At 74.8% G+C, this 55,949-nt stretch carries 53 protein-coding genes, 2 tRNA genes, 1 other RNA gene and 1 riboswitch (1 of these 57 running past the window's edge); of the genes, 37 read left to right on the top strand and 19 right to left on the bottom strand.

The window, feature by feature from the left end; translation table 11 throughout:
- A protein-coding gene (locus ACI784_RS09710; RefSeq protein ID WP_457013313.1) for a DUF6325 family protein crosses the window boundary here: on the bottom strand, nt 1-427 show its 5' portion. Its footprint begins 47 nt before the window's first position; only the first 427 of its 474 coding nucleotides appear in the window; its start codon is at nt 425-427; the stop codon falls past the left edge of the window.
- A gap of 630 nt (nt 428-1,057) precedes the next feature.
- Here ACI784_RS09710 and ACI784_RS09705 point away from each other — a divergent pair.
- A complete protein-coding gene (locus tag ACI784_RS09705; protein WP_456923567.1) occupies nt 1,058-1,447 on the top strand; it encodes a hypothetical protein in 390 nt (129 codons plus the stop codon).
- A gap of 94 nt (nt 1,448-1,541) precedes the next feature.
- Here the strand turns inward: ACI784_RS09705 and ACI784_RS09700 are convergent.
- Nucleotides 1,542-1,615, bottom strand: a tRNA-Ile gene (locus ACI784_RS09700).
- A 403-nt stretch (nt 1,616-2,018) separates the two neighbouring features.
- Nucleotides 2,019-2,157, top strand: a riboswitch (cyclic di-AMP (ydaO/yuaA leader).
- A 32-nt stretch (nt 2,158-2,189) separates the two neighbouring features.
- Here ACI784_RS09700 and ACI784_RS09695 point away from each other — a divergent pair.
- Nucleotides 2,190-3,371: a M23 family metallopeptidase gene (locus ACI784_RS09695; RefSeq protein ID WP_456923566.1), complete on the top strand. Its 1,182-nt coding sequence runs from the start codon at nt 2,190-2,192 to the stop codon at nt 3,369-3,371.
- Nucleotides 3,372-3,439: 68 nt separating this feature from the next.
- Here ACI784_RS09695 and ACI784_RS09690 read toward each other — a convergent pair whose 3' ends face one another.
- On the bottom strand, nt 3,440-4,333 hold the full coding sequence (locus tag ACI784_RS09690) for a maleylpyruvate isomerase N-terminal domain-containing protein (protein ID WP_457013312.1): 894 nt from the start codon (nt 4,331-4,333) through the stop codon (nt 3,440-3,442).
- A 93-nt stretch (nt 4,334-4,426) separates the two neighbouring features.
- Between ACI784_RS09690 and ACI784_RS09685 the strand changes: the two genes are divergently transcribed.
- Nucleotides 4,427-4,678, top strand: a complete 252-nt coding sequence (locus ACI784_RS09685) for a hypothetical protein (protein WP_456923563.1) — start codon at nt 4,427-4,429, stop codon at nt 4,676-4,678.
- 373 nt (nt 4,679-5,051) lie between these two features.
- Complete coding sequence (locus ACI784_RS09680; protein ID WP_456923562.1) at nt 5,052-5,552, top strand: DUF3145 domain-containing protein; 501 nt, start codon at nt 5,052-5,054, stop codon at nt 5,550-5,552.
- A 159-nt stretch (nt 5,553-5,711) separates the two neighbouring features.
- Here the strand turns inward: ACI784_RS09680 and ACI784_RS09675 are convergent, their stop codons facing one another.
- From ACI784_RS09675 to ACI784_RS09650, 6 genes are all read right to left on the bottom strand, one after another.
- Complete coding sequence (locus ACI784_RS09675; protein WP_456923560.1) at nt 5,712-7,124, bottom strand: acyl-CoA carboxylase subunit beta; 1,413 nt, start codon at nt 7,122-7,124, stop codon at nt 5,712-5,714.
- A gap of 98 nt (nt 7,125-7,222) precedes the next feature.
- The gene (locus ACI784_RS09670) at nt 7,223-8,464 is read right to left on the bottom strand and encodes a beta-ketoacyl-[acyl-carrier-protein] synthase family protein (protein WP_457013311.1); all 1,242 of its coding nucleotides are present in this window, start codon (nt 8,462-8,464) and stop codon (nt 7,223-7,225) included.
- Between the two features lie 101 nt (nt 8,465-8,565).
- On the bottom strand, nt 8,566-8,805 hold the full coding sequence (locus ACI784_RS09665; protein ID WP_456849652.1) for an acyl carrier protein: 240 nt from the start codon (nt 8,803-8,805) through the stop codon (nt 8,566-8,568).
- A gap of 76 nt (nt 8,806-8,881) precedes the next feature.
- Nucleotides 8,882-9,931: a beta-ketoacyl-ACP synthase III gene (locus ACI784_RS09660; RefSeq protein ID WP_457013310.1), complete on the bottom strand. Its 1,050-nt coding sequence runs from the start codon at nt 9,929-9,931 to the stop codon at nt 8,882-8,884.
- Complete coding sequence (locus ACI784_RS09655; protein ID WP_457013309.1) at nt 9,928-11,130, bottom strand: acyltransferase domain-containing protein; 1,203 nt, start codon at nt 11,128-11,130, stop codon at nt 9,928-9,930. The genes ACI784_RS09660 and ACI784_RS09655 overlap by 4 nt, the downstream gene beginning before the upstream one ends.
- A gap of 149 nt (nt 11,131-11,279) precedes the next feature.
- Nucleotides 11,280-12,455, bottom strand: a complete 1,176-nt coding sequence (locus ACI784_RS09650; RefSeq protein WP_456923557.1) for a PucR family transcriptional regulator — start codon at nt 12,453-12,455, stop codon at nt 11,280-11,282.
- A gap of 73 nt (nt 12,456-12,528) precedes the next feature.
- Here ACI784_RS09650 and ACI784_RS09645 point away from each other — a divergent pair, with 73 nt between their 5' ends.
- From ACI784_RS09645 to ACI784_RS09635, 3 genes are read left to right on the top strand one after another with little or no spacing between them, the layout of a single operon-like run.
- Nucleotides 12,529-13,218, top strand: a complete 690-nt coding sequence (locus ACI784_RS09645) for a phosphatase PAP2 family protein (RefSeq protein WP_457013308.1) — start codon at nt 12,529-12,531, stop codon at nt 13,216-13,218.
- Nucleotides 13,215-13,763, top strand: coding sequence for a pirin family protein (locus ACI784_RS09640; protein ID WP_456923555.1), 549 nt, complete (start codon nt 13,215-13,217; stop codon nt 13,761-13,763). Before ACI784_RS09645 ends, ACI784_RS09640 begins: the two co-directional genes overlap by 4 nt.
- Nucleotides 13,764-13,794: 31 nt before the next feature.
- Entirely contained in the window at nt 13,795-14,997 is a 1,203-nt protein-coding gene (locus ACI784_RS09635) for a M20 metallopeptidase family protein (protein WP_456923554.1), read from the top strand.
- Between the two features lie 52 nt (nt 14,998-15,049).
- Here the strand turns inward: ACI784_RS09635 and aceE are convergent, their stop codons facing one another.
- The gene (aceE, locus tag ACI784_RS09630) at nt 15,050-17,857 is read right to left on the bottom strand and encodes a pyruvate dehydrogenase (acetyl-transferring), homodimeric type (protein ID WP_456923553.1); all 2,808 of its coding nucleotides are present in this window, start codon (nt 17,855-17,857) and stop codon (nt 15,050-15,052) included.
- Nucleotides 17,858-18,243: 386 nt separating this feature from the next.
- Here aceE and ACI784_RS09625 point away from each other — a divergent pair, with 386 nt between their 5' ends.
- The 5 genes from ACI784_RS09625 (at nt 18,244) to ACI784_RS09605 (ending at nt 21,582) form a co-directional block, all read left to right on the top strand.
- Nucleotides 18,244-18,669, top strand: a complete 426-nt coding sequence (locus ACI784_RS09625) for a DUF3052 domain-containing protein (protein ID WP_097204297.1) — start codon at nt 18,244-18,246, stop codon at nt 18,667-18,669.
- Between the two features lie 48 nt (nt 18,670-18,717).
- Entirely contained in the window at nt 18,718-19,179 is a 462-nt protein-coding gene (locus ACI784_RS09620; protein WP_457013307.1) for a peroxiredoxin, read from the top strand.
- A 74-nt stretch (nt 19,180-19,253) separates the two neighbouring features.
- A tRNA-Val gene (locus ACI784_RS09615) sits at nt 19,254-19,325 on the top strand.
- 197 nt (nt 19,326-19,522) lie between these two features.
- A complete protein-coding gene (locus ACI784_RS09610) occupies nt 19,523-20,770 on the top strand; it encodes an LLM class flavin-dependent oxidoreductase (RefSeq protein ID WP_456923551.1) in 1,248 nt (415 codons plus the stop codon).
- 11 nt (nt 20,771-20,781) lie between these two features.
- Nucleotides 20,782-21,582, top strand: coding sequence for an alpha/beta fold hydrolase (locus tag ACI784_RS09605; RefSeq protein ID WP_456923550.1), 801 nt, complete (start codon nt 20,782-20,784; stop codon nt 21,580-21,582).
- Nucleotides 21,583-21,633: 51 nt separating this feature from the next.
- Here the strand turns inward: ACI784_RS09605 and ACI784_RS09600 are convergent, their stop codons facing one another.
- Nucleotides 21,634-22,440 carry an esterase/lipase family protein gene (locus ACI784_RS09600; protein ID WP_456923549.1) on the bottom strand — a complete coding sequence of 269 codons (807 nt, stop codon included), beginning with the start codon at nt 22,438-22,440 and terminating at the stop codon, nt 21,634-21,636.
- Between the two features lie 170 nt (nt 22,441-22,610).
- On the opposite strand from ACI784_RS09600, the gene ACI784_RS09595 reads away from it, so the two are divergent.
- The gene (locus ACI784_RS09595; protein WP_457013306.1) at nt 22,611-23,504 is read left to right on the top strand and encodes an alpha/beta fold hydrolase; all 894 of its coding nucleotides are present in this window, start codon (nt 22,611-22,613) and stop codon (nt 23,502-23,504) included.
- Nucleotides 23,505-23,507: 3 nt separating this feature from the next.
- On the opposite strand, the gene ACI784_RS09590 is transcribed toward ACI784_RS09595, so the two are convergent.
- The 3 genes from ACI784_RS09590 to ACI784_RS09580 form a co-directional block, all read right to left on the bottom strand.
- Nucleotides 23,508-24,506 carry an NAD-dependent epimerase/dehydratase family protein gene (locus tag ACI784_RS09590; protein WP_456923547.1) on the bottom strand — a complete coding sequence of 333 codons (999 nt, stop codon included), beginning with the start codon at nt 24,504-24,506 and terminating at the stop codon, nt 23,508-23,510.
- A 22-nt stretch (nt 24,507-24,528) separates the two neighbouring features.
- Nucleotides 24,529-25,938, bottom strand: coding sequence for a WS/DGAT/MGAT family O-acyltransferase (locus ACI784_RS09585; protein ID WP_457013305.1), 1,410 nt, complete (start codon nt 25,936-25,938; stop codon nt 24,529-24,531).
- Between the two features lie 86 nt (nt 25,939-26,024).
- Complete coding sequence (locus ACI784_RS09580) at nt 26,025-27,935, bottom strand: FUSC family protein (RefSeq protein WP_457013304.1); 1,911 nt, start codon at nt 27,933-27,935, stop codon at nt 26,025-26,027.
- A gap of 109 nt (nt 27,936-28,044) precedes the next feature.
- Here ACI784_RS09580 and ACI784_RS09575 point away from each other — a divergent pair, with 109 nt between their 5' ends.
- From ACI784_RS09575 to nadA, 7 genes are all read left to right on the top strand, one after another.
- Complete coding sequence (locus tag ACI784_RS09575) at nt 28,045-28,554, top strand: GNAT family N-acetyltransferase (RefSeq protein ID WP_457013303.1); 510 nt, start codon at nt 28,045-28,047, stop codon at nt 28,552-28,554.
- Between the two features lie 41 nt (nt 28,555-28,595).
- Nucleotides 28,596-29,441: a Nif3-like dinuclear metal center hexameric protein gene (locus ACI784_RS09570; RefSeq protein WP_457013302.1), complete on the top strand. Its 846-nt coding sequence runs from the start codon at nt 28,596-28,598 to the stop codon at nt 29,439-29,441.
- A 41-nt stretch (nt 29,442-29,482) separates the two neighbouring features.
- A complete protein-coding gene (locus tag ACI784_RS09565; protein ID WP_457013301.1) occupies nt 29,483-29,764 on the top strand; it encodes a DUF3311 domain-containing protein in 282 nt (93 codons plus the stop codon).
- A gap of 3 nt (nt 29,765-29,767) precedes the next feature.
- A complete protein-coding gene (gene mctP / locus ACI784_RS09560; RefSeq protein ID WP_456923541.1) occupies nt 29,768-31,405 on the top strand; it encodes a monocarboxylate uptake permease MctP in 1,638 nt (545 codons plus the stop codon).
- A 47-nt stretch (nt 31,406-31,452) separates the two neighbouring features.
- A complete protein-coding gene (locus tag ACI784_RS09555; RefSeq protein ID WP_456923540.1) occupies nt 31,453-32,193 on the top strand; it encodes a zinc ribbon domain-containing protein in 741 nt (246 codons plus the stop codon).
- On the top strand, nt 32,190-33,284 hold the full coding sequence (locus ACI784_RS09550) for a bifunctional RNase H/acid phosphatase (RefSeq protein ID WP_457013300.1): 1,095 nt from the start codon (nt 32,190-32,192) through the stop codon (nt 33,282-33,284). The genes ACI784_RS09555 and ACI784_RS09550 overlap by 4 nt, the downstream gene beginning before the upstream one ends.
- A 119-nt stretch (nt 33,285-33,403) precedes the next feature.
- Complete coding sequence (nadA, locus tag ACI784_RS09545) at nt 33,404-34,435, top strand: quinolinate synthase NadA (RefSeq protein ID WP_456923538.1); 1,032 nt, start codon at nt 33,404-33,406, stop codon at nt 34,433-34,435.
- Nucleotides 34,436-34,529: 94 nt separating this feature from the next.
- Here the strand turns inward: nadA and ACI784_RS09540 are convergent, their stop codons facing one another.
- Both ACI784_RS09540 and ACI784_RS09535 read right to left on the bottom strand, forming a co-directional pair.
- On the bottom strand, nt 34,530-34,748 hold the full coding sequence (locus tag ACI784_RS09540) for a hypothetical protein (RefSeq protein WP_456923537.1): 219 nt from the start codon (nt 34,746-34,748) through the stop codon (nt 34,530-34,532).
- Nucleotides 34,749-34,893: 145 nt separating this feature from the next.
- Nucleotides 34,894-35,649, bottom strand: a complete 756-nt coding sequence (locus ACI784_RS09535; protein WP_457013299.1) for a sulfite exporter TauE/SafE family protein — start codon at nt 35,647-35,649, stop codon at nt 34,894-34,896.
- 24 nt (nt 35,650-35,673) lie between these two features.
- Between ACI784_RS09535 and ACI784_RS09530 the strand changes: the two genes are divergently transcribed.
- The 6 genes from ACI784_RS09530 (at nt 35,674) to rnpB (ending at nt 40,107) form a co-directional block, all read left to right on the top strand.
- The gene (locus tag ACI784_RS09530; RefSeq protein WP_457013298.1) at nt 35,674-36,033 is read left to right on the top strand and encodes a DoxX family protein; all 360 of its coding nucleotides are present in this window, start codon (nt 35,674-35,676) and stop codon (nt 36,031-36,033) included.
- Between the two features lie 53 nt (nt 36,034-36,086).
- Nucleotides 36,087-37,613: an MFS transporter gene (locus ACI784_RS09525; protein ID WP_457013297.1), complete on the top strand. Its 1,527-nt coding sequence runs from the start codon at nt 36,087-36,089 to the stop codon at nt 37,611-37,613.
- A 4-nt stretch (nt 37,614-37,617) separates the two neighbouring features.
- A complete protein-coding gene (locus tag ACI784_RS09520) occupies nt 37,618-38,325 on the top strand; it encodes an alpha/beta fold hydrolase (protein ID WP_457013296.1) in 708 nt (235 codons plus the stop codon).
- 30 nt (nt 38,326-38,355) lie between these two features.
- A complete protein-coding gene (locus ACI784_RS09515; protein ID WP_457013295.1) occupies nt 38,356-38,916 on the top strand; it encodes a dihydrofolate reductase family protein in 561 nt (186 codons plus the stop codon).
- Between the two features lie 15 nt (nt 38,917-38,931).
- Nucleotides 38,932-39,651: a PIG-L deacetylase family protein gene (locus ACI784_RS09510; RefSeq protein ID WP_457013294.1), complete on the top strand. Its 720-nt coding sequence runs from the start codon at nt 38,932-38,934 to the stop codon at nt 39,649-39,651.
- Nucleotides 39,652-39,705: 54 nt separating this feature from the next.
- Nucleotides 39,706-40,107, top strand: an RNA gene (rnpB, locus tag ACI784_RS09505) — RNase P RNA component class A.
- 438 nt (nt 40,108-40,545) lie between these two features.
- Here rnpB and ACI784_RS09500 read toward each other — a convergent pair.
- The gene (locus ACI784_RS09500) at nt 40,546-41,580 is read right to left on the bottom strand and encodes an AraC family transcriptional regulator (protein WP_457013368.1); all 1,035 of its coding nucleotides are present in this window, start codon (nt 41,578-41,580) and stop codon (nt 40,546-40,548) included.
- Nucleotides 41,581-41,799: 219 nt separating this feature from the next.
- Between ACI784_RS09500 and ACI784_RS09495 the strand changes: the two genes are divergently transcribed.
- The 6 genes from ACI784_RS09495 to helR all read left to right on the top strand — a co-directional run bounded on the left by ACI784_RS09495 (nt 41,800) and on the right by helR (nt 49,677).
- Nucleotides 41,800-42,786, top strand: a complete 987-nt coding sequence (locus ACI784_RS09495) for a quinone oxidoreductase family protein (protein WP_457013293.1) — start codon at nt 41,800-41,802, stop codon at nt 42,784-42,786.
- A gap of 41 nt (nt 42,787-42,827) precedes the next feature.
- Nucleotides 42,828-43,745, top strand: coding sequence for a TauD/TfdA dioxygenase family protein (locus ACI784_RS09490; protein WP_456923528.1), 918 nt, complete (start codon nt 42,828-42,830; stop codon nt 43,743-43,745).
- A 26-nt stretch (nt 43,746-43,771) separates the two neighbouring features.
- Nucleotides 43,772-44,824, top strand: a complete 1,053-nt coding sequence (locus ACI784_RS09485; RefSeq protein WP_457013292.1) for a 3-keto-5-aminohexanoate cleavage protein — start codon at nt 43,772-43,774, stop codon at nt 44,822-44,824.
- A gap of 132 nt (nt 44,825-44,956) precedes the next feature.
- Nucleotides 44,957-46,276, top strand: a complete 1,320-nt coding sequence (locus ACI784_RS09480; protein ID WP_457013291.1) for an MFS transporter — start codon at nt 44,957-44,959, stop codon at nt 46,274-46,276.
- Nucleotides 46,273-47,349 carry a YeiH family protein gene (locus ACI784_RS09475; protein WP_457013290.1) on the top strand — a complete coding sequence of 359 codons (1,077 nt, stop codon included), beginning with the start codon at nt 46,273-46,275 and terminating at the stop codon, nt 47,347-47,349. Before ACI784_RS09480 ends, ACI784_RS09475 begins: the two co-directional genes overlap by 4 nt.
- Nucleotides 47,350-47,532: 183 nt before the next feature.
- The gene (helR, locus tag ACI784_RS09470; protein WP_457013289.1) at nt 47,533-49,677 is read left to right on the top strand and encodes an RNA polymerase recycling motor ATPase HelR; all 2,145 of its coding nucleotides are present in this window, start codon (nt 47,533-47,535) and stop codon (nt 49,675-49,677) included.
- Here the strand turns inward: helR and ACI784_RS09465 are convergent.
- On the bottom strand, nt 49,670-50,044 hold the full coding sequence (locus tag ACI784_RS09465; protein WP_457013288.1) for a hypothetical protein: 375 nt from the start codon (nt 50,042-50,044) through the stop codon (nt 49,670-49,672). The genes helR and ACI784_RS09465 overlap by 8 nt on opposite strands.
- 69 nt (nt 50,045-50,113) lie before the next feature.
- On the opposite strand from ACI784_RS09465, the gene ACI784_RS09460 reads away from it, so the two are divergent.
- Entirely contained in the window at nt 50,114-50,701 is a 588-nt protein-coding gene (locus tag ACI784_RS09460; RefSeq protein WP_457013287.1) for a hypothetical protein, read from the top strand.
- 70 nt (nt 50,702-50,771) lie between these two features.
- A complete protein-coding gene (locus tag ACI784_RS09455; RefSeq protein ID WP_457013286.1) occupies nt 50,772-51,098 on the top strand; it encodes a TfoX/Sxy family protein in 327 nt (108 codons plus the stop codon).
- Nucleotides 51,099-51,107: 9 nt separating this feature from the next.
- Here ACI784_RS09455 and dhaL read toward each other — a convergent pair whose 3' ends face one another.
- Nucleotides 51,108-52,811 (bottom strand): dihydroxyacetone kinase subunit DhaL, encoded by a 1,704-nt coding sequence (gene dhaL, locus ACI784_RS09450; RefSeq protein ID WP_457013285.1) that lies wholly within the window; start codon nt 52,809-52,811, stop codon nt 51,108-51,110.
- Between the two features lie 64 nt (nt 52,812-52,875).
- On the opposite strand from dhaL, the gene ACI784_RS09445 reads away from it, so the two are divergent.
- The 3 genes from ACI784_RS09445 to ACI784_RS09435 all read left to right on the top strand — a co-directional run bounded on the left by ACI784_RS09445 (nt 52,876) and on the right by ACI784_RS09435 (nt 55,819).
- Entirely contained in the window at nt 52,876-53,394 is a 519-nt protein-coding gene (locus tag ACI784_RS09445) for a MarR family winged helix-turn-helix transcriptional regulator (RefSeq protein ID WP_456923519.1), read from the top strand.
- 179 nt (nt 53,395-53,573) lie between these two features.
- Complete coding sequence (locus tag ACI784_RS09440; RefSeq protein ID WP_457013284.1) at nt 53,574-54,770, top strand: cytochrome P450; 1,197 nt, start codon at nt 53,574-53,576, stop codon at nt 54,768-54,770.
- Nucleotides 54,771-54,820: 50 nt separating this feature from the next.
- Nucleotides 54,821-55,819 carry an ABC transporter substrate-binding protein gene (locus ACI784_RS09435; RefSeq protein ID WP_457013283.1) on the top strand — a complete coding sequence of 333 codons (999 nt, stop codon included), beginning with the start codon at nt 54,821-54,823 and terminating at the stop codon, nt 55,817-55,819.
- Nucleotides 55,820-55,949: the final 130 nt, after the last annotated feature.

Below are 55,949 nucleotides of genomic sequence, written 5' to 3'. Positions count from 1 at the left end.
CCTGGACCGGGATGCGGCCGCTGGCCACCAGCTGGCCGCCGGCGTGCCGGACGGCCGAGGCGAACGGGGCCGCCCAGGTGTTCTCCCAGACCAGCAGCGCCGCGGTGCTCCCCGGCTCGATGGCCGCTGCGACGGCCAGGACGTCCTGCTCGCTGAGCAGCATCGCGAGCTCGCCCTCGTAGGCCCGCAGGGCGCCGACGTCGGACTCGTCGACGTCGCCGAGCTCGAAGAAGTCGAGCGTCCCGTCGTCGTCCTTCCGGATGAGCAGCAGGTCCAGGACCCGGACCGTGCCGCGGTCGACCAGCTCGGCGAGGGCGGGGGCGATCTCTCCGTTGAACCTGCTCCCGGGGAACTCGACGACGATCCAGTCGACCGGTCCGAGCTCGTCGACGGCTTCGCGGGCCTCTGCGGTCACCTGTTGTGTCACGCCGCACCTCCCTGTGTCGGCCGGGGCATGGCCCTGGTGGGTGACTGGAGGATCTGCTCGTTCGGCCGGCCGGTCCTCACCCCTCGAGGACGACCCGCCGCGGCGAGGACCCGGCCGGGCCACTCCGGGGTCGCCGCCGGCTCTCGCCGTCAGCCGGCGGGGGAGGCTCCGGGCGGCCGCCGAGCCGCCTGCCCGGGGCCGGCCGCGGACGCGGTCGACGGCCTGGTTGGGGGAGGAGGTGCCGAGCTTGCGGTAGATGGAGGTGACCTGTGCCGTGATGGTGCGGACCGACAGGTGCACCGACGCGGTGCTGATCACGCTGTTGCTCGTCATCGGCACCCTGCTGGTCGCGGACGGGCTCAGGGCTGCATGAGCATGGCGGCGCCTCGGATGGGGACCGGTGGGGCGGGTGCGGCTCGAACTGGCGGTCCGTGTGTCCGCCACCTGGGTGTTCACGGATGGCGCGCGCCGCGTACGGCCAGCTGGACAGCCGTGCCGGACCGGTGCTAGGACGGTCCCCGTCCTGTCGCCCGCGAGCTGTGCCGTCGCGAGCGAGAGAGGGGATCGAGGCCGGCCATCGGGTGACGATCGCTACAACGCTGAGGGGCGATGGCTGTGAGAAGACGTCGCATGGCAGTTCCGGCGGTCGCGGCATCGACGGTGATCGGGGTCGTACTCGCGCCTGCGGCCCTGGCCGGCACGGTGCCTGTCGTCACCACGACGTGTCCGAAGACGCTCACCGTCGCCACGTTCGAGCCGGGGGAAGAGGTGTCAGGCAACGCGACCGTGACCTCACGGGACGCAGCAGACCGGCTGAACCGAGGTGAGGGCCTCTTCCTCCTGGAGGAGGGCACGTCCAGGCCGTTCACCATGGCGGTGCACCTGGGCGCCGAGAGCGACGTGAGCCAGCCCTTCTCCTTCACCGCGTCGGGGACCTCGCTGAGCGCTTGCCTGCTCGCGACGACTCACGGTGGTGGGGAGGAGAACATCGGCACCGTGTGGACGAACGTGACGGCATAGCACCTGGGCCATCGCGGGTCGCTCCGCGGGGGAGCCGAGCCGGGACCGGGACGAGGCCCGCAGGACCGAGGCCCCGGCCTGCGGGCCCGATCGGTGGGGCGGGTGGGGCTCGAACCCACGACCCAGGGATTATGAGTCCCATGCTCTGACCGGCTGAGCTACCGCCCCGGTGTGCTCCAGCCTGCCAGATGGCGGCCGGCCGCCGACGGGGCCGTGAGGGTGAGCCCGCCGGGCGGTTTCGGGGGAACTGTGCGCGACATCTCAGCGGCGGCGGCCCGGTGCCCGGGACGTGGCCGCGGCCGCCTGCGGCCCACCGCGCGGCCCGGGCCGTCCTCGCAGGTCACCGCGGGAGTCGCGCGAGCGGTGGAGCGGTCCTGAAGATCAGCTCTCCGGGGTCGCGTACTCACGCCTCGTAGCGGGATGTCACTCCTTCGGGCAACGAGGCGCGCCGGAGGTGTTACTCGATCGTGACCGCGGGGGGTCACTCAAGGTAGTTTTCCCGACGGCCTCGCCGGGTTCCGCTCCTCGACACACGAGGGCACCGGCCTGGCCCCGCCGAACCGCCGACGCCTCCCTCCGGGGGCCGAGACGGACCGGGGACCCACCGTTCCACTGGGGTGAGTCCTGCCTGCGTAGGGGGACGCAGGCGGGTAGGGCGCCGTCCGGCCCGAACCCGTCAGCTAACTCGGTAGGCGGTCGCGAGGATGGGAGAACCGTCGCCTTGGCGACCCTGCACCACCTGATGACCCTGCCTGCGCGCGGAGCGCCGGCCCGCCGGCTGCTGCGTGCGCCTCGCCGGGCGCTCGTCGTCGCCGCCGTGGTCGGCGGGCTGCTGGCCGGCACCCCGGCCGCGCTCGCCGCCCCCACCGTCTCCGGCACCTCCGAGCAGGAGAGCCTGGCCGCCGAGGTCGCCCGCATCGAGCAGTTGGTCACCGCCGCCGAGGAGAAGCTGCAGCGGATGACCGTCGAGGCCGAGGCCGCCGCCGACGCCGCTCTCGTCGCCCGCGCGGAGCTGGCCACCGCCCAGGCTGAGGCCGATGCCACCGCCGCCGAGCTGGCCACCGCCCAGGCCGACGTCGCCGCCGCCGAGGAGGACGTCGCCACCCTGGGGCGGGAGGCCTACATGGGGGCCGACAACCGCTACGGCGACATCGAGCTCATCCTCGACGCCGAGAGCCCCACCGAGTTGCTGCAGCAGGCGGCGACGATGGACGTCCTCGGCGCCCAGCGCGCCGCGCGGCTGACCGACTTCCTCGCCGTCGAGCAGCGGGTCGAGGAGGCCGACCGGGCCGCCCGGGCCGCGGTGACCCGGCTCGACGAGGCCGCCCGCGCCGCCGACGAGGCCGAGGCGGCCGCCACCGCTCACCTCGCCGAGGCGCAGTCCGAGTACGACGCCGTCGCGGCGCAGAAGGCCGCTCTCGACGAGCAGTACCGCGCCGCCGGCGAGCGCCTGCTCGCCGCGCAGGGCGCGGCCGACCCCGCCGCCGCCTTCAACGCCCGGCTCGACGCCCGGGCGCAGGGCACGACCGGCATGCCGACCGCCGGCCGGCTCACCTCCTGCTACGGCGCCCGCTGGGGCACGATGCACCAGGGCATCGACATCGCCGCCCCCATCGGCACCCCGATCTACGTGCCGGAGGACGGCGTCGTCCTCCAGGCGGGGCCGGCCAGCGGCTTCGGCCTGGCCGTGTACGTGCAGCACGCCGACGGTCAGATCACCCTCTACGGCCACGTGAACCAGTTCTCCGTCACCGCGGGCCAGGTGGTGACCGCGGGCCAGCAGATCGCCGAGGTCGGCAACCGTGGCCAGTCCACCGGGCCGCACCTGCACTTCGAGGTGCACCAGGGCGGCCTCTACGCCAACCGGGTCAACCCGATGCCCTGGCTGGCGCAGCACGGCATCGCCCTCGGTGGCGGGTGCTGACCTCGACCTGACCTGACGCGGACGGCCCGCGGCCCCCGGTGCTCCGGCGGCCGCGGGCCGCCGTGCGTTCAGCGGCGGCCGCGCAGCCGCCCGAGCAGGCCGCCGACGCCGCCGAGGGTCTGCGCGGCCAGCTGCAGGATCGGCCCGCCGGGGATGCCCGGCGCGACCTGGACGACCGGGGCCAGCGCGAGCAGCCCGCCGAGCTCGTGCACCCGCAGCCGCCGCCGGGCCAGCGCCGCGACCGGGTTGACCCGACCGGAGGCCGCCTCGAGCAGCAGGTCCGCCGGCGCCTCCACGGCGGTGCCCTGCGGTGCTCCCGGGGCCACCCGCCGCACGGTCCAGCCCGCCGGGTCGGCGGCGAAGGCCCAGCCGCCCTCCGGCGTCGCCAGGGTGGCGCCGCCGGTGATGCCGACGGACGCGGACAGGGCGCCGGTCACGTCCGCGAGGGCCGCCAGGCCCGCCTGCAGGACCGGCTCCGGCACCGGCGGGGCGCCGCACGCTGTGAGGTCCAGCCCGTGCACGGCCAGCTCGTACGCCTGGCCCAGTACGACGCTGAGCAGGGGCAGGGTGCCCACGACCGCGACCGCCGGTGCGGTGTCCAGCTCGACGGGCCCATCGGCGAGGTATCGGGCGGTGGCGTCGCGGTTGCGCCGCAGCGCGGCCAGCACCTCCTCCCGCGTCGCGTCCCGGTGGGCGGCGGTGACCCGGGCGTTGGTCGCGTCGACCTCCGGCGGTGTCCCCGCGCCCCCGGCCCGCGCGGAGGCGACCAGGTCGGCCAGCGCCGTGTGGTCGTCCCAGCAGCCGAGGTGGACGCAGATCTCGTGCGCCCGCCACCCGGGCAGCCGGGAGGGCCGGTCGAGGTCCACCGCCTCCGCCTGGGCGAGGAAGGTGTCCCACGCCGGCAGGACCAGCCCCGCGACCTCGTCACGCCCCGCGTCGGCCATCCCCTGGGATCGCTGCATGGCCCGGCCGTTACCCCGGCAGTCCCGCGGTGTACGCCTCTGCCGTGCGGGGCCGTCTTGTCCGCCGGGGCCGGTCCGGCCAGCCTGGGCGGCATGACACGCAGCGGCACGACCCGCGGCACGGTGATCCGCTGGGACGACGCCCGGAGGGCCGGCCTCGTGGAGGCCCCGGACCTGCCCGGCGACTGCTGGGTGGACGCCTCGGTCGTCGACGGCCCGCGCCACGCGCTCCGCGCCGGGCAGGTGGTCGACGTCGAGTGGACCGAACCGGGGGTCGAGGGTGCGGCGTTCCGGGCGACGCGGGTGGTGCCGCGGGAGGACCTGCAGGCCACACTCGGTGCGTGAACCCCGGGTGTCCTGCCGGTGCACACGGGTGTTCGCCGCTACCCTGCGTGAGGGCAGCGCGGTGCCGCCCGCCGGCTCCTGACGGCCGTTCCGCAGGCCGTGCCGTGGCTCGAGCAGGAGGTGCAGGAGGGGGCGAGCGCACGGTGGACGGGTGCGCCGTCACCGTGGTATGGCCGCTGACCAGCGCGTAGTGGTCCCCCTCGTGACCATCCGTCACATGTGACCCATCCGCCTCATCCGCACTGGCGCGATGGGGTGACCATCGTGCAAACTGTTCCCAGGACCCCTGGTCCACAACCGCCGAACACAGCCTGTCACCGAATCGATCGTCCGTTGGGGAAGACGAGACCGATCGAGTCGATGGAGGTACCCCGTGCAACGACGGTCTACCCAGGGTGTCGTCTTCGTGCACGCGTGCCCGAAGGCGCTCTGCCAGCACGTCGAGTGGGCGCTCGAACGCGTCATCGGCGCGCCGGTCTCCCTGTCGTGGGCCGACCAGCCTGCGGCACACGGTTCCTTCCGTGCCGAGGTGGCCTGGACCGGCGCCCCGGGCACGGGGGCGAAGCTGGTCGCCGCGCTGCGCGCGTGGCCCATGCTCCGCTTCGAGGTGACCGAGGACGCCAGCTACGGCAACGACGGCGAGCGCATGTCGTACGTGCCCGGCCACGGTGTCTACCGCGCGCCCACGAGCGCCAACGGCGACCTCATCGTCACCGAGCAGCAGCTGCGTCACCTGGCCGCCACCGCGACCTCCATCGAGGCGTTCCGGCACGGGGTGGACGAGCTGCTCGGCGCCGCCTGGGACGCCGACCTCGAGGTCTACCGGCACGCCGGCGACGGGCAGCCCGTGACCTGGCTGCACCAGGTGGTCTAGATCACGATCTGACTACGACGGCCCGGTGGCACCCGAGCACTCGTCGTAGGCTGAGGCCGGTCGTCCGGACGTCGTCGGGGAAGCGGCGTCCGGACGACCACGAGCCCCACGTCAGGGCCCGGCACCCCCAGGGGTGCCGGGCCCTGACGCGTTCCCGGCTCAGAGCGGGATGTTGCCGTGGGCCCCGCGTCCGGGCGGGGCCGCCGCGAGGGCGGCGATCAGCCGGCGGCGGGTGCGCGAGGGCTCGACGACCTCGTCGACCACGCCGATCTGCAGCGCCCGGTTCACCCCGCCGGCGATCCGCTCGTGCTCGGCCGCCAGCTGGACGTGCAGCGCCTCCCGCTCGCCGGGCGGGGCGGCGGCCAGCTTCTTCCGGTGCAGGATGCCGACGGCCGCCTTGGCGCCCATGACGGCGACCTCGGCGCCCGGCCAGGCGAACACGGCCGTCGCCCCCAGCGACCGGGCGTTCATCGCGATGTAGGCCCCGCCGTAGGACTTGCGGGTCACCAGCGTCACCCGCGGGACCACCGCCTCGGCGAAGGCGTGCAGCAGCTTGGCGCCGCGCCGCACCACGCCGTCCCACTCCTGCCCGACGCCGGGCAGGTAGCCGGGGACGTCGACCAGCACCACCAGCGGGACGCCGAAGGCGTCGCACATGCGCACGAAGCGGGCCGCCTTCTCCGCGGAGGCGGAGTCCAGGCAGCCGCCGAGCCGCAGCGGGTTGTTGGCGACCACGCCCACCGTCCGCCCGGCCAGCCGGCCCAGCGTGGTGACGATGTTCGGCGCCCAGCGCGGGTGCAACTCCAGCCCCGGCCCGTCGAGCACCGCGGCCACGAGCGGCTTGACGTCGTAGGCCCGGTTGGGCTTCTCCGGCAGCAGGGCGCGGAGGTCGACGTCCGGCTCGGCGTCGGCCGGGGCGAGGGAGCCCTGCGCGGCCAGCAGGGAGACCGCCTCACGGGCGGTGTCGAGCGCGGCCTGCTCGGTCTCGGTGACCACGTGGACGACGCCGCTGCGCCGGCCGTGGGTGTCCGGGCCGCCGAGGCGCTCCATGTCGACGTCCTCACCGGTGACCGACCGGACGACGTCGGGGCCGGTGACGAACACCCGCCCGGCCGGCCCCATGATCACGAGGTCGGTGAGCGCCGGGCCGTAGGCGGCGCCGCCGGCGGCCGGGCCGAGGACGACGGAGATCTGCGGCACCCGCCCCGACGCCCGCACCATGGCCTCGAAGACCTCACCGACGGCGTGCAGCGCGGTGACGCCCTCGGCCAGCCGGGCGCCGCCGGAGTGCCAGATGCCCACCACCGGCAGCCGCTCACGCAGCGCGGTGTCGATCGCGTCGACGATGTGCCGGCAGCCGTCGAGACCCATGGCGCCGCCCATGACGGTGGCGTCGGTGCAGTAGGCGACCGCCGGGCTGCCGGCGACGGTGCCGCGGGCGGCCAGGACGCCGGAGGTGTCCCGCGGGCCGAGCGGCGTCATGGAGCCCGCGTCGAAGAACCGCTGGAGGCGGTCGGCCGGGTCACGAGGGTCCGGCGCGGTGGGGACGGGAGCGGCGGACAGGACTGTCACGGGACCTCCGGGGCCTCGGGCTCGGGCGGTTCAGGGCAGGCGCCATCGCTGCACCGGCCCCGGGGCAGGGGCCGGCGCAGTCGGGAGGGCGGGACCGCTCAGGCGGTGGTGAACACCAGCGCGATGTTGTGGCCGCCGAAGCCGAACGAGTCGTTGACGGCGGCGGAGAGCTGGGCGCGCCGCGGCTCGCGGCGGACGATGTCGAGGGCCTGGACGGCGGCGTCGTCGTCCGGGTCGTCGAGGTTCGCCGTGGCCGGCACGACCTGCTCGCGCAGGGCGAGGACCGTGAAGACCGACTCCAGCGCCCCCGCGGCACCGAGCAGGTGCCCGGTCTGGCTCTTGGTGGCCGTCACCAGGACGTGCTCGCCGATCGTGTTGCGGATCGCGGCCGCCTCCGCGGTGTCGCCGACGGGCGTGGAGGTGGCGTGGGCGTTGACGTGGCCGATGTCGGCCGCGGTGAGCCCTGCGTCGCGGATCGCGGCGGCGATGGCGCGACCGGCGCCCTCGCCCTCGGGGTGCGGGGCGACGAGGTCGTAGCCGTCGGCCGTCGCGCCGGCGCCGGCCAGGCGCGCGTGCACGCGGGCACCGCGGGCCTTGGCGGCATCGGCCCGCTCGAGCACGAGCGCGGCCGCGCCCTCGCCGAGGACGAACCCGTCGCGGGCCTTGTCGAACGGCCGGGAGGCGCGCTCGGGCTCGTCGTTGCGGGTGCTCATCGCCCGCATGGCGGCGAAGCCGGCCATCGGCAGCGGGTGGACGACGGCCTCGGCGCCGCCGACCAGGACGACGTCGGCGCGGTCGAAGCGCAGCAGGTCCAGGCCCCAGCGGATCGCCTCCGCGCCGGAGGCGCACGCACTGACCGGCGCGTGCACGCCGCCCTTGGCGCCGATGGACAGCCCGACCGCGGCGGCCGGGCCGTTGGGCATGAGCATCGGGATGGTGAAGGGGGAGACCCGCTTGGGGCCCTTCTGCTCGAGGACGTCGTCCTGGCCGAGCAGGGTCAGCGCCCCGCCGATGCCGGTGCCGAAGACGACGGCGATCCGCTCGGGGGCGACGCCGGCGTCGGCGGCGCCGGAGTCGCGCCACGCCTCCTCGGCGGCGACCACGGCGACCTGCTGGCTGCGGTCCAGCCGGCGGGCCCGCACCCGGTCGAGCTGCTCGGCGGGGTCGGTGGGCAGGGTCGCGGCCAGCTGGGCCGGGAACTCCTTGACCCAGTCGTCCTCGAGGCGCCGGACCCCCGACCGCCCGGCCAGCAGTGCGTCCCAGGTGCTGGCCACGTCGCCACCGAGCGGCGTGGTGGCACCGAGTCCGGTGACGACGACGTCGCCGACTGACGTGCTCATGACGGGTTCCTCCTGGGACGTGCGGCCGGGGGCCGGGGTTCGGCCCCCCTGCGGGGTCCCGCTGCGAGCTCGCGAGCGGTGGGGGGCAGGGGGGTCCTTCTTCAGCCCTGGTTCTTCTGGATGTAGCTGATGGCGTCGCCGACGGTCTTGATGTTGCCGAGTTCGTCGTCGGGGATGGCGACGCCGAACTTGTCCTCGACCGCGGTGGCGATCTCGACCATCGACAGGGAGTCGACGTCGAGGTCCTCCGTGAACGACTTCTCGGGGGTGGCGTCGGCAGGGGCGACGCCTGCGACCTCCTCCAGGATCTCGGCCAGACCGGTCTGGATGTCCTCGCTCACGCGGGGTCCTCTCTCTCGGGTTGGGCGGGGGTCCCGCCGTCGGGCCCTGGTGGCCCGGTGCTTTCGTGGGTGCCCGTCAGGGCAGGCGGAACACCTGACCGGCGAAGGTGAGTCCGGCGCCGTAGCCGAGCACGAGGGCGAGGTCACCGCTCTTGGCCTCGCCGGACTCCAGCAGCGCGGTCAGCGCCAGGGGGATCGAGGCCGCCGAGGTGTTGCCGGACTGGACGATGTCGCGGGCGACGACGGTCCGCTCGCCGAACCCGAGCCGCTTGGTCATCGACTCGACGATGCGCAGGTTGGCCTGGTGCGGGGCGAAGACGTCGATGTCCTGCGGGCCGACGCCGGCGGCCTCCATCGCCTCGACCAGGGTGTCGGTCAGCCGGGTGGTGGCCCACCGGTAGACGGCCTGGCCGGCCATGGTCATCGTCGAGCTGCCCGCGGCGATCTCGATCGCGTTGTGCTGGTCGCCGTCGCTGCCCCACACCACCGGGCCGACGGCCGGCTCGTCGGACGGGCCGAGGACGGCGGCGCCGGCCCCGTCGGCGAAGATCACCGCGGTCGACCGGTCGGTCAGGTCGGTGACGTCGGTCAGCCGCTCCACGCCGACCACCAGCGCGTGCCGCGCCGACCCGGTACGGATGGCGTCGGCGGCCACGCCGAGGGCGTAGCAGAAGCCCGCACACCCGGCGTTCAGGTCGAACGAGCCCGGCCGGGGGACGCCCAGCCGGTAGGCCACCTGCGGGCCGATGCCCGGGATCGGCGCGCGCAGGCTGGCGCTGGCGACGATCACCAGGTCGACCTGGTCGGGGGAGAGCCCGCCGGCCGCGAGCGCCTTGCCGCCGGCGGCCACCGCCATGTCGACGAGGGTCTCGTCCTCCGACGCCCAGCGCCGCTCGGCGATGCCGACGCGGGTCCGGATCCACTCGTCGTTGGTCTCCATCGTCTGGGCCAGCTCGTCGTTGGTGACCCGCCGACGTGGCCGGTATGCGCCCAGGCCGAGCAGCCGCGCACCCGGCGCGCCGTCCCGCAGTCTGATGCGACGACTCGGCTCCGTTCCGCCCTCGTTCCGCTCCTCGGTCGCTGGCGCTCCCTGCGATGCTCGCTCGGGCGTCACGTTCGTGGTCACTCCGCAACCTCCGGGTAGAGACGGGCGATCGGGTCGCCTGCGTCGACCAGGTCTCCCTCGTGCACGAGCCACTCGGCGAGTACCCCGTCGTACCCGGCTGAGACGTTGACCTCCTCGCGGCGGCTGCGGATCAGCCCCAGCGGGCTGCCGGCCGGCAGGCGGGTGCCCTCGGCCACCTCCGCCGGGCTGACCGTGCCGCGCACCGGGGAGACGACGACCCGCCAGTCAGGCAGGTGCTCGGCCTCGGCCCGGCCGCGCTCGGCGGCGATGAGCTCGCGGGCGCGGTCGAGGTCGGCCGGGCTGCTGACGGCGAGGATCTCGACGTCGGCGCCCTTCCACTGTCGCTTGGCCAGGCCCGCCAGCGCCCCGGCCGGGGGCAGCTCGATCACGGCCGTGACGCCCACGTCCCGCATCGTGTCCAGGCAGGCGTCGAAGCGGACCGGGCTGGTGACCTGGCTGACCAGCCGGGCCAGGGCCTCGGCGCCGGAGGGGACCGCGGTGCCGTCGGCGTTGGAGAGCAGCAGCCGGCTCGGGTCGGCCGGGCGCAGCCCGCCGACGAGGCCCTCGAGCTCGGCGCGGGCGGAGGCCATGTACTCGGTGTGGAAGGCGCCGGCCACCGACAGCGGCATGATCCGCGCCTTGGCCGGCGGGTCGGCCTTGAGCGCAGCCAGCCCGTCGAGGGGACCGGCGGCCACGACCTGGCCGCCGCCGTTCATGTTGGCCGCCGCCAGGCCGTGCTCGGCGAGCTTCGCGGCCACCTCGTCGGGGTCCCCGCCGAGGACGGCGGACATGCCGGTGGGGGTCTGCGCGCACGCGGCGGCCATCGCCCGCCCGCGGACGGCGGTCAGCGCGATCGCCGCCTCCACGCTCAGCACGCCGGCGAGGGCCGCCGCGGTCAGCTCGCCGACGCTGTGCCCGGTGATGACGACGTCCCGGCCGGCCTGCGGCGTGTGCGTCACCGGGCCGGGCAGGCCGCCGAGCTCGCGGGCGATGAACAGGCTCATCGCGACCACCAGCGGCTGGGTGACCGCGGTGTCCTTGATGGCCTCGGCGTCGCCGGTGGTGCCCAGCTCGAGGAGGTCGGCGCCGGCGATGGCACCGGCCCAGCGGAAGAAGGACTCTGCGTCCGGGAGCTCCAGCCAGTCGGTCAGCATCCCGGGTTTCTGCGCACCCTGTCCGGGGGCGAGGACGGCCAGCACCTCCTCACCGTGTCAGACATCGGGGCCGCGCGTGGTGGCGAGCGGCACGAAAGCACACCGGTGCTCTTTGGAGGGTTCCTACAAAGGAAGCGCCGTTCCGGGCGCGTTCGTCGAGTGCCGGTGGTGGGAACCACACTGTCCTGCGGGTCTCAGTGCCAGAGCGAGCGGTCCTGGTCGAGGGCGGCGAGGGCGAGGGCGACCTGCAGGGTCCACCCACCGCGCGCGTCGGTCGCGGACAGCCCCGTCAGCTCCGTGGCCCGCTTGAGGCGGTACCGCACGGTGTTCGGGTGGACGAACAGCACCCGGGCGCTGGCCTCCAGGTTGCCGCCACTGGCGAGGACCGCGCGCACCGTCTCCAGCACCTCACCGCCGGCGCCCTGCAGCGGCATCGCGACCCGCTCCTGCAGCGTGGCCCGCGCCACGGGATCGCCGTCCAGGGCGCGTTCGGGCAGCAGCGCGTCGGCCGGCACCGGCCGCGGCGCCCCGGGCCAGGCTGCGGCCGCCCGCAGGCCGGCCAACGCGGCGGCCGCGGAGTCCCCGGCGCGGCTGAGGGAGTCGACGACCGGCCCCATCACGACCGGGCCGGGGCCGAACTCGTCGCTGACCCGCTCGGCCACCGCCTCCAGCCGCTCCGCCCCGCCCAGCACGACGACGAGCTGGTCGGCGTGCACCCCGACGAGCACCTCGCTGCGCAGCTGCCGGGCGGCGCGGCGGGCGGCGCTGTGTGCGTCGCCGGCCACCGGGGCCGAGCCGACCAGCACGGTGACCGGGCTCATCGCCGCCCAGCCCAGTGCCGACACCCGGCCCGACAGCTCCTCGGTGCGCTCGCCGCGGACCAGGGCGTCGACCACCAGTGCCTCGAGGCGGGCGTCCCAGGCGCCGCGGCTCTCGGCGAAGCTCGCGTAGACGTGGGCGGTGGCGAAGGCGACCTCGCGGCTGAACTGCAGCACCGCCAGGCGCAGCGCGTCGGCGTCGCCGGGCTCGGCCACGGACTCCACGAAGTCGTCCATCACCTCGACGACCACCTTGATCAGGTCGACCGTGTGCTTGAGCGGCACCACGCGCGCCAGCTCGCGGGGGGCGGCGCCGAACACCTCGCCGGTGAGCCGCGGCGGCCGGGTGGGGGTGCGGCACCACTCCACCAGCGAGGCGATGCCGGCCTGCGCCACGAGCATCACCCAGGAGCGCTGGTCGGCGGGCATCGTGCGGAACCACGGCAGGTCGTCGTCCATGCGGGAGACGGCGCGGGTGGCCAGGGACCCCGAGGCGCGCTCCAGCCGCCGCAGCGTGGCGGCGGAGGGCGGGCGGATTCCCCTCTCGGACACGGGACCCACCCTGCCACGCGCCGCCGACAGGGCCCGGATCGTCGCCGGGCGCGGGGTCGGGGAGAGTGGGGTCGTGGACGTGCTCCGGCGGGTCGGGACGGCGGTGCCGCGCCGGCGTGCCCTCGCCGCGGCCGGCGCCGGGCTGGGCGTGGTCGGCCTCCTCGGTGCGGGGGTGCTGGTCGGCTTCGCCCCGCAGGTCCGGCTCGACGAGGCGGTGAGCCGGGCGCTGTACGCCGGCGACGACCGCTCGCGCGCACTCGACGTGCTGCTGGAGGTGCTGACCACACCCGGGGTCGTCTGGTTCCGGGTGCTGGTGTCGCTCCCGGTGCTGTTCTGGCTGGGCACCCGCCGGGCCTGGCGGACCGCGGCGTGGGTGGTCACCGCCAACGTCGTCGTCGGCCCGCTGACCGCCGCGCTCAAGGAGCTGGTGGGCCGGGTGCGCCCCGCGTTCGAGAACGGCGGTGCCACCTACGAGGGGCTGAGCTTCCCCAGCGGGCACTCCTCCGGCATCGCCACGCTGGTGACCATCGCCCTGGTGCTGGCCTGGCCGCGGGTGGCGCCGGGGTGGCGCCGTCCCGCCCTCGCCGCCGGGGTCGCGCTGGCCGTCCTGGTCGGGCTGACCCGGATGTGGCTGGGCGTGCACTTCCTCTCCGACGTGGTCGGTGGCCTGGCGCTGGGCGTCGCGTGGACGCTCGCGGTGGCCGTGGCCTTCGACGCGCTGCCCGGTGGACGGGCCGCCCTGCTGCCCCGGGAGATGTCATGACGGGCCTGCGCTCCGACGTGCTGCTCGAACCGGACGACGGCTCGCTGGGTCCGCTGCTGCGGCTCGCCGACGACCGCCTCGCGCCGGGCACCGGGTACGGGCGGCACCCGCACCGGGCGGTCGACGTCGTGGCCGTGGTCCTCGCGGGGGAGTTGCGGCACGGGTGGGGGAGCGGCGCGCTCATGGCCGCCGGGGACGTCGCGGTGTTGCGGGCGGGCACCGGCCTCGAGCACGACGAGGTCGCCGGGGACGCCGGAGCCCACGTCCTCCAGACGTACCTGCGCAGCGCCGGCCCCGACGAGGCCGCCACGCACGAGGTGCACCGCAACGCGGACGGCTGGGTGGACCTGCACCGCGCCGACGCGCGGCTCTGGATCGAGACGGTGGACGACGGCACCTCGACGACCGTGCCGCCCGGCCTGCTCGTGCTGGCCGGCCCCGAGGGCACCCGGGTCGAGCGGCAGGACGGCGGGCCGGTGACCGGCCCGGTGGTGGCCGTGGTGTGGGAGCTGGACGCCGGCCGTCCGTCCTGGGCCTCGGACTGAAGCCGCCGCCGGCCTGGTGGACAGTGGGGGCATGCCGACCTCTCCCGCCGACGTCCTCGCCGCGGCGCGCGCCGACGCCGACCGGACCGTGGACCTGCGCCGCCGGCTGCACCGTCACCCCGAGATCGGGCTGCACCTGCCGCGCACCCAGGCCACCGTGCTCGAGGAGCTGGCGAGCCTGCCGGTGGAGGTGACCGTCGGGAAGTCGACCAGCTCGGTCGTCGGCGTCCTGCGGGGCGCCCGCCCCGGGCCCACCTACCTGCTGCGGGCCGACATGGACGGCCTGCCGGTGCACGAGGACACCGGGCTGCCCTTCGCCTCAGAGGTCCCCGGCGCGATGCACGCCTGCGGCCACGACCTGCACGTGGCGATGCTGCTCGGCGCCGCCCGCCTGCTCGCCGAGCGCCGCGACGAGCTGGCGGGGCAGGTCGTGCTCATGCTCCAGCCGGGTGAGGAGGGCTTCCACGGCGCCCGGTACATGCTCGAGGAGGGGCTGCTCGACGTCGTCCCGGAGGCGCCGGTGCGCGGGGCGTTCGCGCTGCACGTCTTCTCCACCCAGCCCAGCGGCGTGGTGAGCGTGCGGCCCGGGCCGATGATGGCCGCCGCCGACCACTGGATGGTGACCGTGCACGGGCGCGGCGGGCACGCCTCGATGCCGCACGCGGCGGCCGACCCGGTGCCGGTGGCCGCGGAGATCGTGCTCGCGCTGCAGTCGACGGTGACCCGTCGCGCGCCGGTGTTCGACCCGGCCGTGCTGACCGTCGCGCACCTCACCGCCGGCTCCACCGACAACGTCATCCCCGACACGGCGTTCCTGGAGGGCACCATCCGCACCCTGTCGGCGGAGCGGCGGGCCGACATGGTCGCCGGGGTGCAGCGCGTGGCCCGGCACGTCGCCGCGGCGCACGAGCTGACGGTGGAGTTCGAGCACCGCGAGGGCTACCCGGTGACGGTCAACGACCCGCACGCGGCCGAGTCGGTCCTCGCCACCGCGGCGGCGCTGTTCGGGGCCGAGCGCTGCGTCGTCGCGCGCGAGCCGCTCATGGGCGCGGAGGACTTCGCCTACGTGCTCCAGCACGTGCCCGGCGCGATGGCCTTCCTCGGCGCCTGCCCCCCGGGGACGGACCCTGCGTCGGCGGCCGGCAACCACTCCAACCTCGTCGTGTTCGACGAGGCGGTGCTCCCCGACGGCGCCGCCCTCCACGCCGGGATGGCCCTGGCGGCGCTGGCCTGAACGCCGGACGGCCCGCCTCCCCGAGGGGAGACGGGCCGCCGGCCCCTGCCGCTCAGGCGCTGGGCTGCTGCTCCGGAGTGGTGGTGGTGTCCTCCGGCGCGGCCTGCACGTCGCGGATCTGGTACTTCTCCACCGCCTGCCGGACCACGCCGCGGTCGACCTCGCCGCGCTTGGCCAGCTCGCCGAGGGTGCGGACGACGATCGACTCGGCGTCCACGTGGAAGTACCGCCGCAGCGCCGGGCGGGTGTCGGACAGGCCGAAGCCGTCGGTGCCCAGCGTCGCCATCCCGCCGGGCACGTACGGCGCGATCAGGTCCGGCACCGCCCGCATCCAGTCCGACACGGCCACGACCGGGCCGGGCGCGTCCTGCAGCTGCTGCGTGACGTAGGGGACCTGCGCCTCCTCCTCCGGGTGGAGCAGGTTGTGCTCGTCGGCCGCGTCGGCCTGCCGGCGCAGCTCGGTCCACGACGTCACCGACCACACGTCGGCCGAGACGCCCCAGTCGTCGGCCAGCAGCTCCTGCGCGCGCAGCGCCCACGGCACCGCGACCCCCGAGGCCAGCACCTGCGCCTTGGGACCGTCACCCCGGCCGGGGGCGTAGCGGTACATGCCGGCCAGCACGCCCTGGACGTCGAGGCCCTCCGGCTCGGCCGGCTGGTTGTAGGGCTCGTTGTAGACCGTCAGGTAGTACATGACGTCCGGCGAGCGGGAGCCACCGAGCGGGGCGCCCGGGTCCTCGCCGTACATCCGGCGCAGGGCGTCCTTGGTGATGTGGCCCAGCTCGAAGGAGAACGCCGGGTCGTAGCAGACGACGCCGGGGTTGGTGTGCGCCAGCAGCAGCGAGTGGCCGTCCTCGTGCTGCAGGCCCTCGCCGTTGAGCGTCGTCCGGCCGGCGGTGGCCCCGAGCAGGAAGCCGCGGGCCATCTGGTCGGCGGCGGCCCAGAAGGCGTCGCCGGTCCGCTGGAACCCGAACATCGAGTAGAAGATGTAGATCGGGATCATCGGCTCGCCGTGCGTGGCGTACGACGTGCCGACGGCGGTGAACGACGCCGCGGAGCCGGCCTCGTTGATGCCCTCGTGCAGGATCTGGCCCTGCTCGGACTCCTTGTAGGCGAGGATCAGCTCGCGGTCGACCGACGTGTAGCGCTGCCCGTGCGGCGAGTAGATCTTCTGCGACGGGAACATCGCGTCCATGCCGAAGGTGCGGGCCTCGTCGGGGATGACCGGCACGAACCGCGGACCGAGCTCGGGGTCCTTGAGCAGCTCCTTGAGCAGGCGGACGAACGCCATCGTCGTCGCCACCTCCTGCTTGCCGGACCCACGCCGGAGGACGTCGAAGGACTTGTCCTCCGGCGCCTTGAGCGTCTTGAACTCCGACCGGCGGCGCGGGACCGCCCCGCCCAGCTGCCGACGCCGCTCGAGCATGTACTGCATCTCGTCGGAGTCCGGCGCGGGCTTGTAGTACGGCGGCAGCGTCTTGTCCAGCGCCTCGTCGGGGATCGGCAGGTAGAGCCGGTCGCGGAACGCGGCGAGGTCCTCGGCGGTCAGCTTCTTCATCTGGTGGGTCGAGTTGCGGCCCTCGAAGTGGCTGCCCAGCGTCCAGCCCTTGATGGTCTTCGCGAGGATGACCGTCGGCTGGCCCTTGTGCTCCACGGCGGCCTTGTAGGCGGCGTAGAGCTTGCGGTAGTCGTGGCCGCCGCGGGAGAGCGCCCAGATCTCCTTGTCGCTCATCCCCTCGACCATCTTGCGGGTGCGCGGGTCGCGCCCGAAGAAGTGCTCGCGGACGAACGCGCCGTCCTCGGCCTTGTAGGTCTGGTAGTCACCGTCGGGCGTGGTGTTCATCAGGTTCACCAGCGCGCCGTCGCGGTCGGCGGCCAGCAGCGGGTCCCACTCCCGGCCCCAGATCACCTTGATGACGTTCCAGCCGGCGCCGCGGAAGAAGGACTCCAGCTCCTGGATGACCTTGCCGTTGCCGCGCACCGGGCCGTCGAGCCGCTGCAGGTTGCAGTTGACGACGAAGGTGAGGTTGTCCAGCTCCTCGCGGGCGGCCAGGCCGATCGCGCCGAGGGACTCCGGCTCGTCCATCTCGCCGTCGCCGAGGAACGCCCACACGTGCTGGTCGGAGGTGTCCTTGACGCCGCGGGAGTGCAGGTAGCGGTTGAACCGCGCCTGGTAGATCGCGTTGATCGGGCCCAGGCCCATGGAGACGGTCGGGAACTCCCAGAACTCCGGCATCAGCCGCGGGTGCGGGTAGCTCGACAGCCCGCCGCCGGGGTGGCTGACCTCCTGGCGGAAGCCGTCCATCTGCTGCTCGCCGAGGCGGCCCTCGAGGAAGGCGCGGGCGTAGATGCCGGGGGAGGCGTGCCCCTGGAACCAGATCTGGTCGCCGCCGCCAGGGTGGTCCTTGCCGCGGAAGAAGTGGTTGAACCCGACCTCGTACAGCGAGGCCGACGAGGCGTAGGACGAGATGTGGCCGCCGACGGCGATCCCCGGCCGCTGGGCGCGGTGGACCATGATCGCGGCGTTCCACCGGATGTAGGCCCGGATGCGCCGCTCGACGTGCTCGTCGCCGGGGAACCACGGCTCACGCTCGGGCGGGATGGTGTTGATGTAGTCGGTGCTGCGCAGGGAAGGCACGCCGACCTGCTGCTCCCGGCTGCGTTCCAGCATGCGGAGCATCAGGTAGCGGGCCCGGCCGCGGCCGGCGTGCTCGACGACGCCGTCCAGGGACTCCAGCCACTCCTGGGTCTCGTCCGGGTCGATGTCGACCAGCTGACTGGGGAGCCCGTTGGTTATGACCGCGCGGGCCTTACCTGCATCGCGGGCGGGGTCCCCGTCCGACTGCTGCGGTGCGCTCATGCGCACATCGTCCCCCGCGGGCCCGTCCGGCGTCACCCGGCCGCCCACGTGTCGGGACGGCGCGGCGGCGCGGTGCCGTTCCGCGAGAGGTTGCACCTGACCAGGCATGCCCTACGCTTCCGCCAACGTCCGACCGGGACCGCCGGCCGGACGGGGCGCCTCGACCACGGAGGTGCAGGCACCGGTGCGGACGGAGAGGGGTGACATGACCAGGCTGCGGGGAACGTTCCCGCTGGTCGTGTCCGGCCCCGGCGGCGTCCGTCCCAGCCGCCGCGCGTGCGGCACGGGTCCGTGCCCGTGAGTCCTCGCCCAGCAACCCGCTGCCGGACGGTGCACGATCGTGCCCACCGGTCAGCAGCATCGGAACCCATGGAGGATCAGCAGGGATGAGCGTCGACTCGGGCAGCGCCAGCATGGCGGCCCGGCTGGGCATCAAGCCGGGCATGGTCGTGCAGGAGCTCGGCTGGGACGAGGACGCCGACGAGGACCTGCGCGACTCGATCGTCGAGGTCTCCGGTGGCGAGATGGTCGACGAGGACACCGACGAGGTGGCCGACGTGGTGGTCCTCTGGTGGCGTGAGGACGACGGCGACCTGTTCGACGCCCTGACCGACGCGATCACCTCCCTGGCCGACGACGGCGTCGTCTGGCTGCTGGTGCCGAAGTCCGGCCGGCCGGGCCACGTCGAGCCCGGCGACGTCACCGAGGTGGCACCGACCGCCGGCCTGTCCCAGACCAGCAGCATCTCCGCGGCCAAGGACTGGTCGGGCATCCGCCTGGTCACCCCCAAGACCGCCCGCAGCCGCCGCTGAAGGAGGCCCCAGGCCGGTTCCGGTGGCCGGGTGGGGCACGATCGGCCCATGAGCCTCTCCGTCGGCGACGTCGCGCCCGAGTTCAGCCTCCCCGACCAGGACAAGCAGGTCGTCTCCCTGAGCGAGCTGCGGGGCACGCCCGTGCTGCTGGTCTTCTACCCCTTCGCCTTCTCCGGCATCTGCACCGGTGAGCTGTGCCAGCTGCGGGACGAGCTCACCACCTACACCGACGCCGGCGTCACGGTGCTCGCGATCAGCACCGACCCCGTGTTCAGCCTCAAGGCGTTCAAGGCCCAGGAGAACCTGGACTTCCCGCTGCTGAGCGACTTCTGGCCGCACGGCGAGGTGGCCCAGGCCTACGGCGTGTTCAACGACAAGGCCGGCATGGCGGTGCGCGGCACCTTCCTCGTCGACGCCGAGGGGAAGATCGCCTTCGCCGAGGTCAACGCCCCCGGGGACGCCCGCGAGCAGTCCGGCTGGAAGGACGCGGTGGCGAAGATCGCCGCCTGAGCGGTCGGGGAGGGCCGGGCGCGTCCCGGTCCTCCCCCCGACCCGGCGCCCGGGGCCCTTACCCTGGGCGCACGGGGCGCGTAGCTCAGCGGGAGAGCTCTCGCCTTACAAGCGAGCGGTCGCCGGTTCGATCCCGGCCGCGCCCACCCATCCCGCCCCATCCCCTCCGTGCCGCGGCCGCGCGTCCTCGCGCCGCGCCGCCCGCCCGGGCGGTGGCCATCCGACTGCGGCCGTTGACACGGCGCGACGATCAGTGCTGGGGTGCCGGTGGTGTGACCCGAGTCACACCGTTCTCGGAACACCCGCACCGATCCGCGCGCGCCGACTCAGCCAAGGGATGGCCATGAAGTCGATCTTCTTCCACCTGATGCCCTACCGGGATCTCCCGGCGGACTTCGAGCAGCGTTACGAGAGCATCTGGATCACCCCGCCCAACACCGAGCTGTGCGACCCCGAGAAGGTCGCGCAGTACTACCAGTGGAACCTCGACGAGCTGGAGCTGGCCGACCGGCTCGGCTTCGACGGGGTGGGCGTGAACGAGCACCACCAGAACGGCTACGGCTTCATGGCCTCGCCGAACATCATGGCCGCCTCGCTGGCCCGCCGGACGCCGAACAACAGCGCGATCATGGTGCTCGGCAACACGCTGGCCTTGTACTCCCCGGCCACCCGCGTCGCCGAGGAGATGGCGATGCTCGACGTCCTGTCCAACGGGCGCCTGGCGGCGGGCTTCCCGGTCGGCACGTCGATGGACGTGAACTTCTGCTACGGGGTGCCGCCGACGCAGACCCGGCCGCGGTTCCGGGAGGCCGAGGAGCTGATCATCCAGGCCTGGACCAAGCAGGGGCCGTTCTCCTTCAACGGTCAGTACAACCAGCTGCGCTACGTCAACCCGTGGCCGCAGCCGCTGCAGAAGCCGCACCCGCCGGTGTGGCTGGCCGGCGGCGGGTCGGTCGAGACCTGGGAGCTGGCGGCCAACAAGAACTACACGTACAGCTACCTGTCGTTCTTCGGCGCCAAGTTCGGCAAGAAGCTGATGGACGGCTTCTGGGCGAAGATGGACGAGATGGGGGTCGACCGGAACCCCTTCCGTGCCGGCTTCGCGCAGCAGATCTGCGTCTCGGAGACCGACGAGCGCGCGGAGAAGGAGTACCTCGAGCACGTCTCGTACTTCTTCAACAAGTGCCTGCACATCCCGCCGTACTTCTTCGAGGCGCCGGGCTACCGCACCCGCAAGAGCACCGAGTTCGCCATCAAGACCAACCAGCCCGGCGCCATCGCCGCGGCCGCCGCACTGGAGAAGAACTGGAAGACCCTCAACGAGGAGGGCTTCATCATCGCCGGCAGCCCGACCACGGTCGCCGACCGGCTCATCGAGGTGGCGAAGAGCCTGCGCGTCGGCAACCTGCACGCGCTGCTGCAGATCGGCTCGATGCCGCACGAGCTGACGAAGAAGAACATCACCCTCTTCGCCGAGGAGGTCATGCCCCGGATCCGCACCGTGTGGGACGCCGAGGGCTGGACCCACGAGTGGTGGCCGTCGGGGGCCGCCGTCCGAGCCGTCACCGAGCCCGCCGGCGCCCAGGCCTGAGGAGGAGACCGATGACCACCACCGCACCCGCGCAGGTCGACGAGCGCATCGTCGAGGTCGGTCCGATGCAGGCCCGCGTCCTCGTCGCCGGGACCGGCGACCCGGTCGTGTTCCTCCACGGCGCCGGCGGCCTGGTCTGGGACCCGCTGCTCGAGGCGCTCGCGGCCGGCCACACCGTCTACGCCGTCGAGCACCCCGGGGCCAACGACACCGAGGCGCTGGCGAAGCACCTGCCCGGCATCTGGGAACTGGTGCTGTTCTACGACACCCTGCTGGACTCCCTCGGACTGGACCAGGTGCAGGTCGTCGGCCACTCGTTCGGCGGGATGGTCGCCGCCGAGCTGGCGGCCAACAGCCCGCGGCGCGTCTCCCGGATGGTGCTGATCGCGCCGATCGGGTTCTGGCGGGAGGACAAGCCGATCCCCGACATCGCCGGGATCCCGCCGGAGGCGCTGCCCGGGGTGTGCCTGGCCGACGCGTCCAGCCCGCTGGCCGGCATGCTGACCCCGCCGGCCGACGATCCCCAGGCGCTGTTCGAGGCCGCCATGCGGATGGCCAGCATCCTGCACTTCATCTGGCCGCTGCCCGACAAGGGCCTGAGCCGGCGCATCCACCGGGTCTCCGCACCGACGCTGCTGGTCTGGGGCGCGCAGGACAAGCTCGTCGACCCCGTGTACGCCGAGGAGTTCACCTCCCGCATGCGGGACGCGCGCCTGGAGCTCGTGCAGGACGCCGGTCACCTGCCGCACCTGGAGCAGCCGGAGAGGACCCGGGACCTCGTCCTCGGCTTTCTCGACCAGCGGGAGGCCTGACCGCGGTGTCCTGCCCCCGCCGCTGCGTGCGGCGGGGGCAGGACGCAGGCCTCAGGCCGCGGCGGCCGGCCGCTGCTGCGCGGTGGCGGGTACGTCGGGCCGGGGGAAGGCCGGGCGGAGCACCAGCGGCGGGCGGAACGGCGCCCAGGTGCCCTCCGGCTGCGCCAGCCGGTCGGCGATGGCCCAGAGGGCCGCCGGGTGGTGGCCGAGCCCGAGGTGGCTGGCGAGGACGGCGATGTTCTCGCACCGCGTCCCCGGGGTGTCCAGGCAGGTCTCCCAGTGGACGATGCCGTCGAGGTGGGAGTAGATCGACGTCGCGGGCACCGGCAGCGGCGAGGCGTCGGGCTCCAGTGGCAGCACGCGGTGCTCCACGTGCAGGTGGCTGTAGCGGTCGAACACCTTCGAGGCGTGGCTCTGGCTGTGCCGGGTCAGCCGGAAGGGGCTGCCCAGGGTGATCACCTGGCGGACCGAGTCCGGCGTCCGGCGGGCGAGGTCGCGGGCGAAGATGCCGCCGAGGCTCCACCCGACGAGGCTGACCGGTCGGCCGTACCGGTCGCTGAGGTCGTCGACCCGGTCGCGCATGCCCTGGACGCAGCGCGCCGTGGGGCCGATGTTGCGGCCCAGCCGCCAGCCGTGGACGCGGTAGTCCAGCCGGCGCAGCACCGAGCGCAGCACCCGGGTGGAGGTGTCGTCGCCCAGCAGGCCGGGCAGCACCAGCACCGGATGGCCGTCGCCGTGCGGCAGCCGCGGCACCAGTGCCGGGCGGGTGGCCAGGTAGAGCCCCAGGTCGGCGACCGCACGCCCGGGTTCGGTCAGGTACAGCGGGATGGCCGGGCCATCGCCCCGCAGTCGTGCCACGTCGTCCTCCTCGCCGGCCGACCGTGTCGATCGGCCCTCCGCCCGGTACCACCCGGGGAGGCCCGCGACACCCGGACGCCCCCACCCGGACACATCGGCAGTGTGACTGTGGCCTGTGACACAACGCGCCGGTCCGGGCGCGCCGGTCGAGGGCGTGGAACCGTACGGGCGTGGACGACACGAGCGCGCCCGGGCGCAGCCTGACCGTGGACCTGGGCGGTCCGGTGCACTACGTCGACTTCGGCGGCCGCGACGACGGCCCGATCGTCGTCCTCGTGCACGGGCTGGGCGGCTCCCACCTCAACTGGGACCTGCTCGCGCCGCTGCTCACCTCGCACGCGCGGGTGTACGCCCTGGACCTGCCCGGTTTCGGCCGCAGCGAGCCGGGCGGCCGGACGGCGCGGGTGCGGGACAACGTGGCGGTGCTCGACCGCTTCGTCCGCGACGTGACCGGCGCTCCGGTGGTGCTGGTCGGCAACTCGATGGGCGGGATGATCTCTCTGCTCGAGGCCGCCCGCGCCCCGGCGCGGGTGAGCGGTCTGGTGCTCGTCGACCCCGCCGTCCCGGGCCCCCGCGGTCGGCTGGACCCCGTGGTGGCCCGGGACTTCCTCGTCTACGCCCTGCCCGGGGTGGGGGAGCGCTACCTCGCGGCGCGGCACCGCCGGCGGGGTGCGCGGGGCAGCGTCACCGACCTGCTCGAGGTCTGCGGGGTCGACCCCGCCACGGTGCCGCCGGCGCTCATCGACCGCTCGGCCGCGCTCATCGACGAGCGGCAGGACGTCGCCGGCATGGACCGCGCCTTCCTCGCCGCGGCCCGGTCGCTGCTGCTGCTCCTGGCCGACCCGCGGCTGGTCCGGCGGGCGATGGCGGCCGTCGACGTCCCGGTGCTGCTCGTGCACGGCGACCGCGACCGACTGGTGCCGGTGTCCGCGGCCCGCGACGCCGCCCGCCGGCACCCCGACTGGACGTACGTGGAGCTCGCCGAGGTCGGGCACGTGCCGCAGCTGCAGTGCCCCGAGCGGCTGGCCGGGCACCTGCTCGACTGGCTGCCCGGCGTGGCCTGAGGATCACCGCAGGGTGGCCCGCAACGCCTCCAGCCCGGTCCAGTGGGGCCGCCACCCCAGCCGCTCCTTGGCGCGGGAGGTGTCCATGATCGCCGGCCGGCTCAGCGCCTCCACCCACTCGGCGACCGGCGGCAGGAACGGCAGCCGGGCCAGGGCGCGGGCGGTCAGCTGGGTGGGCGTGGCCGGCAGGGGGACGGGCAGCGCGCCGAGCTCGCGGACGACGTCGACCGCGGTGAGCACGCCGTCCCCGGCGATGTTGTAGGCCCCGGGCGGGCCGGCGCCGACGACGCACAGCTGCAGCGCGCGGCCGACGTCCTCCTCGTGGACGAACTGCACCGGCAGCTCGGGGACGAGGACGGGCAGCGGCAGCGGAAGCCGGCGGGGGTGGCCGAGCAGCCGCCGGCCCAGCGGCGCCAGTGGCCCGGGCAGCACCTGCTTGGCGCCGACCGCGTGCGGGCCGAGCACCACCGTCGGGCGCAGCAGGTACAGCGCCAGGTCCGGGGTGGCGGCCGCCTCGGCGTCGAGCAGGTGCTCGAGCTCGGCCTTCTCCCGGGCGTAGAACAGCCGGGCGGCCGGGCGCACCGGCCAGTCCTCGCCGATCCGCTCGGGGTTGTCCGCGTGCCAGCCGTAGGCGGCGACGGACGAGGCGTGCACGAACCGGCGGGCGCCGGCGTCGGCCGCGGCCCGGAAGACGGTGAGCGTGCCGTCGACGTTGATCGACCGCACCGTCCGTCGCGGGGCGTTGCCGGTGACGTGGAACGCCAGGTGGACGACGACGTCGGCGCCGGACAGCGCGGTCCGCATCGCGGCGGCGTCGCGGACGTCGGCCCGGCGGTACTCGACCTTGGTCCAGCCGTACTCGGCCGGGTCGAACGGCCGCCGGGCGATGCCGACGACGCGCCGGACCCGGTCGTCGGCCTGCAGCAGCGGCAGCAGCCCGGCCCCGAAGGTGCCGGTGGGGCCGGTGACGGCGACGGTCAGGTCGGTGTCAGGCGCGGGCATCTCCCACTCTCCCGGTCGTTCGTCAGGTCGCGGCCGAGGCGGCGGCGTCGCGGGCCGCGGCGACCAGCTCGTCGACCCCGCGGCGGATGCCGCGGGCCAGGACGTCGACGTCGGGGAAGGCGTCGAAGTCGGCGTTGATGCCGAAGGTCATCGTCTGCAGGTAGGAGAAGATGCCGATCGAGACGCGCATGCCGCCGGCGATCGGCACGTAGGCGTGCGCCGAGCACATCCGCCGGCCCAGCACGTAGAGGGGCACACGAGGGCCGGGCACGTTGGTGGTGACCGTCTGGCCGAGCACCTGGCCGGTCGCCAGCGCCGCCCGCACGCCCAGCGAGAGCAGCGTGGGCGCCACGAAGTCGCCCATCGCGATGATCGAGCGGGCGTCGACCGCCGCGAGGGTGCGCTTGTGGTCGTCCATCTGCCGGCGCACCGAGGCCAGCCGCGCCACCGGGTCGGGCTCGCCGACCGGCAGGTCCACGAAGACGGCGGAGATCCGGTTGTCCAGGGTGTTGCGCTCGCCGGCCTGGCGCACCGACACGGGCACCATCGAGCGCACCACCAGCTCGTCGCGCAGGTCGCCGCGCCGCTCCAGAAGGTCCCGGAAGCCACGGGTGATCCCGGCGAGGACGACGTCGTTGACGGTGCCGCCCAGCGCCGCGCGCACGCCCCTGAGCTCGGCCAGCTGCGCCTCGGTCCACGCCCAGCGCCGGTGCGGGCCGATCGGGCCGTTGAGCGACCGGGCGGTGGGGCCGGCGGCGCGGCGGGCGGCCGCCGGGAGGCCGGCCGCGAGCTGGCGGCCGGCGCGGACCGCGTCCTTGGACGCCTGCGTCAGGCTGCCGGCGCCCGGCAGCCGGGTGAACTGGCGCAGCGGGTGCGTGACGGCGTCCTGCACGGCGCCGGCGACGACCGAGAGGCTCGACGGGGTGCGTTGCGGCGTCCAGTCCTGGGGCTCGGCGTGGGTGGCGTCCGGGGTCAGGTCGAACACCAGCTGCATGAGGTCGGTGCCGGCGACGCCGTCGACCATGCAGTGGTGCACCTTGGAGATCAGGGCCCAGCGGCCGTTCTCCAGCCCCTCGACCAGGTAGAGCTCCCACAGCGGCTTGGCGAGGTCCAGGCGCTGGCCGAGGACGCGACCGGCGAGGTTGCGCAGCTGCTCGTCGCCACCCGGGCTCGGGACGGCGGTGTGCCGCACGTGGTAGAGGATCTGGAAGTGCGGGTCGTCGACCCACACCGGCCGGCCGAGCTGCAGGGGGACCTCCCGCACGCGCTGCCGGTAGCGGGGGACCAGGGACAGCTTGGCCAGCAGCAGCCGGACCACGTCGCCGTAGGAGGGGGCCGGGCCCTCGAACACCGACACCGACCCGACGTGCAGCGGCGTGTTCTCGCTCTCCGCGTAGTAGAAGCCGGCATCGGTCGGGCTCAAGCGGTCCACGGTCAGCTCCCCGCCTCTCGTCGTCCTCGCTGGGGGCTGCAAGCCGACCACGGTGGCGCCGGTCGCGTCCACCGGGACCGCGCGGGTCATCCCTCCCCGGGGCGAGGGCGGCCGGGGGCGGCGTCGCGGACCAGCCGGCGGGCGGCGTCCACCTCGCGGGCCACGGGGGCCAGCACCCCCTCGGCGTGGATCTCGGCGTCGTCCGGCGCGCGGTGGGCCTCGATGTCGGCCTCCAGCTCCCGGATGGCGCGGCGGAGGACGGCGACCTGCGCGAGGTCGGGCGCCGGCTCGCCCTGGCGGGTGGAGATCACGGCCTCGGTGACGGCGTCCGAGGTCCGCTCCAGCTGCACGATCACCGGCCAGAACGCCGCGGCGCGGGTGCTCACCGGCGGCGGCTCGGCCAGCCGGCGCTGCAGTTGGGTCTGCAGCTCGGTGAGGGCCCGGTAGTTGCGGCGGCGGGCGCGGCGCCGCTCGACGGGACCGCCGGTGAAGGCGGCCTCGACGAAGGCGTCGAGGGCCAGCGCGGCGTCGCGCAGCGCCTCGTCCAGCGGGGCCCGCCAGGTCTGCGGCCAGAGGAGGTAGCCGAAGACGAGCACGATCGCGCAGCCGATGAGGGTGTCCACCAGGCGGGCGCCGACCAGGCCCGGGTCGCTGGGCAGCGCGAGGTCGAGCAGCAGGATGATGACCGGCGTCTGGAAGACCGAGAACAGGCCGAAGTTCGCCGCCCGCGCCCAGGGCAGGACGGCGGCCGCCGCCGCCATGGCCACGAGCACCCAGCCGTTGCGGGGCAGCACCGCCAGCAGGGCCGAGCCGAGCAGGACGCCGAGCAGGGTGCCCGCACCGCGCTGCACGGCCCGGCCGAAGACCGACCCGTAGTCCGGCTTGAGCACGATCGCGACCGTCAGCAGCACCCAGTAGGGGCGCTGCACGGGCAGGTACTGCCGGGCGACCTCGGCGATCGTCATGCACAGCGCCAGGCGGAGGGCGAAGTCGCGGGTGTCCCGGCTGCCGAAGGTGCGGTCGACGAGCTCCCGCAGCCGGGTGCGCAGGTCCACCTGGGGGCGCGGGGCGGCGGCACCCGCCCGCTCCTCGGGGTCGCCGACGACGTTCCACACCAGCCGGACGCCGTGCCGCACCGCCCGGCGGGCCGGCGACCCGTCCTCCAGGGCCGGCGGGCGCTCGGCCGGCAGGTCGCGGGTGCCGTTGAGCGTCGCGGCCAGCGCGTGGACGGCGGTGACGTCCTGCGGGTCGGCCGGGACGCCGGCGCGGGCGGCGGCCACCGTCCCCTCGACCAGCGGCGCGGCCGCGTTGAGCACCCCGGCCAGCTCGGAGAGCTCCCGGCTGCGGCCCGCGGAGTGGCTGCGGCTGCGGATCACCCGGTCGTAGGCGGCGTTCAGCGCCGTGGTGAGGTCCCGCCGCGCGTCGTCCGACCGCGGGGTGCCGCTGGCCGTGAGCAGCTCGCCGATGCGGGTGAAGACGGCGGCGACGGCGGTGCGGTCGGGGTCGAGGACCTCGGTGCGGGCCTGGACCAGCGCGGTGAGCGTCGCCCAGGCGGCCCCGGCGAGGAAGAAGCCGATCTCCTGCGCCGTGGACAGCGCCGTGACCAGACCGGAGGAGAGCGCGGTGTACACGAGCAGCTGGAGGGCGCCCAGCGACAGCGCCGCGTTGATGCCGCTCACCAGCGCCGCGACGACCGACAGCAGCGCGATGACGACGACCGGCTGCCACCCGCCGCCGGTGGCGTACTGGCCGGCCAGCAGGCCGACGGTGCCGAAGCCGACCGCGGCGGCGATGCGGCGCAGCCGGTCCCGCAGCGGCCCGGCCTGGGGTGCGAGGGTCGTGACGAGCGCGCCCATGGTGCCGAACACGCCCGCCGCGAGGGCCGGCCCCGGCTGGACACCGCCGCCGACGACGACGGCCAGCGCGAGCGGGGCGGGGATGGAGACCGCGTACCGGACGACGTCGCGCCACGGCACCGGGGGGCGCTTGGTCCGCACCAGCTCCTCGAGCCACGCCGGTGCCCGCGGGCCCCTCTCCGCCACGGGTCCCGAGCTTTCCATCCCGGTCGGTGGCCCGCGTGCGCCGCTCCTCGGGCAGGCTGCCGCCGTGAGCGACGTCCCGGCGGTGCGGGTCGCGACCGCCGCCGACCTGCCCGGGCTTGCGGCGGTGGAGCTGGCCGCCGACGGGTTGTTCCGCGCCCGCGGCGTGCTCGACCTGCCGCCTCCACCCGCGGTGGAGGAGCGGGCGGCGGCCTGGCGGGTGCTCGTCGCGGGGCGGCCGGTCCTCGGGTTCGCCGTCCTGGAGCGGGTCGACGGCGACGTCCACCTGGAGCAGCTGTCGGTGCACCCCGGCGCGATGCGCCGGGGGATCGGGGCGGCCCTGCTGGCCGCGACCGTCGCGGCGGCCCGGGAGGCCGGCGCCCGGCGGGTCACCCTGCTCACCTACGCCGACGTCCCGTGGAACGCGCCCTGGTACGCCCGGCACGGCTGGCGGGAACTGCCGCACCCGGGGCCGGGACTGCGGGCGCTGCAGGACGCCGAGCGCGCGCTCGGCCTGGACCGGCACGGACGGCGGGTGGTGATGGCGCGGCCCGTGTCGCCGGCACCGACCCCATGATCGACAGGGGGAGGCGGGCGGCGCTCACCTACAGTCCGGCCGTGACCGTGACGCTGGGGGAGGTCGTCGCCGCCCTGGAGGCCCGCTACGACCCCGCGCTCGCCGAGGAGTGGGACGCCGTCGGGCTGGTCTGCGGGGACCCCGACGAGCCGGTGCAGCGGGTGCTGTTCGCCGTCGACCCCGTGGCGGCGGTCGTCGACGAGGTGGTCGAGACCGGGGCGCAGCTGCTGGTCACCCACCACCCACTGTTCCTCGGGGCCGTCCACGGGGTGCCGGCGAGCGACCCGAAGGGCCGCCTGGTGCACCGGCTGATCCGGGCCGGTGCGGGCCTCTTCGCCGCGCACACCAACGCCGACCGGGCGCCGGACTCCGGGGTCAACGACGCCCTCGCCGGCGCGGTCGGGCTCGTGGACGCCGTCCCGCTGCAGCCGACGCCCACCGACCCGCGGGCGGGACTGGGCCGCGTCGGCCGGCTGGCCGAGCCGATGTCGCTGCGCCGGTTCGCCGCCCACGTCGGGGCCGTCCTGCCGTACACCACGGGTGGCGTCCGCGCCGCCGGCGACCCCGACCGCCGCATCGAGAGGGTCGCCGTCTGCGGCGGCAGCGGGGGCTCGCTGCTCCCCGCCGCGGCCGCCGCCGGTGCCGACGTCCTCCTGACCAGCGACCTGCGGCACCACCCCGTCTCGGAGGCGCTCGAGACCAGCGGTCCGGCGCTGTGTGACGTGGCACACTTCGCCTCCGAGTGGCCCTGGCTGCCGGTCGCGGCGGACGTGCTCCACCACGACCTGTCCGGGCGGGTGGAGGTGGCCGTCTCCCGGCGCCGCACCGATCCCTGGACGTGGCACGCCGCGGGTGACGGGGACCCGGCCGCGGCTGCGGCCGGCTGAGGCCGAGGGGCCAGCCGACCCCTCGGGGGAGGGGGCCGGAGATGACGACCGCATCGACACCGCCCAGGGACGTCGCGCCCCGGCGCAGTGACCGCAGCCCGTGGAACTGGCTGCTGCTGGTCCCGATCGTGGTGCCGCTGATCGTGCCGCTCTACAACCGCGTCGAGCCGACCCTCTTCGGCTGGCCGTTCTTCTACTGGGCCCAGCTGGCGTTCGTCGCCGTCGGCGTCCTCACCACGGTCGTCGTCCACCGGGCGACGCGGCGGGGCAGGCCCGGGCGGGACACCGCGCGGGAGCCCGTCGCACGAGACCCGGAGCGCTGAGCCGTGGACGGGGTCAACGTCGTCGAGCTCGTCATCGTCGTCGTCCTCTTCCTCGTCGTCACCGTGATGGGGTTCGTCGCCGCGCGGTGGCGGCGCGCGGAGAGCCTCATGCACCTCGACGAGTGGGGTCTGGGCGGCCGCAGTTTCGGCTCCTGGATCACCTGGTTCCTGCTGGGCGGCGACCTCTACACCGCCTACACGTTCGTCGCCGTCCCGGCGCTCATGTTCGGCGCGGGCGCGGCGGGCTTCTTCGCCGTCCCCTACACGGTCGTGATCTACCCGCTGGTCTTCCTGGTGATCATCCGGCTGTGGTCGGTCAGCCACGTGCGCGGCTTCGTGACGCCGGCCGACTTCGTGCGCAGCCGGTTCGACTCCCCGACGATGGCGCTGCTCGTGGCCATCACGGGCATCGTCGCGACGATGCCCTACATCGCGCTGCAGCTGGTCGGGATCGAGGCCGTGCTCAAGGCGATGGGGGTGGAGGGCGAGCTGCCGCTGATCGTCGCGTTCGTCATCCTGGCGCTGTACACGTACAACTCCGGCCTGCGGGCGCCCGCGCTGATCGCCTTCGTCAAGGACACCCTGATCTACCTGACGATCATCGTCGCGGTGATCGTCATCCCGGTGGAGCTCGGGGGCTGGGAGGCGATCTTCGGCGCCGCGGAGGAGAAGTTCTCCGCCACGTCCGGTGTGCTGCTGCCGGCGTCGGGCCAGCTGGGCTACGCGACGCTGGCGCTGGGCTCGGCGCTCGCCCTCTTCCTCTACCCGCACTGCATCACCGGCGTGCTGGCCGCGAGCAGCCGCGACGTGCTCAAGCGCAACATGAGCGCGTTGCCGGCCTACAGCCTGGCGCTCGGCCTGATCGCGCTGCTGGGCTACATGGCCATCGCCGCGGGCGTGGAGCCGATCGGCGGAGACGGCAACACCGTCGTCCCCGTGCTGTTCCAGGAGATGTTCCCCAGCTGGTTCGCCGGCATCGCGTTCGCGGCCGTGGGCATCGGCGCGCTGGTCCCGGCCGCCATCATGTCGATCGCGGCGGCGAACCTGTTCACCCGCAACATCTACAAGGAGTACCTGAAGAAGGACGCCACCCCGCACCAGGAGGCCCAGGTCGCCAAGGTGACCTCGCTGGTGGTGAAGGTCGGCGCGGTGGCCGCGATCCTCTTCATCGACCCGCAGTTCTCGATCGACCTGCAGCTGATCGGCGGGGTGATCATCCTGCAGACGCTGCCCGCGGTGGCGCTGGGCCTCTACACGCGGTGGCTGCACCGCGGCGGGCTCGTCGCCGGCTGGGCGGCCGGCATGGCCGCGGGTCTGCTCATGCTCTACAACATCCCGCGGCTGGGGCCGGACGGCGCGATCGTCCGGGAGCACTTCGGTGGGTCGTCGTTCCCGCTGGCGAAGCTGGGCCTGGACACGACGTGGAGCGTGTACGCCGGCATCCTCGCGCTGCTGGTCAACCTGCTCGTCGCCGTCCTGGTCACCCTGGCGCTGCGCGCGGCGAAGGTGGACGACGGCGTCGACGGGACCGCGGAGACCGACTACACCGCCGAGCGGGAGGACCCGACCGTCCGCGACCTGCCCGACCCGCTGGCGTCCGCGCCTCCGGGAGCGCCGGGGGAGCCCTCCGGGCGGAGGTAGTCGGAGGACTCCCCGTGGCCGGGGCGGTGCCCCGGTAGTTTGGCCGGGTGAAGGCCGACCACTTCGACCAGCAGAAGCTGCTCGTCCTCGCCGCCGAGGACGTCGCGCTGTCCCAGCTGGCCCACCGCGGGCGCACGCTGCCGGAACTGGCCGCGGTCGACAGCGCGGCCGAGGCCGAGCGGGAGTTCGCCGAGCAGGTGGTGCGCGCCGAGACCGAGGTGCGCGACCTGCAGCGCGACGTCAAGCGGCTGGAGGGCGACGTCGACACCGTCCGTCAGCGCGCGGCCAAGGACCAGAAGCTGCTGGACTCCGGCAGCGTCGCCGCCAAGCAGATGACCGACCTGCAGCACGAGCTGGACTCGCTGGCGCGCCGCCAGTCCGACCTCGAGGACCAGGAGCTCGAGCTCATGGAGCAGCTCGAGACCGCCGAGGCCACGCTGGCCCGCGCCCAGGAGGGCCGGGCGAAGGCGGTGGCCGACCGGGAGCGGGCCGAGCAGCTCCGCGACGACGCCCTCGCCGACATCGCCGAGGGCACCACCCGGCACGAGGCCGCCCGGAGCGCCGCCGCGGCCGCCGTCCCGGCCGACCTGCTGGCGCTGTACGAGCGGATCCGCACCCAGACCGGCGGCACCGGCGCGGCGATGCTCAAGGCCCGCCAGTGCCAGGGCTGCCGGCTGGAGCTGTTCGGCCGCGAGCTCGCCGCCGTCCGCAACGCCGACCCGCACGAGGTCGTCCGCTGCGACAACTGCGGCCGGATCCTCGTGCGCACCGCGGAGAGCGGGCTGTGAGCCGCAAGGTCATCGTCGAGGCCGACGGCGGCTCACGGGGCAACCCCGGTCCGGCGGGCTACGGCGCGCTGGTCCGCGACGCGCGTACCGGGAAGGTGCTCGCCGAGCGGGCCGAGTCGGTCGGCCGGGCCACCAACAACGTCGCGGAGTACGGCGGCCTGGTCGCCGGGCTGCAGGCCGTCCTGGACCTGGACCCGAGCGCCGAGGTGGAGGTCCGCATGGACTCCAAGCTCGTCGTGGAGCAGATGTCGGGTCGCTGGAAGGTGAAGCACCCCGACATGCAGAAGCTGGCGCTGCAGGCCCAGCAGATCGCCCGGCAGCTCGGCGGCGTCCGCTACACGTGGGTGCCGCGGGCGCAGAACAGTGCCGCCGACGCCCTCGCCAACAGCGCGATGGACGGCCGCCCCGTGCGCCGCGACCTCGCCGCCGAGCCGGCGACGACCGAGGACGACGTCCAGCCGGTCGCCGCGCCCGCGCCGGCCGTCACCACGGTCACGCACCTGCTGCGCCACGGCCGCACCGAGCACACCCCCGAGCGTCGGTACAGCGGCCGCAACGACCTGCCGCTGTCGGCGACCGGGCGCGCCGAGGCCCAGGCCGCCGCCAAGCGGGCCGAGGAGCTGGGCATCGAGGTCGTCGTCTCCTCGCCCCTGCGGCGCGCGCGCGAGACCGCGGAGATCGTGGCCGGGGCGCTGGGGCTGCCGGTACAGGTCGACGACGACCTGGTGGAGCTGGACTTCGGCCGGCTCGAGGGGCTCACCGCCGACGAGGCGCGCGCCCAGCACCCGCTGGCCACCCGCCGGTTCTCCGAGGGCGTCACGGTCGCGGCCCCGGGCGGGGAGTCGGTGGCCGACGTCAGCGTCCGGGTGGGGCGGGCCCGCGCCCGGGTCCTGCGCGAGCACGCCGGGAAGACGGTGCTCGTCGTCAGCCACGTGACGCCGATCAAGCTGCTGCTCGCGGCCGGCCTCGACGTGCCCGACGACGTCGTCCACCGGGTGTTCCTCGAGGCGGCGTCCTTCTGCACCGTCGCGTGGAGCTCCGACGGGCGTTCCGCCGTCCGGCTGGTCAACGACACGAGCCACCTGCGCTGAGCCGGCTCCCCGGCCGGGAAGGGGCGGTCGGGGAGCGGCGTTGCACGAGGTGCCCCGCACCACACTCGGCCACCGGTGCGGTGGATCATGGTGCTGCACGCCCACACCCGAGGAGTTCCGTGACCGCCACCATCGCGCCCGCCACGTCCGCCGTCGTCGGTGACGAGCGCACCCTGTCGTCCGCCGAGTACGAGAGCTGGGCGGCCGAGGTGCGCCGGCTGGCCGACGAGCGCGGCGCGGTGATCCTGGCGCACAACTACCAGGTGCCCGAGATCCAGGACGTCGCCCACTTCACCGGCGACTCCCTGTACCTGTCGCGGGTCGCGGCGCAGACCGACGCCCGCGAGATCGTCTTCTGCGGCGTCCACTTCATGGCCGAGACGGCGAAGATCCTCTCGCCGGACAAGACCGTGCTGCTGCCCGACCACGCCGCCGGTTGCTCCCTGGCCGACTCGATCACCGCCGAGCAGCTGCGCGAGTGGAAGGCCCAGCACCCCGGCGCGGTCGTCGTCAGCTACGTGAACACCACCGCGGCGGTCAAGGCCGAGACCGACATCTGCTGCACGTCGTCCAACGCCGCCGACGTGATCCGGTCCATCCCGGCCGAGAAGGAGATCCTCTTCTGCCCCGACCAGTTCCTCGGCGCGCACGTCAAGCGCGTCACCGGGCGGGAGAACATCCACATCTGGGCCGGTGAGTGCCACGTGCACGCCGGCATCAGCCCCTCCGACGTGCGCGCGCAGGTGGCCGCGCACCCGGACGCCGAGATCCTCGTGCACCCCGAGTGCGGCTGCACCACCTCGGTGCTGGACCTGGTCAGCCACGGCGACCTGCCGGCCGAGCGCACGCGGGTGCTCTCGACCGGCGGCATGGTCGAGGAGGCGGCGAGGACGTCGGCGAGGCAGGTGCTGGTCGCCACCGAGGTCGGCATCCTGCACCAGCTGCGGGCGCTCAACAGCGGCACGCAGTTCATCCCGATGAACGACCGCGCCGCCTGCCGCTACATGAAGATGATCACGCCGGAGAAGCTGCTGCAGACGCTGCGCACCGGGGAGGGCGCCGTGGACGTCGACCCCGGGACCGCGGCCCGGGCTCGGCGGGCCGTCGAGGCGATGATCGCGATCGGCGAGCCCGGCCGCGGCGGGGAGTAGGAGAAGGACCCCCTGCCCCCCACCGCTCGCAGGCTCGCGGCGGGCGGGACCCTGCAGGGGGCCGGGGACCGGAGGTGGGCTCGTCGGCCGGCGGTCAGTTGCGGACGGCGGTGGAGAGGTCGGCGACGATCGCCCGGAAGGTGCGGGTGTCCACCTCGTCGTCGACGGTGACCCGCACGATGTCGGACACCTGCTGCTCGGAGGTGGGCCGGACGGCGGCCACGCGGGCGGCGGCGACCAGGTGCAGCCGCTGCGCCCGGGCGGCGGGGCTCTCGGGGGCGGTCGGGACCGGGGGGAGTCGGTTCTCGCGCATGGGCCGACGGTAGGCAGCCGGAGCCGCCCGGCGGGGCACCGCGAGCGCGTGTCCGCGGTGCCGGTGGACCCGTCCGTCACACGCGTCAGCGGGGTCAGACCCGTAACGCCGCTCACAACGCCGCCCGTGCCCCGTGGAGACAGGGTCAGATGCGGGTGAACAGGTAGCCCGAGACGGCGACGCCGAAGACGACGATGAACACCCGCAGCGGGGTCGCCGGGATGCGCCGGGCGATCCGCGCGCCGACGAACCCGCCCAGCAGGCTGGCCGGGGCGGCGACGGCGACCACGAGCCAGTCCACCGGTCCCCAGATGCCGAAGACGACGAGGGTGACCGTGGCGGTGACCGCCGACAGCGCCGACTTCAGCGCGTTGGCCAGCCCGAGCCGGTGCAACCCCACCCCGAGGACGCCGACGAGGATGACCCCGAGCGCGCCGCCGAAGTACCCGCCGTAGACGGTGGCCAGGAACAGCGCCGCGTACAGCCACCACGGGTCGCGGCGGGGGGCGCCGTCCTCGGCCCCACGCAGCTGCCGGGTGAGCAGCGGCTGCACCGCCAGCAGCAGGCTGGCCAGCAGGACCAGCACGGGGACGACGACGTCGAAGGCCTCGGTGGGGGTGGTCAGCAGCAGCACGCTGCCGGCCGTGCCGCCGAGCAGCGCGACCAGCCCGAACCGCAGCAGCCGCCCGCGCTGGCCGGCGTACTCGCGGCGGAAGCCCAGCATCCCGCCGAGGTAGCCGGGCCACTGGGCGATCGAGTTGGTGACGTTCGCGGCGACCGTGCCCAGCCCGAGCGCCACCAGGGTGGGGAACAGGATCAGCGACCCGCCACCGGCGACGGAGTTGATGACACCGGCGACGAGGGCGACGCCCGCCGTGATGGCCAGGTCGAGGGCGGACACGGACGGCGAGCCTACGGTGGGCCGGTGGGACTCCCGGGCAGGGCGAGGGTGCTGCTGGCCGCGCTGGGCGGGTCGGGCGTGCTGCACCTGGTGCGGCCGCGGACCTTCGAGTGGCTGGTACCGCCCGAGCTCGGCGACGCGCACACCTGGGTGACCGCCACGGGCGTGGCCGAGATCGGGGCAGCGGCGCTGATGGCCGTCCCGCGGACCCGCCGGCTCGGGGGCTGGACCGCCGCGGCGCTGCTGGTCGGCTTCGTCCCGGCGCACCTGCACACGTTCCGGGTGGTGCCGCACCGGCCGGTGCCGCTGGCGCTGGCCGCCGTCCGGCTGCCGGTCCAGTGGCCCCTGGTGCGCGTGGCGCTGCGGGTGGCGCGGGAGCGGTGAACTCCACGGCGAGCGGTCGGTTGCACTCTGCACCGGCAGGGCACCCTGGGCCGGTGCGCACGTGGCTGCCGCTGGTCGCGATCTGTACCGGCACCTTCATCCTGCTGATCGACATCACGATCGTGAACGTCGCCCTGCCCGCCCTGGCGACGGACCTGTCGACGTCCTTCGACCAGCTGCAGTGGGTGGTCGACGTCTACGCGCTGGCCCTGGCCGCACTGGTGCTCGGCGCCGGCTCGGTCGCCGACCTCTACGGACGCCGCCGCGTGTTCCTGATCGGCCTGGTCGTGTTCGCGTTCGCCTCCCTGGCCTGCGGGCTGGCGCCGAGCGCGGGCTGGCTGGTGGCGGCCCGGGGGCTGCAGGGCGTCGGCGGGGCGGCGATGTTCGCGACCACGATCGCGCTGATCAACGACAGCTACGAGGGCCGCGACCGGGGGACGGCGTTCGGCGTGTGGGGCGCGGTGGTCGGTGCGGCCGCGGCGCTGGGGCCGATCGTCGGCGGTGCCCTCACCGAACTGTCGTGGCGCTGGATCTTCTTCGTCAACCTGCCGGTGTGCGCGTTCGCCGTGGTGCTGACCCTCGCCGTCGTCGGTGAGTTCCGGCAGTCGGCGGCACCGCGGCCCGACGTCCTCGGGATCGCGCTGTTCACCGCCGGTGCCGGAGGGGTCGTCTACGGGCTGGTCGAGGCCGCCGCCGCGGGCTGGGGGGAGCCGCAGGCGTGGGGGCCGCTGGCCGGTGGCCTCGCCGTCCTCGCGCTGTGGGTCGCGGTGGAGCTGCGCCAGAAGGCGCCGATGCTCGACGTCCGGCTGTTCGCGAACCGGTCGTTCACCGGGATCATGATCGGCGCCCTGCTGCTGAACCTGTCCGCGTTCTCCGAGCTGGTCTACGCCTCGCTGTGGCTGCAGTCGATCGAGGGCCTGTCGCCGCTGCGGGCCGGGCTGGTGTTCATCCCGCTGTCGTTCATGAGCTTCGCCGTCGCCGCCGGCACCGGACGGTTCCTGCAGACCCGGTCGCCGCGGCTGGTGCTCGGGTCGGGGCTGGTCCTCATCGGGATCGGCGCGCTGCTGTTGGCGTTCGTGGACGCCGGCTCGAGCTGGACGGTGCTGGTCCCCGGCCTGGCCGTCATGGGCATCGGGGTGGGGGCGTCCAACCCGACGCTGGCCTCGGCCGCGCTGGCCGCGGTGCCGCGCGAGCGCAGCGGCATGGCCTCCGGCGCGGTCAACACCGCCCGCCAGCTGGGCCTGGCGGTGGGGGTGTCGATCCTCGGTGCGGTGTTCACCGCGTCCGCGGGGGCGACGCTGCGCGACGGCGGGGTGCCCGACCCCGCGGGGACGGCGGCGGCGCTCTCCGGCGGGCAGGCCCCGGCGATCCTGGCCGGCGCCGACCCGGCCGCCCGACCCGCGCTGGGCGAGCTGGTCTCCGCCGCCTACGCCGACGGGCTGCGCGACGCGTTCCTCGCCTGCGGCGCGGCGGGCCTGCTGGGCGGCCTGCTGGTGTTCTGGCTGGTGCGCGCCGGGGCGCCGGCCGCGCACCGGCAGGCGGCCCCGGAGGCCGGCCGGGAGCCCTCCCCGGCACGATGACCGGATGACCGACATCGTCCTCGTCCACGGCGCCTGGCACGGGGCCTGGTGCTGGCGGCGGGTGCTGCCGCTGCTCTGGGCCGCCGGGCACCACGTCGTCCCGGTGACCCTGTCCGGGCTGGGGGAGCGGGCCGCCGCCCTGTCACCGGCGACGACGCTCGACACCCACGTGCAGGACGTCGTGAGCGCCGTCCGGGCCGAGGAGTGCCGGGACGCGGTCCTGGTCGGCCACAGCTACGGCGGCATGGTGGTCACCGGGGCGGCCGACCGGCTGGGGAACGAGGTGCGGCGGCTGGTCTACGTCGACGCCGTCGTCCCGACGCCCGGGGAGAGCTGGTCGACCCGCAACCCGCCGGAGGCGCAGGCGGAGCGGCGGGCGGCGGTCGCGCGCGACGGGGTGATCCCGCCACCGCCGGCGTCGGTGTTCGGGCTCACCGGGGAGGACGCCGCGTGGGTCGACCGGCGGCAGACCCCGCAGCCCGGCGGCGTCTACGACGACCCCCTGCACTTCGACGCCGCGCGGTGGGCGGCCCGCCCTCGGACGTTCGTCGACTGCACCTCCCCGCCGCTGCCGACCATCGAGCCGTCGCGGCGGCTGGTGCGCGAGCAGCCCGGCTGGGAGGTCGTGGAGCTGGCCACCGGGCACGACCCGATGGTCAGCGCGCCGGAGGAGCTGGCCGCCGTGCTGCTGGAGGTCGCCGGGCGCCGATGAGTTCCGGCCCGCCGCCGAGTCGGATCGGGCATGGGACAGGTGGTCATCACCCAGAACAGCACCCTGGACGGCGTGGTCGAGGCCCTCGACGGGTGGTTCGACCCGCAGGGGGACGAGGAGGACACCGCCGACGTCCTCGCGGTCGTGCAGCAGCAGATGGCCGGCCAGACCGGCTTCCTGGTCGGCCGGCGGACGTTCGAGGCCATGCGCGGCTTCTGGCCGGCCCGGACCGACGACCGGACGGGGATCACCCGGCACCTGGACGGGGTCCGGAAGTTCGTCGTCTCCCGGACCCTCGGAGAGCCGGGGTGGGCGAACACGCGCGTGCTGTCCGGCGACCCCGTCGAGGAGGTGCGCGCGCTGCGGGCCGCGCACGACGGCGAGATCGGCGTGACCGGCAGCATCACGCTGTGCCACGCGCTGATCGGGGCGGGGCTGGTCGACGAGTACCGGCTGTTCGTCTTCCCCCGCGTGCTGGGCCGCGGCCGCCGGCTGTTCCCCGACGGCGTCGACGTCCCGCTGGAGCGGATCGGCGCGCAGGAGTTCCGCGCCGGGACGACGCTGCTGACCTACCGGCCGACGGCCGGCTGACGGGACACTGCCGCCATGCCGACCCAGCCCATGCCCGCCGACTGGCAGCGGGCCCTCGTCGTGGCCGCCCACCCCGACGACATCGAGTACGGCCTCGCCGCCGCGGTCGCCGTCTGGACCGCGGCCGGCAAGGAGGTCCACTACCTGCTGGCGACCCGCGGGGAGGCGGGCATGGCAGGCGTGCCGCCGGAGGAGGCGGGGCGCCTGCGCGAGGAGGAGGAACGCCGGTCGGCCGCCGCGGTCGGGGTCAGTGAGGTCGAGTTCCTCGGCCTGCGCGACGGCCGGCTGGTCGAGGGGCTGGACCTCCGGCGGGCCATCGCGGGGGCCATCCGGCGCCACCGGCCGGAGCTCGTGGTCACCGGCTACTTCGGCCCGACGTGGACGCCGCCCGGCCTGTCGCCCGCGTACGTGAACTCCGCCGACCACCGGGCGCTGGGGCAGAGCGTGCTCGACGCGGTCGCCGACGCGGGGAACGAGTGGATCTTCCCGGAGCTGACCGAGCCGCGATGGGGCGGTGTGCAGTACATCGCGGTGAGCGAGATGCTGGACCCGCCGCACGAGGTGGACGTCGGCGACCAGGTGGACGCCGCGGTCGCCTCCCTCTGCGAGCACCGCCGGTACCTCGAGCTGATCTCGACCGACCCCGTCGAGGAGCAGGCACGTCAGATCGTCGACATGGCGACCCTCACCGAGGACGGCCGACGGCGGGTCGGGTTCCGCCTCTACTGGGGCTGACGGCCTCGTCCGTCCCCTGACCCGGGCCGTTCACTAGACTGGGGTCACGACGGACGAGTCGGCTGGGCGGTCGCGTCGGCGGGAGAGACCCCGTCGCCGAGGAACGTCCGGGCTCCACAGGGCAGGGTGGTCGCTAACGGCGACCCGGGGTGACCCGCGGGACAGTGCCACAGAGAACAGACCGCCAGCGCGTGCGCTGGTAAGGGTGAAACGGCGGTGTAAGAGACCACCGCACACCGGGTGACCGGTGTGGCTCGGTAAACCCCACCCGGAGCAAGGTCGAGAGGGACGGCGGTCGCACCGCCGTCCTGCGCAGGCGTTCGAGGGTTGCCCGCCCGATGCCTGCGGGTGGACCGCTGGAGCCTGCCGGCAACGGCAGGCCTAGATGGATGACCGCCCATCGGGAGGCCGCGAGGCACCCGGGGACAGAACCCGGCGTACAGGCCGACTCGTCCGTCGTCCCCCGCTGACCAGCGCTTCTGCAGCCTCCGGTTGCAGCGGCAACGCGCGGCACGCTCCGTCAAGCCCCCAGCACGCGTAGTCGTACGACCCCGCATCTGGGGGTGCTCCGCCTCCCGGCCGGGAGGCAGCGTGACCCCCGCGACGGGTCGCTCGCCTCTCCCCCGTGGGCGAGCGGCCCGTCGCACCCGAACCGCGCGAGGGGGACGTCGATGGTCTGGTGGATGTGGCCGCTCCTGGCGTGGCTGCCCTTGTCCGCCGCGCTGTGGTCCGGCTGGCGATGGGCCACCGCGAGCGCGGAGGAACCTGAGGAGCACCGGGCGCCTCGGGCGTCGGCCGCCGGGTGGGCCGATGCCGGTGCTGTCCGGGAGCGGCCCACGCAGGGGAGCCGTCGAGCCCGTCCGATCGGCTGATCGACGCGGCCGCGGACCGGCTTCACGCGGAGGAGGGCGGGGAGCCTCCGCCGGCCGCCCGGCGGACCGTCGCCCGCCACCGGGACGGCGTGACGCCGAACCGGGTGCGGAACCACCGCGAGAAGGCGCTCGGCGCGGTGAACCCGAGCAGGTGGGCGACGTCGGTCAGCGTGTGGCGGTCGTCGGCCAGGTAGCGCTCGGCCAGCGCGGCCCGCCGCGCGTTCACGATCCCGGTGAAGCTCTCGTCCTGGGCGGCCAGCCGGCGGTGCATGGTCCGCTCGGTCATGCCGAGGCTGCGGGCGACCTGCGAGGTCGAGCACCGGCCCAGCGGCAGCAGCACCTCGACGTGCTCCCGGACCCGTTCGGCGACCGTCGCGCCCCGCGGTGCGGGGATCGACCGCAGGAACTGCCGGGCGTAGGGCCGCAGCAGCGGGTCGGCCACCGCGTTCGGGGCGTCCAGCTGGTCGGCGTAGAACACCAGCCCGGTGAACGGGTGGTCGAACCGCAGCCGTGGGCCGAAGGTGGCGTGGTGCGTCCGGAGCACCTCCGGCGGCGGGTGCGCGAAGCACACGGCCAGCGGCTCCCAGCCCCGGCCCAGCAGCTCGCCGATGATGCCGTGCAGGGCCGCCGTCGCCAGTTCCAGGGACTGGCGGACGGGCGCCGGCTCGGTGAACTCCAGCCACAGCCGGATCGTCGCGAGGCCGTTTGCCTCGTCCAGCCGCAGGTGCAGGGCCTCGTTGTAGCTGCGCTCGTAGCCGCCCAGCAGGGCCAGGGCGCTGCGCAGGTCGGGCTCCTGCCGGAGCACCACGCTGAGCGGGCCGAGCGTGGCGAGCCGTCGGCGGGCGGCCAGCAGGAGCCCGAGGTCCTCGTGCCCGGACCGGTCCGCGGACAGCTGCAGCAGCCGCGCGACGTCGGCGGCGGGGATCCACTTCTCCGGGGTCGCGAGATCGGCCACGTCCAGCCCCACGCTCCCCAGCAACCCGACCGGGTCGAGGCCGAGGGAGCGGGCGAGTTCGACGTAGCCGTCGAGCGTGGCGGCGCGGACGCACGGGCGCATCCCGATCACCCCCTGAAGGATGTCCGAAGACGCTAAGGCATCTGTCCGGATCGGTACAGCTCGCCGGCTCTCCTCCCGCCATCGTTGACCTCGTTCGAAGCGACCCGATGGGCCCACGAGCGGACGACGGAACCGTCGCCGCGCGCCTCGCGGTCATCGCAGTTCCCACGCATCGGCGACCTGCCGACGTGCCCCCGTGCCGGTTGGAGGAGACCACCCATGGCCAGAGGTGTCCGTTTCTACGAGGCCGGCGGTCCCGAGGTGCTGCGCTGGGAGTCCATCGACGTCGGGGACCCCGGTCCGGGGCAGGTGCGGGTCCGGCACGCCGCGGTAGGTCTGAACTTCGCCGACACCTACTTCCGGACCGGCCTGTACCCCGCCGCCCTCCCCGCCGGGATGGGCGTCGAGGCGGCCGGCGTGATCGAGGCGGTCGGGCCCGGCGTGACCGGCTTCGCCGAGGGCGACCGGGTCACGTACACCGGCAGCCCGCTGGGCGCCTACAGCACCGAGCGCGTGATGGACGTCGCCCCGCTGGTCCCGCTCCCGGACGCGATCCCCTTCGAGACCGCCGCCGCCATGACCATGCGCGGCCTCACCTGCGCCTACCTGCTGCGCCGCATCGCACGGCTCGAGCCGGGGGACACCGTCCTGCTGCACGCGGCAGCCGGCGGCGTCGGGCTGATCTTCACCCAGTGGGCGAAGCTGCTCGGGCTCACGGTGATCGGCACCGTCTCCACCGACGACAAGGCCGAGGTCGCCCGGGCCCACGGGTGTGACCACACGATCATCCACTCGCGCGAGGACGTCGCCGCCCGCGTTCGCGAGCTCACCGACGGCGCCGGTGTCCCCGTCGCCTACGACAGCGTCGGCCGGACCACCGTCGCGTCGTCCCTGGACTCGCTGAGCCGGCGCGGGCTGCTCGTCTGCTTCGGCACGGCGTCCGGGCCGGTCCCGCCGATCGACGCGGTGCAGCTCGCCGTCAAGGGCTCGCTGTTCGTGACCCGCCCGGCGCTCGCCGACTACATCGCCGACGAGACCGAGCGGGCCGCGCTCGCCGGTGAGCTCTTCGACCACGTCGGCTCCGGCCGGATCGTCGTCGAGATCGGCCAGCGCTACGCGCTCGCGGACGCCGTCACCGCCCACCGCGACCTGGAGTCCGGCCGCAGCGTCGGCTCCTCGGTCTTCTGCCTCGAGTCCGCTGCCTGAGCGGGCCCGCCACCCCACACCGCACCGAACAGGAGCCATCCATGCACACCGTCGTCCACGGACCCGCCCTGCGCGAGGACCTGCCCTCGCTCCACGTCGGCCCCCGCGCGATCGAGGTCGTCCCGCTGACCGCGACCATCGGCGCCGAGCTGCGCAACGTCAGCCTGGCCCAGGCCTCGCGCGACGCCGCGCTCTTCGGGGAGCTCCGGGAGCTGCTGCTCCGGTACAAGGTCCTGTTCTTCCGGGACCAGGACATCACCCGCGCCGAGCACGTCGCGCTGGCCGAGCGGTTCGGCCCGCTCGAGGACCACCCGGTGGCCGGCAGCGACCCGGAGCACCCGGGGCTGGTCCGCATCTACAAGGACCTCGACAGCCGGCCCGAGCACTACGAGAACGCCTTCCACTGCGACGCGACCTGGCGGGAGATCCCGCCGATGGGCTCGGTGCTCCGCTGCGTCGAGACGCCCCCCGTGGGTGGCGACACCATCTGGGTGGACATGGCCGAGGCGTACCGCCGGCTGCCCGCGCACGTGAAGGAGCAGATCGCCGGTCTCCGGGCGCGGCACAGCATCGAGGCGAGCTTCGGCGCCGCGATGGACCCCGACCAGCGGCGGGCGCTGCACGAGCGCTTCCCCGACGCCGAGCACCCGGTCGTGCGGACGCACCCCGAGACCGGCGAGGAGATCCTCTTCGTCAACGCGTTCACGACGCACTTCGTCAACTTCCACACGCCGGAGAACGTGCGTTTCGGATTCGACTACGCACCCGGTGCCGGCGAACTGCTGCACTACCTGATCCGCCAGGCCGCCGTGCCCGAGTACCAGGTCCGCTGGCGGTGGACCGAGAACAGTTTCGCGATCTGGGACAACCGTTCGACCCAGCACTACGCCGTGCAGGACTACTGGCCCGCCGTCCGCAAGATGGAACGCGCGGGAATCGTCGGCACCGAGACCCACTGACCATTCTTCCCGACAGGAGAAATGCCGTGTACTTCCTCGACGACTCCCTGTTCCCCGAGAACCAGGAGAAGCTGGTGATCACCGCCGCGCCGTACGGGCCGGAGTGGGAGCCGGCGGACTTCCCCGAGGACATCCCGCTGACCATGGACCAGCACGTCCAGCAGGCGGTGGACTGCTGGGAGGCCGGCGCCACGGTGCTGCACATCCACGTGCGCGAGCTGGACGGCAGGGGCTCCAAGCGGATGTCCCAGTTCAACGAGCTGCTCCGCCGGCTGCGCGAGGCCGTGCCGGAGATGATCCTGCAGGTCGGCGGCTCGATCTCCTTCGCCCCGGAAGGGGACGGAGCCGAGGCGAAGTGGCTCAGCGACGACACCCGGCACATGCTCGCCGAGCTCGACCCGAGGCCCGACCAGGTGACCATCGCGATCAACACCTCGCAGATGAACATCGTCGAGCTGATGACCGACTCGGACATCGCCGGGACGTCGTTCCAGCGGCCCGACCTGTACGAGACCTACCGCAACATGGAGGTGCCGGCGAGCCCCGCGTGGGTCGAGGAGCACCTGCGGCGCCTGGTGGCGGCCGGCATCCAGCCGCACTTCCAGCTGGCCCACTCCGCCCAGCTGGAGACCGTGGAGCGGCTGGTCCGCCGCGGCGTCTACACCGGCCCGCTCAACATCACCTGGGTGGCCATCGGCGGCGGCTTCGACGGCCCGAACCCGTACACGATGATGGAGTTCATCCGCCGGGTGCCGGACGGCGCGTCGCTGACGCTCGAGAGCATCATGCGCAACGTCCTGCCGATCAACACGATGGCGATGGCCCTGGGCCTGCACACCCGCTGCGGCAACGAGGACACGCTCTGGGGCCGCCTGGGTGAGCGGTGCACCTCCGCCGGCGCCGTCCGCCAGCTGGTGCGGATCGCCGGGGAGCTCGGGCGCGAGGTCGCCACCGGCAAGGAGGCCCGCGAGATCTACCGGCTCGGCGAGTACTACGGCAGCGCCGACGAGGCGCTGGCCCGGCTCGGCTACCCGCCCAACCGCCGGCCCGGCCAGGTGGGCTTCCTGCACCACGCCTGACCCACCGTCCGGGGGGTGCGCGCCCGGTGGCCGCACCCCCCGCCCGGTCGACCGCGTCCGCCGTCGACCGTTGTCGCTCGCACGCCGGAACGGGGCACGGCGTCGTACCCTCCGTCGCACTGGAGCGTCGTCATGGCATCGCTGGTCACCGAGGGCGAGGTCGGCACCGTCGTCGACCGGGCCCCCTCCGCGCGCACCCGCCGGGTGTTCCCCTGGGTCGTCTTCACCCTCACCTTCGCACTGCTCCTGTCGGACTACATGTCCCGGCAGGTCCTCTCGGCCGTGTTCCCCTTCCTCAAGCTGGAGTGGGCGCTGACCGACACGCAGCTCGGGGCGCTCACCAGCGTCGTCGCGCTGACCGTCGGGCTCCTGGCCGTACCGCTGTCGCTGCTCGGCGACCGGTGGGGCCGGGTCCGCGCGATCGTCCTCATGGCCACGATCTGGGGCCTGGCCACCGTCGGCTGCGCGATCGCGGCCAACTACGAGCAGCTGATGCTCGCCCGCGTGTTCATCGGCCTGGGCGAGGCCGCCTACGGCAGTGTCGGGCTGGCCGTCGTCCTCGCCGTCTTCCCGGCCTCGCGCCGGGCCTCGTTCACCGGCGCCTTCATGGCCGGCGGCTCCTTCGGGTCGGTGCTCGGCGTCGCGCTGGGCGGCGCGCTCGCCGTCCACCTCGGGTGGCGCTGGTCGTTCGGCGTGCTGGCGATCCTCGGGCTGGTCCTGGTCGTGCTCTTCCGGGTGTTCATCAGCGACGCGAAGCTGGCCCGGTACCGGGTCGACGAGGTCGCCGAGGGCGAGCCCGTGTCGGCGACGGGAGAGCGGGCGCGGCTGCGCACGCTGTTCAGCACGCCGTCGGTCATCTGCGCCTACCTCGGCAGCGGCCTGCAGCTGTTCATCGCCGGCTCGCTGTTCGCCTGGCTGCCCAGCTACCTCAACCGGGCCTACGACCTCCCGCCGGACCGGGCGGCCGCCCTCGCCGCCGTCGCCATCCTGTTCATGGGGACCGGCATGATCGCCTGCGGCTGGATCACCGACCGGCTGAGCCGGCGCGTGGCCATCCGCAAGTGGACGTCGGCCAGCGTCTACTCGCTCGTGTCGCTGCTCTTCCTGGGTGGCGCGTTCGCCCTGGGGCCGGGCGCGGCGCAGCTGCTGCTCCTTGCGATCGGCGTCTTCTTCGCCGCGGGCACCGCCGGCCCGGCCGGTGCGATGGTGTCCAACCTGACCCACGAGTCGATCCGGGCCACCGCCTTCGGCACGCTCACGCTGGCCAACAGCCTGCTGGGGCTGGCGGCCGGCCCGCTGGTCACCGGCATCCTGGCCGACCGGCTGGGCCTGGGGACGGCGATGCAGCTCGTGCCGCTGGCCGCGGCCGGCGCGCTGGTCGCGCTGGTGCTGGGCCGCCGGGCCTACCCGGCCAGCCTCTTCCGGGTGGGCGCTCAGACGGTGGCCCGGTGAGCGCGGCGACCGTCGACCGCGGCCCCGTGGAGGACGACGCCGCCGTCCGGGACGCCGTCGAGGGCGGGACCGCGGGTGTCGTCCCCGCCGCCCGCCCCCGGCGCTGGCCGGGGCTGGTCGCCGCGGCCCTGGGCCTCGGTGGCGCGGTGCTGGCCCACCGCCTGGTGCCCGCGGTCGGCGTCCTGACGTGGGCCGTCGCCCTCGGCATGGTCGCCGGGAACACCGGGCTGCTGCCCGGGGCGGCGCGGCAGGCGCTCGGCCAGGTGACCAGGCGCCTGCTGCGGATCGGGATCGTGCTGCTCGGCTTCGCGGTGTCCTTCGGCGCCATCGTCGCGCTGGGCGCCGGCACCGTCGCCCTCGTCGCGGGCACCCTCGTCGTGACCCTGCTGGTCACGACCTGGCTGGGGAACCGGCTGCGGCTCGGACGGGCCCGCAGCCTCCTGATCGGAACCGGCTTCGCCATCTGCGGCGCCTCGGCCATCGCCGCGATGGAGGACACCGCCGGGGCCGACGAGGAGGACGTCGCGGTCGGGATCGCGATGGTCACCCTGTTCGGGACGCTGGCCATGGTGCTGCTGCCGCTGCTGCAGCGGCCGCTGGGTCTGAGCGACGTGCAGTTCGGGATCTGGGCCGGGGCCAGCATCCAGGAGGTCGGGCAGGTCGTCGCGGCGGCCGGCACCGGTGGGGCCGCCGTCGTGGCCGTCGCCGTCGTCGTCAAGCTGACGCGGGTGCTGCTCCTCGCGCCGGTCGTCGCGGCGGTGAGCGTGCGGCGTCGGCTGGCCGAGCCCGGGCGGGAGACCGCGGCGACACGGCCGCCGCTCGTGCCGCTGTTCGTGCTCGGTTTCCTCGCCTGCGTCGCCGTGCGCAGCACGGGGATCGTCCCGGAGGACGCGCTGACGGTGATCTCGCAGGTGCAGGTGGCCGCCCTCGGGGCCGCGCTGTTCGGCATGGGCGCCGGGGTGCAGCTGCGCTCGCTGTTCCGCGGCAGCGGCTCCGCGCTGCTCGTGGCGACGGCCTCGACGCTGCTCGTCGCCGGCGTCTCGCTGGCCGGGGTCGTGCTGCTCGGCCGGTGACCGGCACGCACGTCGACCCGGACGCGGAAATGGAACGGAATGGATTCCCTCCACTTCAACATATAGCGCCACGGGGGACTTGTGGCAAGACCCGGGGTGGGCCGCAGAATCGCCGGCCGAGGTCGAGGAAGTGCGGGATCGGGATGCGATTCCTGCGGTCGGCCTCGGATCGGAGCAGATGACGTGAGTCCGCTGACCACCAGCGCGTTCGACCTCCCCGACAACCTCGCCGCCAAGGCCGACCCGGCTCTGATCGCCCGCGACGAGCAGCACTTCGCCGCCATCGCCGACAGCCTCGAGCAGGCCATCGCCGACCTGACCGACCGGCTCGCCGCCGAGCGCAGGGCGCCCGGCGGCATCGGCCAGGAGGCGCTGGACCGGGACCTGGAGATCCACCGGCTGACCGCCCGCCTGCGCGCCCTGCGTCGCTTCGGACTGGACCTCTGCCTCGGCCACGTGGTCGGTGCCGACGACGGCGAGCCTCTGTACGTCGGGCGGCTCGGCCTCACCGACAGCACGGGCCGCCGGCTGCTGGTCGACTGGCGCTCCCCGGCGGCGGAGCCGTTCTTCGGGGCGACCCACGCCGACCCGATGGGCCTGGCCAGCCGCCGCCGGTACCGCTGGACCCGCGGCCGGATCAGCGACTACTGGGACGAGGTCTTCACCGCGGACGGGTTCGAGGGGCACGCGGCGGCCCTCGACGACCAGTCGGCCTTCATCGTGAGCCTCGGTGGCACCCGGTCGGACCGGATGCGCGACGTGCTCGCGACCATCCAGGCCGACCAGGACGCGATCATCCGGGCGGGGTCCGAGGGGCCGCTGGTCGTCGACGGCGGGCCGGGGACCGGGAAGACCGTCGTCGCCCTGCACCGCACCGCCTACCTCCTCTACGCCGACTCCCGCCTCGGGCACCGCCGGGGCGGCGTCCTGTTCGTCGGGCCGCACCAGCCCTACCTGGCCTACGTCTCCGACGTCCTGCCCAGCCTCGGCGAGGAGGGCGTGCAGATCAGCACCCTGCGCGACCTCGTCCCGCAGGGTGCGACCGCCGGGGTCGAGCCGGACCCGCACGTGGCCGGGCTGAAGTCGTCGGCGGACCTGGTGGCCGCGGTCGAGACGGCGGTGCGGTTCTACGAGGAGCCGCCCACCACGGGGATGTGGGTCGAGACCCCCTGGTCCGAGGTCTGGCTCGGCGCCGAGGACTGGGCCGAGGCGTTCGGGACGCCGGATCCCGGCACGCCGCACAACGAGGCACGCGACCAGGTCTGGGACGCGCTGGTGGCGATCCTGGTGGACCGGCACGAGGACGACGACGCCGCGCCGGAGCTCGTGCGCCGGTCGCTGCTGCAGAACCGGGAGCTGGTCGCGGCCGTCGACCACGCGTGGCCGCTGCTCGAGGCGACCGACCTGGTCGGGGACCTGTGGTCGGTGCCGGCCTACCTGCGCAGGTGCGCGCCGCGGCTCGATCGTGAGGACGTCCGGGCCCTGCAGCGCGACGACCCCCACGCCTGGACCGTGTCGGACCTGCCGCTGCTCGACGCGGCCCGTCAGCGACTCGGCGACCCGGGGATCTCCCGGCGCCGGCGTCGTCAGGAGGCCGCGGCCGCCGCCGAGCGCGACCGCATGGCCGACGTCATCGACGAGCTCATCGCGACCGACGACTCCGAGCTGCTGCTGATGACGACCCTGCGCCACTCCGACCTCCGCGAGGCCCTGGTCGACGAGGCCGCCCTGCCCACCGCGGACCCGGACCTGCTCGCCGGCCCCTTCGCGCACGTCGTGGTGGACGAGGCGCAGGAGCTGACCGACGCGGAGTGGCAGATGCTGCTGCTGCGCTGCCCGTCGCGGAGCTTCACCATCGTCGGCGACCGGGCGCAGGCCCGGCACGGCTTCCCCGGGTCGTGGGAGGAACGGCTCCGGCGGATCGGGCTGGACGACGTCCGCCTGGCCTCCCTCACCGTCAACTACCGGACGCCGGCCGAGGTGATGGCCGCGGCCGAGCCGGTCATCCGTGCGGTGCTGCCGGACGCCAACGTGCCGACGTCCATCCGCAGCGGGGCGCCAGTCGTCCACGGGGCCGTGGCGGACCTGGGCGCGGTCCTCGACACCTGGCTCGCCGCGCACGCCGAGGGGGTCGGCTGCGTCATCGGCGACCCCACGTTCCGCGGGACGACCCGGATCCGGTCGCTGACCCCGGAGCTGGCCAAGGGGCTGGAGTTCGACCTGGTCGTGCTCGTCGACCCCGAGGCGTTCGGCACGGGCATCGAGGGCGCGGTCGACCGCTACGTCGCGATGACCCGGGCGACCCAGCAGCTGGTCGTCCTCACGTGAACCAGGTGACCCGCTCCGGCTGGACGGTGAACGGGTTGGCCCACTCCGAGGGGGTGCCGGTGATCGGCTGGGCGTCGGTCACGACGACGAACGGCGTGCCGGGGTAGACCGCGAGCACGCGGGACGTCGAGGTGAGGGTCTCGGTGCGCTCGACCAGCTCGCCGCGACGGAGGTGCTGCGTGGTCCGCTGCCCGCGCAGCTCCTCCCCGACCTCGGCGACCCACTCGGCGCCGTCCTGGGTGAAGACGATCGACTGCACCCGCCGGCCCGGTGGGGCGGGCTCGCACCCGGCGAACTCGGCGAGGGCGTCGTAGAGCCGCTCGGCCTGCTCGTCGTCGCTCGCCCGCGGGAGGAAGAAGGCCACCATGCCCCCGATCCTCCCCGCAGGCACCGACGGTCGGGCTGCGCGGTCGCGGCTGGGGTGCCACCGTCGGGCATGCGCACCCGCGGACCGCTGCTGGCCCCGGCGCTCGTCGTCCTGGTCCTGAGCGGCTGCACCGGCGAGGCGGTCGAGCCCGCCGCCGGCACCAGCCCGGCGACGGCCGCTCCGGAGCCCGCGCCACCCGACCCCGCGCCACCCGACCCCGCACCACCCGACCCCGCGCCGGCCGACCCGGCGCCGGCCGACCCGGCCCCGGACCCGGCGGCGGTCGCGGCCGCCGAGTCGGAGGTGGCCGCGCGGGAGGCCTCCGTCACCGTGTCGCCGGTGGTGGCGGCGTGCGACGAGGTGGTCGAGGAGCTCACCGACGCGGTGACCCGCTACGAGGTGGAGGCGCTCTCGGAGGGCGCCGGCGGTGGGGACCGGAGCGCCGCGGCCGCGGACATGCGGGCGGCGTGGCAGCAGGCCGAGGACGCCGCGCAGCGGGGTGGCGCCGGGCTGTCCGCGGCGGCCGCGCCCGCCATGGCCGCGGTCACCGTCCTGCACGACGGTCTCGCCGTCCGTGTGACGCTCGACGAGAGCGACGCCGATCCGTGGCGCGACGCCCGCGAGTCGCTGCAGGCCTGGTGCCGCGCGCAGGCGTGAGCCGGGGACCGGCCCGGACCGGCAGGATCCCGGACGTGCCCGCCGCCGACGCCGCCGCCTGACCGCAGCCGTGCCCCACGACCGCGAGACCGCCGACCGCGTGCGCCGGCTGCTGGGCGCGCACGGCGACGTCGTGGAGAAGCCGATGGTCGGCGGCGGCCGCTCCTTCTCCGTGCACGGGCGCATGTGCTGCGGCGTCACCGCGACGGGGCTGCTGGTGCGGGTCGGGCCGGAGGCGGTGGCCGCCGCCCTCGAGGAACCGCACGTCGGCCCCATGGAGCTGGGCGGGAGACGGCTGTCCGCCTTCGTCCTGGTCGACCCGGCGGGCTACGCCACGGACGCCGCGCTCGACGGCTGGCTGCGCCGCGCCCTCGCCGTCGTCGCGGGCCGGGAGTGAGCCGGCGGCTCAGTCCGCCAGGGCGACCATGACGGCGGCCAGCCACAGCGCGACGGCGTGCGCGCCGGGGTCGGGGTGCCCCACGGCGCGCGCCCCGAGGTAGCTGGACCGGCCGAGCCGCGCCTCGATCTCCGCGGTCGCCCGGGTGCCCTCCTGCGCCGCGGCCACGGCCGCCTCCAGCGCCGTCCGGGGGTCCGAGCCGCCGGCCACGCCGCGGGCGAGGGCGTCGGCGGCGGGGCGCAGGGCGTCGACCATGGTGCGGTCCCCAGGCCGGGCGCCGCCGATCTCCTGGACGCCGTCCACGGCCACGGTGAACGCCGCCGCCCACCCGGCCGCGCCGGCAGCGCCATCGTCGGGCAGCGCGGCCGCGGCGCGCATCAGCATCGCCGCGTACAGCGGCCCCGAGGTCCCGCCGACCGACCTGCGCACGGTGGCCGACGCGGCCCGCAGCACCGCCGCGGGGCCGTCCTGGCCCGGGTAGCCGGCGACGTCGGCCAGCAGCTGCCGGGCGCCGCGCGCCAGGCTGGTGCCCAGGTCGCCGTCCCCGACCTGCCGGTCGAGGTCGGTGAGCTCCTCCTCGGCGTCGAGCAGGCACGTGGCCGCCGCCTCCAGTGCCCGCCGCAGCGGGTCGCCGGCGGCCAGCTCGCCACCGGCAGCCGGGTCGTCGGCGTCGGGGACCGCGACGGTGCCCGGCTCCGCCGGGGGAGTGCCGCCGTGCGCCGACCAGGCCGGGGCGGTGGTGGGGGCGTCGAGCGCGGCCAGGACGTCGTCGTCCACCGGCAGCAGGCTCAGCGAGCAGCCGGCCATGTCCAGTGCGGTGAGGAAGCTGCCCACCCAGATCCGCTCCACGACCAAGCCGCGGCGGCGCAGGTCGGCCAGCGCCGCGCGGGCCATCACGTCGAGCTCGATCGGCGGGGTCGCCCCGAGCCCGTTCACGAGCAGTGCGACGCGGGTGCCCGCGCCGTGGCCGCCGTCGGCGACGATGCGGTCGAGCAGCCCGGCGGCGATCTCGTCGGCCGACCGGGCGGGGGTGCGCTCGACCCCGGCCTCGCCGTGGATGCCCAGCCCCCACTCGATCTCGTCGGCGCCCAGCGAGAACGAGGCGCGGTCCGCGCCCGGCACGGTGCACGCCGACAGGGCGACCCCCATGGTCCGGACGGCGCCGGCAGCCGCGCGCGCCCGGGCGGCGACCTCGGTCAGCGGCCGGCCCGCCTCGGCCGCGGCGCCGGCGACCTTGTGCACCAGGACGGTGCCGGCGATCCCGCGGCGTCCGGCCCCTCCCGCGGCCGCCAGGGCCACGTCGTCGGCCACCACGACCACCTCGACCGGCGTCCCCTCGGCCCGCGCGAGCTCCGCGGCCAGGCCGAAGTTGAGCCGGTCGCCGGTGTAGTTCTTGACGATCAGCAGCACCCCGGCCGGTGACGCCACGGCGCGGACGGCGGCCAGGACGGCGTCCACGGACGGCGAGGTGAAGACCTCGCCCGCCACCGCCGCGGTCAGCATCCCGGCCCCGACGTAACCGGCGTGGGCGGGCTCGTGGCCGGCGCCGCCGCCGGAGACCACCGCGACCCGCCCCGCGTCCCGGACCGCCGCCACGTCGCTGCGCACCGCCGTCGTCCAGCCCGCGAGGCGGGACGTGCCGGCGACGGCGCCGGTGAGGCCGTCGAGGGCCTCCGCGACGACGGTCCGGGGCTCGTTGATCAGCTTGTTCATGGGATGGTCTCCTCGACGGGCTCGGGGTGGGGAGGGCGCGGACACGACAGGGAGGGGAGCCGGGGTGAGCGGTCGGGAACCGCACCGGGACAAGCTGCCGGTGACCATCGACCGCGAGGCGTACACGCCCGCCTACCTGGCCCTGGTGTCCAACGCCCTGTCATGGGGCTCGACGTTCCAGTACATGCGCCGCTTCGGCGTGGGGGTCAACGACTGGCGGATCATCTCGGCGCTCGGCAACCACCCCGGTGCGACAGCGGGAGAGGTCTGCACCGTGCTGGGGCTGAACAAGTCGGTGGTCTCCCGCAGCGTGGCCGGGCTGGCCGAGCGGGACCTCGTGACCATCGAGCGGGCCGACGGCCTGCGGCGGCTCTACCTGACCGCCGACGGCGTCGCCCTGCACGACGAGCTGCTGCCGCTCGCGCTGGAGCGGGAGCGGTGGATGCTGCGCGGTTTCAGCGACGCGGAGCTGACCCAGCTGCGGGACTTCCTGCGCCGCATGCACGACAACCTCTCCGAGGTCGCCGACCCCGGCGCCGGCCTCGACGGCGACGCCGCACCGGAGCCGCGTCCGGACCGCTGAGCGGCGGCGGGCCATCGGCATCGGTCCTCCTCGCGGGGGGTCGGGCAGGGGTCGGTGCTCGGCAGTTCATCAAGCAACTCATGCATGGGGCGCTCTTGACAAGCCGTCCCGGCGAACTGTCCACTACGCCGAGTTGATTTAGCAACTGCCATCCCCGGCCACGCCCCTGGAGCTCGATCATGACCAGCACCACCGGACGCCCCGTCGTGGACGTCGACCCGTTCAGCAGGGCGTCGCTGGCCGACCCGCTGCGCGTCGACACCCTCGTCCGCGAGACCGCGCCGGTCGTCTGGCTGCCCGCCCACGAGGTGTGGGCCACCGGCCGGCACGACCTGGTCGAGGAGGTGTTCAAGGACTGGGAGCGGTTCACCTCCACCGCCGGGACGGGCGTGACCAACACCCGCCGCGCGGAGAACTGGCGGGAGCCGAGCGTGCTGCTGGAGGCCGACCCGCCGGACCACACCCCGCGCCGGGCGGTCATGACGCGGGTCCTCGGGCCGGCCGCCGTCCGCCGGCTGCGCGCGGACTTCGCGGCCACCGCCGAGCGGGTGGTCGACGAGGTGCTGGAGCGCGGGGAGTTCGACGCCGCCACCGACCTCGCCCAGGCCTTCCCCCTCACCGTGCTGCCCGACGCGGTCGGCTTCGTCCCCGAGGGGCGCAAGCACCTGCTGCCGTACTCGAACCTCAACTTCCAGGCGATGGGCCCCCGCAACGAGCTCTACGACGAGGCCGTCGAGCTGGCGGGGGACTCGCCGGCCTACGTGGCCTGGCAGATGCGGCGCGAGGCGCTGCGGCCCGACGGGCTCGCCGCGGACATCTTCGCCGCCGCCGACACGGGGGAGATCTCCGAGCACGAGGCCGCGATGATGGTCCGCTCCATCCTGTCCGCGGGCGTCGACACCACCATCTACGGCGTCGGCCTGACGCTGCGCGCGCTGATCGAGAACCCCGACCAGTGGCAGTTGCTGCGCGAGACGCCCACGCTCGCCCGGTTCGCCTTCGACGAGGGCCTGCGCCACACCGCGCCCAGCCCGATCATCGGGCGGACGACGAACGTGCCGGTCGAGCTCGGCGGGGTCCGGCTCGGCGCCGACGAGAAGGTGCTGCTGTTCCTCGGCGCGGCCAACCGCGACCCGCGTCGCTGGGAGGACCCGGACGAGTTCCGGATCACCCGTCGCGCGACCGGCCACCTGGCCTTCGGCACCGGCATCCACGGCTGCGTCGGCTCGCTGATCGCCCGGCTGGAGGCGGAGTGCCTGCTCTCCGCGCTGGCCCGCCGCGTCGACCGGTTCGAGCTGACCGGCGAACCCCGGCTGATCGCCAACAACTGGCTGCGCGGACTGCAGTCCCTGCCCGTCCGCGCGCACGCCGCCTGACCGACCCCGCGCACCACCCCCCGACCCCTCGTCGACCAACGGAGGACGACATGAGAACCCCCACGCGCTCGCTGCTGGCCGGCCTGGCCGCCGCGACGCTCACCCTCTCCGCCTGTGGGAGCGGCGACGGCGACACCACCGCCGGCGCCGCGAGCACCGGCGCCGGCGAGCTGCAGAAGGTCACCGTCGGCGTCGTCCCGGTGGTCGATGTCGCAGCGCTGTACGTCGGCGAGGCCCAGGGCTTCTTCGCCGACCGCGGCATCGAGCTCGACATCCAGTTCGGCACCGGCGGCGCGGCGCTCGTCCCCGGCCTGATGAACGACTCCTACGACTTCGTCTACGCCAACGTGGTCACGCTGCTGCAGGCGCGCGACGAGGGCCTGCCGCTGTCGGCCGTCGCCGAGGGCGGCCGGTCCACCGGTGAGGAGGGCGCCGACCACGGCGGTGTCCTGGTGCCCGAGGCCAGCGACATCCAGGACGCCGGTGACCTCGCCGGCCGCCGCGTCGCGGTCAACGCCCTGCTCGGCCTGCACGAGCTCACCACCCGCGCGGCGGTCGAGGCGGCCGGCGCCGACCCGGACTCGGTGGAGTTCGTCGAGCTGCCGCTGCAGGACATGGCCGGCGCCATGGCCGCCGGTCAGGTCGACGCGATCGCGACCAGCGAGCCCTTCCTCGGCGTGGCCAAGGCGCAGGCCAACCGCCTGGTCGCCTCCCAGTTCGTGGAGACCGACCCCGACTTCGTCACCGCGCTGTACGTGACCACCGAGCAGAAGACGCAGCAGGACGCCGAGCTGGTCGAGGCCTTCACCGCCGCGGTCGAGGAGTCCATGGAGTACGCCGCCGGCCACGACGACGAGGTCCGTGCCGAGCTGCCGAACTTCACCCAGATCGACCCGGCGCTGATCCCGACCATGGTCCTGACCCGGTTCAGCAGCGACCTGCCCCGCGAGCCGCTGGAGCGGGTCGCCGAGGTCGCGGAGGACAACGGCGTCCTGGAGGACGGCGCCACCGCGCTGGACGGGCTGCTGGCCCACCACGAGGAGGGCTGACCGACCGCCGTCCGCACGACCGGGGGGGGGGGGGGGGGGGGGGGGGGGGGGGGGGGGGGGGGGGGGGGGGGCGGGGGGGGGGGGGGGGGGGCGGGGGGGCGGCGGGGGGGGTGGTGGTGGGGGTGGCCGA

This window comes from Geodermatophilus sp. SYSU D01186, from assembly GCF_054050215.1.
The sequence above is the reverse complement of the archived record's forward strand: the minus strand, read 5'-3'. Positions and strand labels throughout refer to the sequence as shown.

What these genes read in the sequence shown, in the direction of transcription:
- ACI784_RS09465 (WP_457013288.1), bottom strand. Translation starts at nt 50,044, where the DNA reads ATGGTGGCCTTCTTCCTCCCGCGGGCGAGCGACGACGAGCAGGCCGAG.
- ACI784_RS09590 (WP_456923547.1), bottom strand. Translation starts at nt 24,506, where the DNA reads ATGCCCGCGCCTGACACCGACCTGACCGTCGCCGTCACCGGCCCCACC.
- ACI784_RS09520 (WP_457013296.1), top strand. Translation starts at nt 37,618, where the DNA reads ATGACCGACATCGTCCTCGTCCACGGCGCCTGGCACGGGGCCTGGTGC.
- ACI784_RS09620 (WP_457013307.1), top strand. Translation starts at nt 18,718, where the DNA reads ATGAGCCTCTCCGTCGGCGACGTCGCGCCCGAGTTCAGCCTCCCCGAC.
- ACI784_RS09605 (WP_456923550.1), top strand. Translation starts at nt 20,782, where the DNA reads ATGACCACCACCGCACCCGCGCAGGTCGACGAGCGCATCGTCGAGGTC.
- ACI784_RS09440 (WP_457013284.1), top strand. Translation starts at nt 53,574, where the DNA reads ATGACCAGCACCACCGGACGCCCCGTCGTGGACGTCGACCCGTTCAGC.
- ACI784_RS09565 (WP_457013301.1), top strand. Translation starts at nt 29,483, where the DNA reads ATGACGACCGCATCGACACCGCCCAGGGACGTCGCGCCCCGGCGCAGT.
- ACI784_RS09695 (WP_456923566.1), top strand. Translation starts at nt 2,190, where the DNA reads ATGACCCTGCCTGCGCGCGGAGCGCCGGCCCGCCGGCTGCTGCGTGCG.
- ACI784_RS09435 (WP_457013283.1), top strand. Translation starts at nt 54,821, where the DNA reads ATGAGAACCCCCACGCGCTCGCTGCTGGCCGGCCTGGCCGCCGCGACG.
- ACI784_RS09670 (WP_457013311.1), bottom strand. Translation starts at nt 8,464, where the DNA reads ATGAGCACGTCAGTCGGCGACGTCGTCGTCACCGGACTCGGTGCCACC.
- ACI784_RS09490 (WP_456923528.1), top strand. Translation starts at nt 42,828, where the DNA reads ATGCACACCGTCGTCCACGGACCCGCCCTGCGCGAGGACCTGCCCTCG.
- ACI784_RS09510 (WP_457013294.1), top strand. Translation starts at nt 38,932, where the DNA reads ATGCCGACCCAGCCCATGCCCGCCGACTGGCAGCGGGCCCTCGTCGTG.
- ACI784_RS09625 (WP_097204297.1), top strand. Translation starts at nt 18,244, where the DNA reads ATGAGCGTCGACTCGGGCAGCGCCAGCATGGCGGCCCGGCTGGGCATC.
- ACI784_RS09690 (WP_457013312.1), bottom strand. Translation starts at nt 4,333, where the DNA reads ATGCAGCGATCCCAGGGGATGGCCGACGCGGGGCGTGACGAGGTCGCG.
- dhaL (WP_457013285.1), bottom strand. Translation starts at nt 52,811, where the DNA reads ATGAACAAGCTGATCAACGAGCCCCGGACCGTCGTCGCGGAGGCCCTC.
- ACI784_RS09685 (WP_456923563.1), top strand. Translation starts at nt 4,427, where the DNA reads ATGACACGCAGCGGCACGACCCGCGGCACGGTGATCCGCTGGGACGAC.
- ACI784_RS09495 (WP_457013293.1), top strand. Translation starts at nt 41,800, where the DNA reads ATGGCCAGAGGTGTCCGTTTCTACGAGGCCGGCGGTCCCGAGGTGCTG.
- ACI784_RS09540 (WP_456923537.1), bottom strand. Translation starts at nt 34,748, where the DNA reads ATGCGCGAGAACCGACTCCCCCCGGTCCCGACCGCCCCCGAGAGCCCC.
- ACI784_RS09610 (WP_456923551.1), top strand. Translation starts at nt 19,523, where the DNA reads ATGAAGTCGATCTTCTTCCACCTGATGCCCTACCGGGATCTCCCGGCG.
- ACI784_RS09500 (WP_457013368.1), bottom strand. Translation starts at nt 41,580, where the DNA reads ATGCGCCCGTGCGTCCGCGCCGCCACGCTCGACGGCTACGTCGAACTC.
- ACI784_RS09460 (WP_457013287.1), top strand. Translation starts at nt 50,114, where the DNA reads ATGCGCACCCGCGGACCGCTGCTGGCCCCGGCGCTCGTCGTCCTGGTC.
- aceE (WP_456923553.1), bottom strand. Translation starts at nt 17,857, where the DNA reads ATGAGCGCACCGCAGCAGTCGGACGGGGACCCCGCCCGCGATGCAGGT.
- ACI784_RS09635 (WP_456923554.1), top strand. Translation starts at nt 13,795, where the DNA reads ATGCCGACCTCTCCCGCCGACGTCCTCGCCGCGGCGCGCGCCGACGCC.
- ACI784_RS09480 (WP_457013291.1), top strand. Translation starts at nt 44,957, where the DNA reads ATGGCATCGCTGGTCACCGAGGGCGAGGTCGGCACCGTCGTCGACCGG.
- ACI784_RS09705 (WP_456923567.1), top strand. Translation starts at nt 1,058, where the DNA reads ATGGCAGTTCCGGCGGTCGCGGCATCGACGGTGATCGGGGTCGTACTC.
- ACI784_RS09515 (WP_457013295.1), top strand. Translation starts at nt 38,356, where the DNA reads ATGGGACAGGTGGTCATCACCCAGAACAGCACCCTGGACGGCGTGGTC.
- ACI784_RS09640 (WP_456923555.1), top strand. Translation starts at nt 13,215, where the DNA reads ATGACGGGCCTGCGCTCCGACGTGCTGCTCGAACCGGACGACGGCTCG.